Raw genomic sequence first — 55,767 nt, 5'->3', positions numbered from 1 at the left:
TAGAGACTGTTGCGGTGCACTCCCAGATGAGCGACAAGCTCGTCGATGGAGATGCCGTCGTAGGAGCGGCTGGCGAACAGCTCCGCGGCCATCTGGACCACCATGGCCTCGTCAAATCCTCGCGGTCGACCCATGGCAGGACCGTATCGAGTTTAGGAACAATTAGTCAAGAACAATCATTCCTGAACTCTGTGAGCTGGCCGCGCTGGCCCGGCAGTTGAACCTGAACCTGATCGAGGACGCCTGCCAGGCTCAGGGCAGTCGTCACCGCGGGCGGCTGGCCGGGACCTTCGGGGAGGTTGGCTGCTTCAGCCTCAATGACGGCAAGATCTACGCCGCCGGTGAGGGCGGCTACCTTCTCATCGACAACCCGGTCATCGCCGCCCGCGCGGCGGCTTATCGCACCCACTGAGCCATCGACGCGCCCGGGATGCCCGCGGGCAGCCGTCTGGGCCGCAACTACCGGCTGCGGCCTGACGCCGACACCCCGCCCAGCATGACGATCGAACGGGTCAGCCAGGACCTGCCGGTCTTCGCCTCCGACGATCTCCAAGGCCGGATGGACGCCGCAGCCGCGCTCGACCCGCTGGAGGGCCGCTGGCCGCGCAGACGGCACACCCGAACGTGCAGCCCGGCTGGGGGTTCAGCCCACATAAGGTCAAAACCCACATTCGGTGGATCATGAACGGGTGTTGGAGTGCTCTTCCTCACACCACGCGGGGCACTGTTTCATCTGGTCGGGCCTCATTCCGGATGGATCGTCACTACGTTCCAGCGTGCTGGCATGCCGTCGCCATGGCACTCCACCGCGGTCGCTGACCTGCCGCAATCAGCATGCCGCCATAAGGGACGAGCTCTATGATCAGGTTCGCCCTGATCGTTGAGATTCGGAGAAGATGTCAATCTCATGCGCCGTACCATGGTCCTTCTGGGTGGCCTCGCCCTCGCCGTCGGCGCGTTCGCCCTCTTCTACCGGGGCCCGGGACAACCGTTCATCCGCGGTTACGTGAGCGACGTCGGCGCCACCATGCTGGTCTACGCGTTCTTGGGGCTGCTGTGGCGCACCACCGCCGCACGCCGCACCCTGGCCACGGCCGCGATCGCCGCCGCCGTCGAGTTTTACCAAATAGTCGGCATGACCCCGCCGGGCATCGGCGGTGTCCTGGTCGGCGCGTTTCCCGACCCATGGGACCTGGTCGCCTATGCCATCGGTGTGGTCGCGGCTCTGGCCTGGGAACGCCGATTGGTCCGATCCGGTGATCAGACCGGCTGACTCTCGGACTCCACCCCACCGGCACGCTGGCGGTACGGATGCCCCACAGCGGCGAGGTCATCGGGTTCGTCCTGCGCGGCGGCCAGCCGTTGCAAAAGCAGGACGAGGTCCGGCCCATATAAGCCCGAAACCCACATTCACCAGGCGTTGCCACTGGCGAGGAGCCTGATGGGCGGCGCGCGGCGGACACGGGTTGATGTACCGGATAAGGGACGGTTATCCGGTACATGGCCGTCGCCAAGGTATCGGCGACCTGCGGGTTCACCGGAACGATCGCCGCGCGACTCGGGTGCGTTATCCGGTACATCAGCAGCCCAGCGAGATCGAATGTGGGTTTTGGGCTTATGTGGGCCGGACCCCGGCTGGACTGCTCACCTCCTGGAGCCCCAACCGAATCGGGCCCACCGGCCAACCCACACCCGGGATCAGCAGTCTCACAGGCATCTCATTGCTCACACGCTGGAGGACTCACCGGCGCGTCTCCCCCTGGTCCAGGCCGCTGTTCTCGCCGCTGCCGTCGTGCTCGCCCCCGCCGTTTCTGCCCAGGCGGCGGCCCTTCCGGCGGTCCAAATCGTGAAGGTCTACTACGACTCGCCCGGCTCGGACCTGCGCAGCAACGCCAGCCTCAACGGCGAGTACGTCGTGATCAAGAACACCACCCGCACCGCGATCGACCTGGCCGGATGGACGCTGCGTGACAAGACCGGCTATTAGTACAGCTTCGGGGACGACCAGATCCTCGGTGCCGGCAAGAAACTCACCATCCGCACCGGCCGGGGCCAGTCAGGCACGAGCACCGTCTACTGGGGCCGGCGAGCCTACGTCTGGAACAACGACAAGGACACCGCCTCCATCCGCAACGCCTCCGCGCGGCTCGTCGACTCCTGCTCCTACAACTCGACCCGGGTCGACTGGATCAACTGCGCGTAGACCCACCCCTGACATGTGGAAACGCCCCGCCGGTCCGAAGATCAGCGGGGTGCCGGCTCATTACCGCAACGCGTTGATGAGCTCCTTCGGCTCAGGCTTGAACAGACCGAAGGGATCCTCCAGATCCTCGTAGTCGATCACCTCATCGGCTGGCGGGGGAACGACCACGATCGGCATCCCCCAATCGGCGTAGCGGGTGTCGATCCTCTCGATCTTCGCGGTCTTGTACTTGCCGGTCACATGCTTGTTGGTCAGCAGGCGCTTGGGCAGGCCCGCGGCGTCGGTCCACAGACGCCAGGAGATCGTCGGCCTGGTGAGCGTGCCCTGATAGAAGAACCCGTCGGGCACTGGCTTGACCGTCGCCCCCTTCAGCAAGGCCTTCAACGTAGCCGGGTCGAACACGTTGACCGCCGTCTGCTGGGTGGCGGCCTCGGTGGCGTACTGGGCGTCGGGCCTCGGCGCCCGCGACCTCGCCCAGGTCTTGCCCTGAGGTAGCGAGTAGAGGCCGGAGGCGTACAGGTACCCGCCGACGACGGTCATCTGGGCCGGGCTTGCCAGGTCGGCCAGCAGTTCGTTGGTTTCCGCCATTCCCCTGCTCTTCGGGTCAAGCACCCACTGCATAGTGCTGTCGGCGGCAACGGGACCGGCGGGGCCAAGCTGCAGCCTGCTGTTGAACCGGAACCGGGCCGAGGTCCCGTCCTTGAAGATCGTGTGGGAGATCTCGGCGATCTGCACGCCGCGTTCGGCCCGCAACTGCCGTTTGACCGCCTGCGCCGGGTCGGGCGGGCCGGTCTGCGCGGCTGCGGGGACCGCAGCGGCGGCGGATGCGATCAGTGTGGCGGCCGCGAGGGCGAGCCATCGTCTCATGGGGGATGTCCTTCATGAAGGGGTGGTGCGGGAAGATCATCCTGCCAGAGGGCAACGCGAAAACGGACCCCGTCTGACGGGCCGCCGGTGGCCGACATCGCCTGGGTGTACACCGCCGGCGGACGGACACGGCAGCGGCGCCACCGAGGCGGCCAGTGCCTCCTCGGGGGCTTGGGGTGCCGTTAACGAACGTGTCACCAGCCCCAAACGCGGGTGATCATGGTGATGAGGGAGTTGTAATGGTGACGGCGCCACCGTGGATCTTCTGGCATGGAGCGCGCGCCGTTAGGCATTGACGACCTGGTCGAGCACTGGACGGTCCTGGAGGAGGAGAGAGGACTTGTCTCAGATAAACGCGGTGCGACGCGGCTGGGCTTCGCGCTGCTGAAGTTCTACACCCAGCACGGTCGCTTTCCTCGTGGCCGGGCCGAGCTCCCGGATGAGGCTGTGGAGCATGTGGCGCGGCAGATGAAGGTGCCCGCGACGGAGCTGGGGCTGTATGACTGGTCGGGCAGCACCATCGAGTACCACCGCACGCAGATCCGGGAACACCTGGGCTTTCGGGTGTGCGGCGTTGCCGACGCCGACAAGCTGACCGACTGGCTGGCGGTCAACATCGCGCATGCCGAGCGTCACCCCGACCGTGTGCGGGAGGAACTGCTCGCGCGGTGCCGCCGCGATCGGATCGAACCACCTGCCGCGGCCCGGGTGACGCGGATGGTTCGCTCGGCACTGCACACGGCCGAGGCCGCCTGGTTCACCCGGATCGCCGATCGGGTGGGCGCGACCGCTCAGGCGCGCCTGCTGGGCCTGGTGGGAGCGGCCGAGGACGGCCACACGGACAGCGACATCGACCGTGAGAACGAGTTCAATCCCGGAAAAGCGGAGGAGCAGGACGACGGGGCGGGGGATGCGGGCTCGGTGCTGGCGCTGATCAAGGCGATGCCGGGCAACGTCAGCCTGGAGTCGATGCTGACCGAGATCGGCAAGCTGAACGCCATCCGGGCGATCGGGCTGCCGACGGGGTTGTTCGCCGACGTGGCGCCCAAGGTCCTGGCTGGGTGGAAGGCGCGGGCGATGGTGGAGTCGCCCTCGCATCTGCGGCGGCGGGCGGCCAGTTCGCCGGCGGGCGCGGTGACGTTGCTGGCGGCGCTGGTGGCCGAGCGGGAGCGGGAGGTGACCGACAACCTGGTCGACCTGCTGATCGCCACGGTTCACCGGATCGGCGCGCGGGCCGAGCGCAAGGTCACCGAGGAGCTCGTCAACGCCTTCAAGCGGGTCTCGGCCAAGGAGAACCTACTGTTCACCATTGCCGATGCGGCGCTCGCGGAGCCGGACGGCACGGTGCGGCAGGTGGTGTTCCCGGCAGTGCGGGGCGGGGAGGAGACGTTGCGCGATCTGGTCAAGGAGTTCAAGACCAAGGGGCCGATCTACCGGCGTACGGTACAGACCACGTTGAAGGCCTCCTACACCGGTCATTATCGGCGCGGGCTGATCGAGCTGATCGGCCCTCCGCTCCCGAACGTGTCCCCAGACATCCGAGCATGTTGTGGTGTCAAGCGGCGGCTGCTGGACGAGGTGGAAAGGCGATGGACCCGTCGTAGGTTCGGCGCTTTTGGAGGCAGTGATAGAGGCAGCCGATCAGTCGGTTGAACAGGTGCCGCGGAGCTGCGGTATGGGCGTCGTCGGCTGCTTTGCGGCGGTCGTAGTGCGCCCGCGCGCCTGGTGAGGGCCGTAATGCGGCGAAGGCCCAGATGTAGCCGACGGCGGCCAGGCGGTCGTTCTTCACCTTGCGGGTCATGATGTGCCGCGACTTGCCGCTGGCTCGGGTGACCGGCGCCGAGCCGGCATAGGCCTTCAGGCCGCGAGCATCGGTGAAGCGGGTCCGGTCGTCGCCGATCTCGGCCAGGAGGCGGGCACCGACCAGCGGGCCGACACCGGGGAAGCTGGTGATGATCTCGGCGTCGGGGTGCTGGGCGAAGGCCTCCTGCACGCGGGTGGCCAGGTTCTGCTCAGCCGTGCAGGCCGCTTCGAGCTGGCCGAGCAGGGCGGTGAGCTGGTGACCCATGGCCTGCTCGATCAAGTCGGGCAACCGCATGTGTTCGGCGCGGAAGATCGCGTGAAGTCGTTCGACGTCTCGGTCGAGGTAGCGAGCCCTCCCGGCCCGTTTGAGCGCGGCCCGCAGTTGTCCACGGGTGAGGACGGCGGCGCGGGCGGGAGTGGGCGCCGGCGCGAGGACGACCCGGGCCTCGGCCTTGGTGACGCCGCCGTTGCGCAGGTGCGCAAAGGCCTGCAAGGCGGCGGCGAAGTAGTCGTGCAGCAGCGATCGGATCCGCTGGCCGAGCTGGATGCGGTCCCAGACCGCGTCCTGCTGGGCGCGGGCCAGCACGGTGATCGCCCGGGCCAGGTCGGAGTCGGCGGGCAGCGGCCGGTGCGCGGTCATGTCGGTGCGCAGGATATTGGCCAGGATCAACGCGTCCTGCTCGTCGGACTTCTTGCGCGCGACGCCATGCCGGTCTCGATAGCGTGAGACCGCGTAGGGGTTGATGGCGAACACCTGCCGTCCGGTCGCGCGCAGACAGGCCACCAGTAGGCCGTGCGGTTTTTCGATCGCGACCGGGATCGGGTCGTCCGGGTGGTCGCCGACGCCGGCCAGCAGCTCCAGCAGCGCACGCAGGCCCGCGGCGTCGTTGCTGATGCGGGCCTTGGCGACCCGGGCACCGGTGTCGTCGACGATGGCGATGTCGTGGTGGTGTTCGGCCCAGTCGATCCCGCAAAACAGCTTCGTCAATGTTCTTCCAAGGACAGGCAGCCGACCATCGGTGCAGCTCCAAACCGCAGCGGAGACGCGCGGCCCGCTAATCGAAGGACTCGCCGGTCCGACATCCGATCAGCCGTTCGCGACCCCAGCGATCCACGGGGCCTCCTTCTGCCGCAAGAGCTCACCGGCTCGGCCGCGTTGAGGAGGTCGATCCCGCAGACGGGCTCGAACCACGAACACCACGCTCGTCGAAAAGCCGGGGTCGTGGCGGGAGAACGCCAGGAGGGCCGGTCGGGGGGCAGATCTGGGAGACCCTCCCAAAAGTCAGGCTCATCAGCCCGGCATCCATCGATCACAACGGCGGCGGATCGCTCGACGAGCAGACACCAGTCCCGGCCGGTCTGGGGATAGGCATCCAGTGCCCTCGCCAAGTCAGGCTCTGAGGCTGGCGCCTGCTCACAACGTGCGATTAGCCGCCATCTGGGCCGGTGACCGGACAGAACACAGGTTCTGCCCGGTCACCCGGACGGCACAACCGCAGGTCAGCACGATGAGACGGTGTGGCGCACCAATTCGGTCCCGGTCAACGCGCCGCCGAACAATGCCGAAACCCGACCTCGGAATGGGTGGGGCAGAGCAGAGCCCCAAGGCCCATGAGCTGCAGCGGCCGATCTACCTTGGGGCTGGGGACACGCTCGGGAGCGGGACGCCGAACTGTGGCGACGCGATCGACGCCTCCCAGGAGCGGTGGCGGTGCGTGCGCGGCCGCGCCTGCCGGGCGATCGCCTCCATCAGCTACGCCGCCAGCCGCGACCAGCTCGACATCGCGGGGCTGGCCACCTCCCGCATCCAGCAGCTGCTGGATGCGGGATTCATCGCCGATTTCGCCGACCTGTTCTCCCTGACCCGCGAACAGGTTCTGGGCCTGGAGCGGATGGGTGAGACCTCCACCGACAACCTGCTGGCCGCCATCGAGCAGGCCAAGAAACAGCCCCTGAGCCGGGTGTTCTGCGCACTCGGCGTGCGTGGGACCGGCCGGTCGATGTCGCGGCGCATCGCCCGCCACTTCGGCACGATGGAGGCCGTCTTGGCCGCCGACGCCGAGGCCGTCCAGGCCGTCGACGGGATGGGGGCCGATAAGGCCAAGCTCATGCTCGAGGAGCTGGCCGAGCTGCGGCCGCTGATCGACAAGCTGATCGCGGAGGGCGTCAACATGACTGAGCCCGGCGCCCCTGCAGCGACCCTGGCCGTCGATGACGACAGCACCGGCGACGCACCGGTCGCCGCGCTGTCGCTGGCGGGCATGTCGGTGGTGGCCACCGGGACGATGACCGGCCCGCTGCAGGAGCTGTCGCGCAACGAGGTCAACGAACTGATCGAGCGTGCCGGCGGCAAGGCATCCGGAAGCGTCTCGGCGAAGACCTCGCTGTTGGTCGCGGGCGGGAAGGCCGGCTCGAAGAAGGCCAAGGCCGAGGAGCTGGGCGTGCGGGTCGTCACCCCGGAGGAGTTCGCCGCCATGCTCGACGGTTTCCTGTGACGCCCGCTGGTCGGTGGGCGGCCCGCTCTCATATCGCGGGCCGCCCACCGACCGGCGGCGTGACGCGCGGCCGCCGCCAGCACCGTGGAGTCAGGGTCGACAGCCGGCCGCGCGAGCGCCCTGGCGATATCAGCGGTTCCGGCTGCGCGACGATGGACGGACTGTCCGCCCTGTCTCGTGACTCGGGCCGGGCGCTGAGCGTCAGCTGGAACATCAACGGGGACGGAACCCTTGATCACGCGATCGACGGTCAGATGATCACGAGTCTCACTGTCACCTACCCCGCGCTCCGCGACAGAGCCGACCCCCATGCGCTGGACCCCTACCTGGAAGGACTGCGTTTCGAACTCGGCAGCGGTCGAGAGGGGACCTCGATCGAGGAGAGCATCAGCTCCGCGCTGACCCTGATCGGCCGCATCACCGGCCGTGAGATCGACCGGGAGTGGCTGGACGGCACGCACACGCTGTATGTGATGCCGTCCCGGGACTGACGGGCCCGGCTGGTCGAGATTCACGGCAACCTCCGTGACCGGATCGCCGGAGCCGAGCGCAAGCGCTGTCTCCTCCTGCTCACCGACGGCCTGCGCACCACCTCAGCCGCCCTGCCCCTCCCCCGGCCCCGGGCTTTCCGAACCTCCCGCTGACGGCGGTCGCGAAAACGGGTGGATCTTGCGGATAGTGGTCACCTATCTTGGGTCCTCACCCCTACGTGAGGACTTCGCGCGCATGACGCCGCCTGCTCTTTAGACCTGACACTTCCCTGCGCATCGGTCGCCGGCGACGCCGTCGGCTCTGTTTCCCATGCTCTTCGTCAGGTCTTCAGAGAGATCATGTCTTCACATCCTCATATCGTGCTGCCCTGGGTGGTGCGGCGCACCCGCCTGCCTCTGCTCGCCTTCCGGTGCGTGGCCTGCCCTTCCGGCCGCGCCACCATCGGCAACGGCAGGTTCCGCGTCAACGCCAACGGCAAGCTTCTCGACGTCTGGCTCCTGGTCAACTGCGTTTCCTGTGGCCGGACCGGCAAGCTCACCGTCCACGACCGCGTCCCGGTCCGCTCACTGCCCGCTGACCTTCTGGCCGGTTACTCGACCGACTCGCCTTCCCTCGTCGTGGACACCCTTCTCGACCCGTTGATCGCCCGGCGCAACCGGTTCGCGCTCGATTGGGACGGGTGCTGGGAACTCCACGCACCTCCCGTTCCCGAGAATCCGTGGCCCCTTCAGATCACGGTCACCTTCGACGCCCCCGTGCCGGTCCGTCCCGAACGGCTCATCGCTCATGGATTAGGCATCAGCCGTAACGAGGTCGCTCGCAGAGTCAAGATCGATATCCCGCTGAACCGCAGGACGGAACTGAATTTCTCATTCGTCCTGGTGTGGTCGGTTCAGTAGGCCCAAGTATCGGTGCGACGCTTTCCGCCAAGGCAGAACACGGCTCTGCCGTGTTCTGCCTTGGCCAGGTCGACGCGGATCCAGCTGGCATTCTTGGCGACCGTGGCGGTGCAGCCGGTGCTGGGTACGTCGGCACCAGGTGACAGTGTCACCGCCGGCCTGCCCGACGGCCCGTGGACGCTGCACCGGCTGCGCCACTCCGCCCTCACCCGGGCCGCCGAGGACGGCGCCGACACCTCGACCTTGCTCCCCTGTTCCGGGCACACCTCGGTCGCCTCACCGTCCCGCTACGCCCGCGTCCCCGGGGTTGAGGAACCCGCAGACAGCCGTTGGGACGCCTTTTCCAACTTCGGCAGCATCGCCAGACGGTCACCGCTCGACTTGCGGCGCGCGGGACTGATCAGCCTGGTGGCCGTCAGCAGCGCGAACAGATCGAGCGCGTCGTCGATCGCCTCCGCTTCCAACGACCGCGTCACCGCCACCAGCGTCGCCGTTCGCCGCGGCTCCGACAGACGGGCCAGCAACGGTGCCTTGCTGCTCGCCCCGTACCGGGCCAGGGTCTTCATTCGCCGGATCGGGACCTTGGAGACCTCGACCCGCCCCAGCTCGAACCGAGCGAGGTCATTCACCCGCTTCAATGCCCGTACCAGTTCCGCGCCCGGCTGCCGCTTCGGCGCCTGCCGCAACCGCTCCAGCTCCGAGAACCGCGACCCTCCGGGACCTCCAGCAGCCCGAGCAATGCGCCAAGCATCCCAGCGCGTCCCGGCGAACAGCCGTAGAACGCTTCTCGTTTCGTTGCCCAAGGGCCCGGCGAGCACTGGAGGGGTCCCAGTAGCAACGACGCGTAAAGCAGCGGATATGCAGGTCGGCGGCCCGCCTTCCAAGCTGTTCCCGAAGGTCTTCAAGGAAGCTCTGACCTGCGTATCCGTTGAAGATTTCGCCGATACTACCGGGACCCCCCGTAGGCTCGGCGGACAGCTCGCCGACCGGCGGGCGCCGACGCTGGGGGACCCGATGGACGAGGCGTACTCGACGCCGGGCGTGCACGAGGCGCTGATGTGACCGAAGCCGTGAAAGACCGCGACCGAGTGGCCGGCCTATCCCTGTCGCGGCTGGTCGTGTCCGTGCTCCATGGCGCCGACCAGGGCATCGACGCCCGGCAACAGTCCCAGCAGATTCGCCAGACGACGCATGGGCGGCGGCGTGTTGACCACACAGGCCGCGCCCGTGTGACATAGCTTCGCCAGCAGGCATATCCCGCCGACGTCGACGAAACGCAGGTGCCCGACATCGATCAGGAGACGATCGTCGCCGCACCTGGCGCGGGTCAGCGTTTCCTCCAGCGCGGTGCGGTTGGTGGCGTCGATCTCGCCGATCAGCCGGATGAGGGTCGTGCCAGGCGTGGGGCGATAGGTCAGGCGCAGTTGGCGATCAACATAGATGACCGCGTCAATGGTGTCGTGGGGCACGGTGTCGTCGGATTCGGGGATGCCGGAGTGGATGGTCATGGAGCTGCGGGCAAAGGCGGGACGTGGCCGGCGGGGCTCCGGGAGGGCGGGCAGATGCAGCTGCGCTGGGGCTGGAGAGCAGGCATGTGGACCTCCACCGAGGGAGGAAGAGCGGTTGACTGGAATCATCTCACCCGCAGCCTGTTTCGAGAAGACAGTTACCGGAAAGGAGCTTCCGGTAACATCTTATGGTAGACACATTTCGCCTCCGTTACCACCACGCCGAACCGCCGGCCCCGAAAGATGCGACATGGCCATGAGCAGCTCTGACGAGCCCACCTCCACCTGGACGTTCCTGACCCACCACGCCCGGGTGCTGTTGGAGATCGCCCGCGATCCGCACGCCCGCCTGCGCGACATCGCCACCCGCATCGGCATCACCGAACGCGCCGTGCAGGGCATCGTGTCCGACCTGCACCAGGAGGGCTACCTGACCCGCGGCAAAGTCGGCCGCCGCAACCACTACACCCTCAACCCCGAGCGCAGCTTCCGCTATCCGACCGAGGCCAACCTGCCCATCCGACTGCTCATCGACATCTTCACCCAGCACGACCTGCCCAGCGGCGGTGCACCCACCGCCCGCCACGCCGACACCTCAACGGCCCCGATCGACTCTCCCGAGCATCAACCAGGCGCTGCCGCTTCTGGCTGACATTCCTGATGCGCATCGGCCCTCGATGCTGCCCGAAGGGGCCGACAAGCGTTGTTAGTCGGCATCGACACGATCAGGCATGATCAGGGGATGGCCCTCTCACGTATCGGCCTTCGGGGAGGACCGGACCGGATTTTGGCGCTACGCCATCAGGGGTTGCACTCGGCGAGCCCGGCGAGCAGCCGCCGGACCGGGACTGCATGATGAGCCCCGGCCCGGCGCGCCACGCACCATCACCGGTGCGCAGGTTGAACAGGTGGTGATACGCACGCTGGAGGAAGTGCCCGAGGGCGCCGCTCACTGATCGAAACGGGAACTTGCCCGGCAGGTGGGCATCTCACCGTCCAGCGCGCTGCGCATCTGGCGAGCCTTCGGCCTGCAGTCCAGGGTCGGAGTCATGACCGAGCGACACGTGACCTTGATAGGCGGTCCGCTGGACGGGACGACGTTCCCGGGCCGATGTTGGTGGCGGACAGCACCTTGGAGACGGGGGCGTGCATGGTCGTCCCGCGGGAGACCTCCCGGGCGGTGTATGAGCCTGAGCCCGGGGCGGATCCCTACATCTGGCACTACCGCGGGTGCAGGCGTGCGGCCTCGGGGAACAACGGAACAGCGGTTGGCTCCAAGCCCTTGATCTTGGTCCCGGAGCGGTGACGGTTTGGCCGTGGCTAGCGGTGGTGCGGCGGGTGGGGTGGCGGCGGCGGGATGGTGGCCGTGCTGGGGGCGGTCTCCGGCCAGACCAGCAGGACGGGGCAGGGGGCGTGGTCGACGATGAATCGGCTGGCGGGGCCGAGGCTGCGGGGTCCGAGGTGGGTACGGTCGCCGTCACGGGCGAGGATGAGCAGGTCGGCGCCTTCGGCGGCGGCCACGACTTCCCGCTCGACGCGGCCCGAGTGTTCTCGCCGGGTGCACGGGCGTCCCAGCCGCTCGGCCGCGCTGGCCAGGAGCTGTTCACCCGCCGCGGCGGCCAGGTGCTCCACCCGCGTGCCGGGGTCGCGGTCGGGGCGTGCGCGGCCCAGCAGCCCGGCGTAGGCGCCGTGCGCGGCGCCCGGCACCCCGGAGCCGGTGACGTGCAGCAGCACCACGTCGGCGCTCTTGGGCGCGTGGGTGCGCGCAGCGTCGACGCAGGCGGGCCAGGTGCCCTCCACGATCCAGACGATGACGGTCATCGCGTTCAGCCTCCGATCGCTTGAAGTGACACCCACAGTGCCACCACCGAGAGCAGCAGCGCGGTGGGCACGGCGAACAGACCGAGCCGGGTGAACTCGCCCAGCTCCACGTCGGTGTCGTGTTCGCGCACGATCCGCCGCCACAGCAGGGTGGCCAGGGAGCCGGCGTAGGTGAGGTTCGGGCCGATGTTCACGCCGAGGAGCACGGCCAGGACGGCGCCCGGTCCGGTGGGGGCGGTCAGCGGCAGCAGCACCAGGACTGCGGGCAGGTTGTTGATGATGTTTGCCAGTACGGCTGCCAGTGCCGCGGTGGCAAGGAGGGCCGCCAGGCCGGTGCCGGCAGGAACCACGTGGCCCAGCGCGCCCGCGAGGCCGTTGTCGACCACCGCCCGGACCACGATGCCCAGCGCCAGCACGAAGGCGCAGAACGGCAAGGCCGCGGCCCGCACGATCACCGTAGGGGTGGTGCGGCGCTGGGCCAGCGTACGGGCCGCCAGGACGGCCGCGCCCGCGGCCGCCGCCCAGGCCGGGTTGATGTCGAGCGCCGAAGTCAGCACGAAACCCGCCAGGGTGCCCGCCACCGTGAGCAGGGCGAACAGCGGCAGTTCGCGGGGCTCGGAGGCGAGCGGGGCCTCGGCGCCCGCGTCCAGGTCGGTGGCGAAGAAGCGGCGGATCACCACGTACTCAGCCCCGATGGCGACCAGCCAGGGCAGCGCCATCAACCCGGCGAAGCGGGTGAAGGTCAGGCCGCTGGCGGCGAACGCCAGCAGATTGGTGAGGTTGGAGACCGGCAGCAGCAGCGAGGCGGTGTTCGACAGGTGGGTGCAGGCATAGACGTGCGGCTTGGCGCGAGCGCCCAGCCGGGCGGCGGTGGCGAACACCACCGGGGTCAGCAGTACCACCGTGGCGTCCAGGCTGAGCACCGCGGTGATCAGCGAGGCCGTCACGAAGACAAGGACCAGCAGGCGGCGGGGGCGGCCGGCCGCCCGGCGGGCCATCCAGGCGCCGCAGGCGTGGAACAGGCCCTCGTCGTCGCACAGCTGGGCCAGGACCAGGACGGCCGCGAGGAAGCCGATCACCGGGCCCAGCCGGGCGGCCTCGGTCGCCGCGTGGTCGAGCGAGATCGCGCCGGTGGCGATGACCACCCCGGCGGCGGGGACGGCCACGACCGCCTCCGGCCAGCCCCACGGCCGGATCACCGCGCAGGCCAGTACCGCCAGGAGCAGGACGACGGACAGTGCTTCTGCGAGTGAGGCGTTCAGGGTCGGAACCTTTCCGGGTGGAGTCCTGGCGCGAGGAGTTCGTTGTAGGGGTCCCAGTAAGGGTGTTGGTAAGGAACGTGTCGCCAACCGCAAATAGTTGATCTTGAGCGGCGGTGTGGTAGCGATGGTCAAGAATCTGTGCTGGTGTCCCGTTGTGCTGGTGTCCCGTTGTGCTGGTGTCCCGTTAAGGATTGTCCACCGGGTTATTCGGGGGCGCCTTTCGGCGGCGCCGCGCCGCAGGTCGGTAATTCCCGCCTCACCGAAATCAGCGGTGACAATTCGGTCGATGAACTGGGCGCGATCCGGGTAAGGTAGCGCCCAACAGCGACGACGGAGCCGAGTAGCACCTCGATCACCGGAGTTGGAGAGAGCCGCCGGCAGCTGCGAAGGCGGACTCCGGCCGGGGCGTGAAGACCCTCCTGAGCTGCGGGGAAGAACGGCCCTCGGGCCTAGTAGAGTCCCGCCGAATCGCCCACGTCAAGGGTTTGCAGAGGCTACGCCGCACGAGTTCGCGGCGTGGCGAAGGTGTGGTGGTACCGCGAGGATCCCGCTCGCCCACGCCTCTCAGGGGACGCGTTGCGAACCAGAGGAGGCCACCACCGTGCAACGCATCCTGTCCACCCAGCTGTCCGCACACGTCGGCGAGACCGTACGCATCGCAGGCTGGATTCATCGTCGCCGACTGTTGAAGTCGGTCGCTTTCCTGATCCTGCGCGACGCCGCCGGCCTGACCCAGATTGTCGTGTCCGAAAAGACCGCCCGTGCTCAGCTGGAGACCCTGCCGGAAGAGACGACGGTCGCCGTCGTCGGCACGGTCACCGTCGAGCCGTCCGCGCCGGGCGGCGTCGAGATCACCTCGCCGGTAATCGAGGCATTGACCGACCCCGCCGAGCCGGCTCCGTTCGACCTCTACCGGCCCGACCTGCGCGCGAGCCTGCCGACAATGCTCGACCATGCGCCGGTCGCGCTGCGCCACCCGAAGCTCGCCGCCACCCACCGCGTCAGCGCGGCCGCGGTCGGCGGGTTCCGCACGGCGATCGAAGCGATGTCGTTCGTCGAGATCCACACCCCGAAGATCGTTGGTGCGGCGACCGAGGGCGGCGCCAACGTCTTCAAGCTCGACTACTTCGGCCGTCCGGCGTACCTGGCGCAGTCTCCTCAGCTCTACAAGCAGATGATGGTCGGCGTCTTCGAGCGGGTCTACGAAGTCGGACCGGTCTTCCGCGCCGAGCCGAGCGACACCGCCCGCCACCTCGCGTCCTACACCTCCCTCGATGCCGAGATGGGCTTCATCGAAGACCACCGCGACGTCATCGCCGCGTGCCACGCGACGGTCGGGGGCATGCTGACCAACATCCACGCCTCGGCCGGTCCCTCACTCGAGCTTCTCGACGTCACCATGCCGGCGCTGACGGAGAAACCCGTGGTGGTGCACTTCGCCGACGTACTCGAGATGATCAGTAGGGCGACCGGCCAGGACGTGACCGCCGAATCTGACCTCGCGCCGGCGCATGAGCGTTGGATCGGCGAATGGGCCTTGCGTGAGTATGGCTCTGACTTCGTGTTCGTCGAGGGCTACCCGACCGCGCATCGCGCGTTCTACACACATCCGGACCCGGCGCGGCCCGGCTACTCGCGCGCGTTCGACCTGATTTTTCGTGGCCTGGAGCTGGTCAGCGGCGGTCAGCGGATGCACCGGCACGCCGACTACGTGCGAGCACTGACCGCGCGCGGCGAGAGTGACCTGTCGGCGTACTCGGGATATCTCGACGCGATGCGCTACGGCATGCCGCCGCACGGCGGCTTCGCATTCGGGCTGGAACGGTTCATGGCACGCCTGCTCGACGTGCCGAACGTCCGCCAGGTCACGCTGTTCCCCCGCGACCTGCACCGGCTCGCTCCGTGAACGATACCGGTGAGACCCTCGCGGATCGTTGCGCTGAAGACCCGCAGGCGCGGTGACGTCTGGACGCCGGCCCACCCCTGTCAAGGCCGTAGGTTCGGAAATCTGCCGACCAGCGCGCAAGTGCACTGGATCGTGCGCTGAGCCCTACCGGTTTCCTAGGGTTTTTCACTTTCGACGCCCATCGGGAAAGAGTCAGAACTGTTGAGTGTGGCCGGACAGCTCCAGAGGTGGGACTGGAGCTGACCAGCCGGCGCACTCCATGCGTCAGCGTCAGCTTGCCTATCGACCGGAGGGAACCGATGGCTCGCCATGGATCCTTCCGCCGTGCACAGCGGAAGGTCCGGGCGGGCCTTTCTCCATGCCTCTGGAAGGCCCTGGACTACCTGCGCGAGGGCGACACGCTGGTCGTACCGTCGCTGGACCGGCTCGGCCGTTCCCTGCAGGACCTGATCGCGATCGTCGCCGGCCTGCGCAACGCGACATCGGGTTCCGGTCGCTGAAGGAGGCCCTGGACACCACCACGCCGGGAGGACGGCTGGTGTTTCACGTGTTCGCCGCGCTCGCGGAGTTCGTCCGTGAACTCATCATCGAGGGCACCAACGAGGGCTCGGCCGCCGCCAAGGCTCGAGGCCAGCGCCTCGGACGTCCCCCGGCGATGCCCTACCCAATCTCGTGCTGGACACCACCGGTGCGTCAGTTGACATCGGGCCCGGAAGCCGACCATGCGACGACGAGACTCGAGCGTCCTCGACATCGAGTCCCCATTGTCCGCTCTGGGACGGAGGTCGCGGCGGTAAGGGACTTTAGCCTCCGGTCCGTAAGGGGCGGTTCACTGCAGGCTGTGCGGTGGGCACCACCAGCGAGCACCGACCGGGCCATGCCCGAGCGCCGGCCGAAGAGGCGGCAACGCCGCAGCCGTGGTGCCCGATCTTTCATCCATGCAGGAGCACGGGAGACGAGACCATGAGTACACCGGCGCGGGCCAGATCCCGCGAGCTGCGCGACGTCAGGACCGCCGCCGAGCGCCGCAGGAAGAAGCGCATCCGCCTGGCCGCCGGTGGTGGCGGGGTGCTCATCGTGGCTCTCCTGGCCGCCATCGTGATCAGTCTCGTCAACGCCGCAGGAGGCTCCGGGGAAAGTACGGCGCCGCGGGGCAGGACAGCCGCTCCGGCGATCGCCACGACCAGCGGGGCCCTCGCTCTCGGCAGTGCCGCCGCGCCGGTGAGACTGGCGGTCTACCTCGACTACATGTGCCCGTTCTGCGGGCGCTTCGAGCAGGCCAACAGCGCCGAGCTGAACCGCCTGGTCGCCGACGGCACGGTGCGGCTGGAGCTGTATCCGCTGTCGTTCCTGGACCGGATGTCCAGCGGGACGGAATACTCCACGCGGGCCTCCAACGCCACCGCCACGGTGGCCGACCACGCGCCCGGCAAGGTCCTGGCCTTCAACACCGCGCTGTTCGCCCGCCAGCCCGCCGAGGGAAGCCGCGGCCTGTCCGACGACGAGATCGCCGCCCTGGCCCGTGACGCCGGCGTGCCGCAGGATGTCGTGAACCTCTTCACCGACCGGATCTTCGAGCCGTGGGTCACGGCTTCCACGGCTGCGGTGTTCGAGGCGGGGATCTCCGGCACGCCCACCGTGAAGATCAACGATGAGGTGTTCAAGGGCGACCTGTACACGGCCGGCCCGCTGACGGCGGCCATCGTCGCGGCCAAGGGATCGTGATGACCACCGTTCTGGCCCGCCTGCACCACCTCCGGCACACGAGCGGCTGGATCTTCGGAACCATGCTGCTGTCGGCGTGCCTGAGCCTGACCGCCTCCTTCGTGCTCTCGGTCGACGCCCTGGCCCTGGCGGCCGACCCGAGCACGAGCCTGTCGTGCGACATCAACGCCGTCATCAGCTGTGGGACGGTCGGCGCTTCCTGGCAGGCGCAGCTGTTCGGGTTCCCCAACGCCTTCCTGGGACTGATCGCCGAACCGGTCGTGATCACCATCGCGGTCGCGAGCCTGGGCGGCGTGCGCTTCCCGCGCTGGTTCATGTTCACCGCCCAGATGGTCTACGCCCTCGGTCTCGTCTTCGCCTGCTGGCTGCTTTTCCAGTCGATGTTCGTGATCGGCGCGCTGTGCCCGTGGTGCCTGCTGGTGACAGTGTCCACCACGCTGGTGTTCTTCACGCTGACCCAGGTGAACATCCGCGACGGCAACCTGCCGCTGCCGCCCCGCGTGCAGGCGGGAGCGGCCAGGTTCATCGAGGCCGACCTTGACGTCATCGCCGTCACTGTCTGGATCCTGACCTTGATCCTGGCGATCGTCCTGAAGTACGGCTCCACGCTGATGGCATGACGCAGGGACGAACGGCCCTATCCGAAAGGTCTACTTCCTCTAATTCCGACAAGCCACCACCAGACATCCTGGAGCCCACACGATGACGTCGAAGGATCATGATGTGCAACTACTGCGGCTGCCGGGACTTCCCGCTGATCGGCCGGCTCTCCGAGGAGCACTGGCAGATCGAGGAGACCGCCGGGGCCCTGCGCCGGGCCATCAACGAGAGCCGGTACGGCGACGCCCTATCCCTCCTCGACGGGCTGCTCGCACAGCTCATCCCGCACACCGCCACCGAGGAGAACGGCCTGTTCGCCGAACTGCGTGCCGAGGGGTCCCTGGCCGAGGCGGTCGACAGGCTCTGCGCCGAGCATGACGAGATCCACGAGGTGTTCGGCACGGTCGACCGCACGGCACCGGACTGGGCGGCCGTGCTGGAGGCGATCGGGAAGCTGCGCCGGCACATCGACAGCGAGGAGCACGGCCTGTTCCCCGCCTCGGTGATCATGCTGCCGATCTCCGCCTGGGACCGCATCACTCCGCAGCAGTCCACGGTCGGAGGGTAGAAGTGGTCGCCCTCCGGCGGGTGCACGGTCTCCGCCCCCGTGGACCGTGCACCTCCCGAAGGGCGACCACTGCCCCCCGGGCGAGGCCGGTGACGGCCGCTGGGGGCCGAAGGACCCGCAGATCCGGGGTCCAGGGTCCCGTCCCGGGTGACCTGGGCCGGTGACGGGCCTCTGAGGGCCGCGCCCGGTGTTCCGGTCATGTCCGATGTGTGCCCGATCCGCCGCCTGGCCGGCTCGCGGTGCCCATGGCCGTCGTCCATGTCCGGCACGCCTTCGACGGGCGATGACGCCGCCTTCGGATGTCCGGGTCCACCCTCCCCGGACATCCGAAGGCGTCGTCGCCGCGCGGCCGGCGAGCGAGAGCCGCCTCGTCGTGGTGGTCCTCCCCGGCGTCGGAGAGCGCCACCCCAGCGCCCCGCTGTTCAACGCACAGGGGCGCGCACCTCGGGGCCTTCCCGCCATCCGGGAGGGCCCCCGGAAAAGGGCCCGGAACACCCCGGGAACCCGCGGCAACCACCGGCGCACCGGCCGGAGAACGGACAAGGAGTCCTCATGACCACGCAGACGGCGGGAAGCCCGCAGGACACCGTCCTGGCGACGATCCGCGCCCACCACGACCAGCTCGGCCGGACGATGTCCGACCACACTGTGACCATCGTGCGCTCCATCGACAAGCTGCAGTCCCCGGCCGCCCGGCAGGAGGTGCTGGTCACCTTCTGCGCCGAGGAGGTGCTCCCGCACGCCGAGGCCGAGGAGGAGACGCTGTACCGCGTCGCCGACGCGCTGCCCGCGACCAGGCTGCTCGCGCAGGCCATGCGCGACGAGCACGTCCTGCTGCGTGACCGGGTCGACGAGCTGGAGCGGGCGAGCACGTGGGGGGAGGTCGTCGCGGCCGCCGCCGCGCTGAACACCCTGTTCCAGTCGCACCTGGACAAGGAGAACGAGCTCCTGCTGCCCGCGCTCGCCGACGCCGGCGTCGACCTCGCCGCCCTGCTCGACGGGATGCATGAGATCCTCGGCGCCCCGGCCGAGGCCGGCGGGTGCGGATGCGGGTGCGGATGCGGCGCCGGAGAACCGGCGGCGGAGGACGCGGACGGCGCTCTCGTCGTCGGCGAGCTCGACGTGCGCCGGCTGGTCCCGGCCCAGCGCCACGAGCAGATCTTCGCCACGTTCCGGGAACTGCCCGCGGGCATGTCGTTCGTGCTCGTCAACGACCACGACCCCAAGCCCCTCTACTACCAGTTCGCCGCCGAGCACCCCGGCGAGTTCACCTGGGACTACGCCGAGTCCGGTCCGGCCGTGTGGCGGGTGCGCATCGGCCGTCCCTGACCGCCGGTGGCCATGACCGCGGCCCTGGGCGCGGGCAGCGGAGCGACCTTCGCGCCGGTCGCCCAGATCGCCCCGGCCGACAAGGTCGGCTCGGTCACCGGCCTGATCGGCGCCACCGGCGGCCTGGGGGATCCGTCCCGCCGCCGGTGATGGGCGGTGCCGGCCCTGCACCCTCGGGGTGCGAAACATGAAGGACGTCAGGAGCATGATGACCCGCACGACCCGAACAGCCCCACCCATCTCCTTCCGCATCGCCCCGGTGCGGGGCGTAGGGCGGAGAGATGGCCGGATCCAGGCCAGGACACACCGCTGCGGCAATGAACGCATCCGGGCGGCAGTTGGCCCGGTGCCGGCATGATCACCGTCACTACCAGCGCCGACAGCGCTGCAACGGGGTTCCACAACGTGTCCTGGCAGCAGGCACGCCGGCTCGCCCATGCCTCGGCGCGGCCGGTGCCGGCGCAGCCGGCCGACCTGGCCCAGGCCGCCGGGCTGACCCTCGCCCAGGAGATCGTCACCCGCTCACCGGCTCCGGCCTTCGACACCGCGGCGATGGACGGATTCGCCGTGGCGGGCACCGGACCGTGGCAGGTGTGCGGCGCGATACGGGCCGGAACCGTCTTTCCCGCCGGTGAGCTGCAGGCGGGACAGGCGGTGGAGATCTCCACCGGCGCTCCGGTGCCTGCCGGGGCCGATGCGGTCCTCCCGGTGGAGCTGGCCGTGCGCGATGCCGACCGGGTCCAGGGCCCGCAGCTCACGCCGGGCCGGCACATCCGCCGCACGGGTGAAGACGCCCCCGCCGGAACCCACCTGGCCTCCCCGGGCAGCCGGATCGGCCCCGCGCTGCTCGGCCTGGCCGCCGCGTGCGGCTATGACGCGCTGCAGGTCCGGCCGCGGCCCCGGGTACAGATCCTGGTCACCGGCGACGAGCTCGTCCACCGCGGCAGGCCGGGCCCCGGCCAGGTGCGCGACGCCCTGGGCCCGATGCTGCCCTCGCTGGTGCAGGACATGGGCGGGCAGGCTGCGGCCGTCTGCCACGTACCCGACCGGCCCGGCGCGCTGGCCGATGCCTTCGCCGCCGCCGGCGCGGCGGAGGTGCTCGCGGTGACCGGGTCCACCTCGGTCGGTGTCACCGACCATCTGCGGCCGCTGCTCAACGAGCGGGCGGTGCGCTGGATCGTCGACACGGTGGCCTGCCGTCCCGGCCATCCACAGTTACTGGCCCAGCTCGCCGACGGCCGGTGGGTGGTGGGCCTTCCCGGTAACCCCTACGCCGCCCTGGTCGCGGCGCATACGCTGCTGGCCCCCCTGCTGGCCGGATTGGCCGGGCGGCGGCTGCCGGTCTTGCCTCCTGTGCCGCTGACAGGTCAGGTCCCGTTCTCCCCCGACCGCACCCAGGTCCTGCCGGTGAGGTGGGACGGCGCTGTGGCCCGCGTACTGGGCAAGCAGCGTTCCGCGTTCCTCAACGGCGCGGCCATCGGCGACGCGCTGGCCGCGGTGCCTGCCGGCTGGAGGAGCCATGAGCCCGCTCCGCTCATCCTTTCAGCCGGGCTGTAGGAGCGGACCTGAAGCTCCGTCTGACGCGTTCGATGAAGAGCCCCCAAGAGGGCGTCGATCGAGGAGGGCACCTTGACAGGCAGTCCGGCCTCACTCAGGGAAAAGGAGCCAGGATGGACGAGAAGTCGTTGCTCCCGAGCATGCAGCTGGATGACCTCCTGGCCGAGCTGCAGGGCCGGCTGGAGGCGGTGCTGGCCACCCGGGACCGAGTGCACGCCCTGCTGGAGGCCGTGGTCTCGATCGGCAGCGACCTGGACCTGGAGACGGTGCTGCGGCGCATCACCCAGGCCGCCACCCAGCTGGTCGAGGCCCGCTACGGGGCGCTCGGCGTCATCGGCGAGGGCGGCACGGTGGAGCGGTTCATCCCGGTGGGAATGGCCGAGGAGGAGATCGCGCGGGTCGACCACTGGCCGCACGGCAAGGGCCTGCTCGGACTGCTGATCAAGGAACCCGGGACGCTGCGACTGGCCGATCTGACCGAACACCCGGCTTTCTATGGCTTTCCGGAGGGACATCCGCCGATGCGCAGCTTCCTGGGCGTGCCGATCGTGGTGCGCGAGGAGGTGTTCGGCAACCTGTATCTGACCGAGAAGGCCGGCGGCGCGGCCTTCGAGGAGGAGGACGAGATCGTGGTGGGCGCGCTGGCCACCGCCGCCGGTGTGGCGATCGAGAACGCCCGGTTGTACGAGGAGAGCCAGCGCCGGGAGAACTGGCTGCGGGTGTCCACGGAGGTGACCAGCAGTCTGCTGTCGGGTGAGGACCCGGACGAGGTGCTCACCGTCATGGCCCGGCGCGCCATGGAGCTCACCGGCGCCGACACGGTCACCGTGAGCTTCCCCCTGGCTGAGACCATGCGCATCGAGATCGCCGAAGGGCTCGGCGCCGAGCACCTGCGCGGCTGCGCGGTGCCGATGGAGGACTCCCTGGCCGCCGCCGTGGCGCATACCGGGCAGCCACAGACCGCACTGGATGTGAAGGTGCGCATGGCTTATCCGGCATATCTGGAGCAGGTGCCGCTGAGCGCGGCGATCGCCGTCCCGCTGGGCAAGCCGCAGGCGGTCCACGGCGTGCTGAGCCTGGCCAAGCAGGCCGGGTCGCCGCCGTTCAACGAGGCGGACCTGCGCACGGCCGAGGCGCTGGGCGGGCAGGCCGCGGTCGCGCTGGAGCTGGCCGACGCGCGCCGCGACGCCGAACGGCTGGGCCTGCTGGAGGACCGTGACCGCATCGCCAAGGACCTGCACGACGTGGTCATCCAGCGGCTGTTCGCGGTGGCGATGACGCTGATGAGCATGGTTGAGATGGTCGACAACCCCACCGCGACGACCCGGATGCAGCACGCGGTGGACGAGCTGGACCAGACCATCAAGGAGGTCCGCTCCACGATCTTCGCGCTGCAGTCGCCGCCGCAGGCCGGCCAGGTCTGCAGCCTGCGCGGCCAGGTGACGGAGCTGGTGGAGGCGGCGCGCGAGCAGCTCGGTTTCATGCCCAGCATCCGGATGGAGGCCCCGCTGGACAACACGGTGCCCGAGGAGGTGGCCGGGCAGCTGCGGGCGGTGCTGCGCGAGGCGCTGTCCAACGTCGCCCGGCACGCCCGGGCGAGCAGGGCCCAGGTGCTGGTGGGGGTCAGTAAGGGCACGCTGCTGCTGGAGGTGAGCGACGACGGCATCGGCATCCCCGAGGACGGGCGGCGCAGCGGGCTGCGCAACCTCGCCGACCGGGCCGCGCGCCTGGGCGGCGCGTTCACCGCGGAGCGCGCCGAGGGCGGCGGGAGCCGCCTACGCTGGCGGGTGCCCCTTGCGCGGGGATGAGCGCGGTGGAAGGGCCTGCACGGGGACGGCTCCGCGTGTGCGGCTGGCGCACACCTGCCTCGGCGCCGTCCGTCGACTGGTCGATGAACGCCCTGGCGGCCTGACCGACCGCCCCGTATCCGGGCGCTGACGGACGTCAGGACGGATGCGGTCGCCGCTGCGGCGAAGCTGCCGGGGGCGGGAGAGATCTCCCTTCCCCTCTCCCCTGGCTGCCCGAGCCCGTCGATGGGACTTTCAGCCCGAACATCAGGGACCGGTGGCCCTGCCCGGTGCCCGTGCCGAGACCGCACCCTTTTCTTCACGGACCTCTCGGAAAAAGGGCCCTGCATGGGACCGGTCGCAGACCGGCCACCCACCCCATGGATCTCATCGTGAGTCGGTAAATCGTGAGTCGGTAAGGAGAAGAAACGGTGGACAACGTGCGAAGGCTGACACTGATGCTGCTGCTGGGCGGTGTCGGCGTCAGCATGCTGACAGCCGGCACCGTCATGACGGTCCGCGGCATGCGCGGCAAGCAGGAGATCCGCGACGAGCTCATCCGCCAGAAGATCACCTTTCCGGCCAAGGGCCTGCCCGCCGAGTACGACCGCTACGCCGGACGGCGGGTGGAGAACGGCGCCCACGCCCGGGTCTTCTCCGAAATGATCGGCGGCAACGTGCGCAAGGCCACCGCGGGACGCAGCTACTCGGAGATCAGCGCTGACCTGCACGCCGCCGGCGGCCAGGACGAGAAACTCACCGCGCTGCGCCAGACCGCGTTCATGGGGGAGACGCTGCGCGCCTCCCTGATGAGTGCCTACCAGGCCTGGCAGGTCACCTCCCTGGCCATCGGCCTGGGCGCGGTGCTCATGGGCGCCGGCGCCGCGTTCGTCGTGGTCGGCACCGTCCTGTCCTCGGCGCAGTAGCGATCCGCCTCAGGGCGGCATCCATCGACTCCCGGGCTCTCTTGTGGCGAGGTCCGCGAGCAGTCATGGCCGGCGCGGAGAACCGCAACGGGCGGCGCAGCACGGCCCGGCGGGTCACCCGCCTGGACACTGCGCGGTGATGATGAGCAGCCTGAGCCGATCCCGCCCGATTCTCCATCGGCGGCAGTTCGCGGACCAGCATCACCGACGTCCTGCCCGCCGACCACACCGCCGCCGACGTCGTCGGCCACCTGCCCGGCACCGGCCGGGACGAAGGGACCACCCTGTGAAGCGACCCGCCGAACCGCAGTCCTGCCCGGGCGGACCGGGTGGGCGGACGGCCCGCCCGGTCCGGCACGTCCACCGCGACGTCGCCGCCGCCCCTTTCATCGTCATCTGGGAGGCGACCCGCGCCTGCCCCCTGGCCTGCCTGCACTGCCGGGCCGAGGCCAGGCCCGAGCGCGACCCCGCCGAGCTGTCCACCGCCGAGGCCGTGGACCTGATGCGGCAGATCGCCGCGTTCGGCCGCCCCGCCCCGCTGTTCGTCATCACCGGCGGCGACCCCTTCGAACGCCCCGACCTGTACGACCTGGTCGAGCGCGCCCGCGAGATCGGCCTGTCCCCGTCGGTCTCCCCGTCGGCCACCCCCGCCCTCACCCCCGTCGCCCTCACCCGCCTGCGCGACGCCGGCGCCTCGGTCATCTCCCTCAGCCTTGACGGGGCCACCGCCGGACGCCACGACGGCTTCCGCGGCTTCGACGGCGTCTTCACCCGGACCCTGCGCTCCTGGCAGGCCGCCCTCGACGCCGGCCTCAAAGTGCAGATCAACACCACCGTCACCAAGACCAACCTGATGGACCTGCCCGACATCGCCCGCCTGGTCCGCGACCGGGGAGCGCTGCTGTGGAGCCTGTTCCTGCTCATCCCCACCGGCCGGGGCCGCAGCCTGACCTCGCTGACCGCCGCCGAGACCGAGGACGTCCTCAACTTCGCCCACGACATCGGAGCCGCCGTCCCCGTCAAAGCCACCGAGGCCCACCACTTTCGCCGCATCGCCATCCAGCGGCACATCCTGCGGGCCCGCGGCGCCGACCACGTGCAGGCCCTCGGGCTCGGACCGGTCTACCGCGCCCTGCACCGACGCGCCGTACGCGCCGGTCTCGTCCGCGCCACCCGCACCCGCCGCCCCCCGATCGACGTCAGCGCCGGCCGCGGCCTGGTGTTCGTCTCTCACACCGGAGAGGTCTCCCCGTCGGGATTCCTGCCGCTGCCGGCCGGAAACGTCCGCGACCGTCCGCTGACGGAGATCTACCGGACCTCGCCGGTCCTCACCTCACTGCGCGACCCCGGCCTGCTGACCGGACGCTGCGGGGCCTGCGAGTTCCGCGCCGTGTGCGGCGGATCCCGCTCCCGGGCCTACGCCACCAGCGGCGACGTCCTGGCCGAGGAACCGTGGTGCTCGTATGTGCCCGGCGACTTCCCCTACCAGGACGACCTGGGGAAGTACCTCGGCGCAGCCGTTGGAGCGCCATGACCGGGACATGACAGCGGGCCGCCACCCCGTCCGATCGGAGGCGGCGGCCCGCTGCGGCCGGGCACGGACGGCGGGGTCAGCCGCCGACGATCCGGCGGCCGGAGACCTGCTCGGCCGCGATGACGATGAAATGGTCCCGCTCACCCGGCGCCCACGGCGTCAGCGGCAGCCCCGCCAGCCGGGCCGCCTCCTGCGGGTCGTCCACCGCCCGCGCATGCCCCACCACGGTCACCGACCAGCCGGTCCGGCCCTGCGGGTCGAAGTCGTCGGCTTCGAAGGCCACGATGGTCCGGCGGGTCGCGGCGGCCAGTTTGGAGCCGACCGTGGTACGGATGACGATGTCAGTGCCGTCCAGCACGAAGTTGACCGGCTGCACCGCCGGCAGGGCGCGGTCGGTGAAGACGATCCTCCCGATCGGCGCCGTCGCCAACAGAGCCATGCACTCCTGGGGGAAGACAACCTGCAGACCGGCGGAGTCAAGTTTCATGCCTTCCAGGATCGCTGATCGTCTACGTGCGGGGCAGGGACGAAAGTCCTCTCCTGCCGGCGCCGATGTCCCTTCCGTTCCCTTCCATCCGGCTGTCAGGTGTCATCACCGTCGCGCCCGGCCGGTGAGGATCGGGCCGGGCACGACGGGGTGTCGTCCACCTGCCTGGTCCGGTGAGAGAACGACGAAGGACTTTGGTCCCTATGACGGTGGTCTTTGAGCCTGCTCTGTGCCGGACCGGCGGGGCCTAGCGTGAGTGAAGCCCCTACATGACAATCAGTGGAGAGATCCCGGGCCGTGGCCGCAGAACCGATGATGACGCGCTCCTGTGGGCACTTTCCTGGGCGCCGCCCGTTTCCCGAGGGTGGTCCGGCCGCGGTGCCCGCCGCCCGCCTCGCGCTCGCCCGGCTCCCGTTGCTGGCCGGTGCCGCCGCCCTGCTCGCCGGCCTGTACGGGGGCGTCGCGCTGCTGATCGCCGAGGTGCCCGTGCCGGCGGCGTTCGCCGAGCAGCACGGGCCGCTGATGGCGCTCGGCTTTCTGGGCACGCTGATCTGCCTGGAGCGGGCGGTCGCGCTGCGCAGCCGCTGGGGGTACGCCGCCCCGGCACTGTCAGCGCTGGGCGCCGTGGCGCTGGCGGCCGGGGCCGAGCAGACGGGCCGGCTGGCGCTGACCGCCGGCGGCGGCTGGCTGGTCGGGATCTATCTGGCGTTGCTGGGCCGGCGCCTCAGCCGCGAGACGCTCATGCAGCTGGCCGGGGCACTGGCCTGGTACGCGGCCGGGCTGCTCTGGCTGGGCGGGCGGCCGGTGCCGGAGCTGGTGGTGTGGTTCGCCGCGTTCCACGTGCTGACCATCGCCGGGGAGCGGCTGGAGCTGGCCCACGTGGCGTTCCTGCGGCGGGGGGCGTCGGACGGGCTGATGGCGGCCGCCGTGGTGCTCGGCGCCGGGATGGTCTGCTCGGTGTGGGCGCCAGGTGCGGGGGCGCGGGTCGCCGGGGTGGGGATGGCGGCGGTGGCGGCCTGGCTGGCCTGGCACGACGTCGCCCGCCGTACCGTCCGCGGGCACGGCCTGCCCCGGTATGCGGCCGTGTGCCTGCTGGCCGGATACGGCTGGCTCGCGGCGGCCGGGGTCCTGTGGGCGGCCACCGGCTTGGCGGCCGGGTCCTACCTGTACGACGCGGCGCTGCACGCCCTGTTCTTGGGATTCGTCATGTCGATGGTGTTCGGGCACGCCCCGATAATCCTGCCGGCCGTGCTGCGGATGAGCCTGCCGTACCGGCCGATGCTGTATGTGCCGCTGGCGCTGCTGCACACAGCCGTGGCGGTCCGCTCCGCCGGGGATCTGGCCGCCGCCGACGCGGTGCGCACCGCCGGTGGGCTGCTCGCCGAGATTGCTCTGCTCGTGTTCGCCGGGTGCGCCGCCACGCTGGTGCGGCTGGCGCGCCGGGCATCGATGGGAAGGTGACCCGAGGTGACATCGGTCGAGGTGCATATCGAGAAGGGGCCGCCGGGCAGGCCACTCCCCGGTCCGGTGCGCCGCCGCGCCCCCTGGCACCTGCGGGCCAACGCGCTCGTGGTGGTCTGGCTGGGATTGACGGTCGCGACCGCGCTGGCCGGTGAGGGGCTGCCGGCGCCGCGCTGGCTGCTGATCCATGTTTTCCTGCTGGGTGCGGTCAGCACCGCGATCCTGATCTGGAGCGAGCACTTCGCCGTCGCGCTGCTGCGCGCCCGCACCCCGGATCCGCGCTGGAGCCTGGCCCGGCTCGCCCTGCTCAACGCCGCGACGGCGGCCGTGCTGTACGGCATGGCGGCCGGTCCCGCGGCGGTGGCGGTGGCCGGGGCGGGGGTGATCGTGGCCGTCGTGCTCTGGCATGCCGCCGCGCTGGTACGGCTGGCGCGGCGGGCGCTGCCCGGCCGGTTCGGCCACGTCATCGCCTGGTACGTGTGCGCGGCCGGGGCGCTGGCGACCGGTGGCACCCTCGGTGGCCTGCTGGCCGCCCATGTCGGCCACGGAGCCACGAACGAGCGGTTGCACGCCGCGCACGCCCAGGTGAACCTGCTCGGCTGGGTCGGCCTGACCGTGCTCGGCACGTTGTTCACGCTCTGGCCGACCGTGCTCCGTACCCGCATGCCGGAGCGCACCCGCAGGGCCTCCCTGACCGGGCTGCGACTGGCCGCGCCCGGGCTGGCGCTGCTGACCGGCGGCCTGCTGGCGGATCTGCGCTGGGTGGCGACGGCCGGGCTGGCGGCGTACGCGGCCGGTGCGCTGGCCGCGCTGCTGCCGCTGGCCGAGGCGGTACGCACGCGCCGCCCGCACACCGGGGCGGCCTGGATGCTGGCCGCCGGCGTCGTCTGGTTCGAGATCGCGCTCGTCGCCGACGCGGTGATCGTGGCCACCCGCCCGGCGGGCGAGGTGGCCGCCGCGCTGGAGCCGCTGCTGCCGCTGGTGCTGGCCGGGTCCGTCGGCCAGGTGCTGCTGGGCTCACTGCTGCACCTGCTACCGGCGGTGCTGGGCGGAGGCCCGGCCCGGTTCAAGGAGAACATGGCGCTGCTGGAGCGCGGCTGGACGGTCCGCCTGGCCGCGCTCAACGCCGGCGTGCCGCTGCTGGCGCTACCGGTGCCGCGGCCGTTGGCCCTGCTGGGCTGGGCCCTGGTGCTGGCATCGGCCGCAGCGTTCGTCGTGCTGGCCGTGGCCGCCCTGGTGCGGGCCTGGACGGCCGAGCACCCTGAACGCCGGGCGCTCGCCTCGCCCGCGCTGGCCGGGGTGATGGCCGGGTGCCTGCTGACGGCCGCCGCGGTCGTCGTCTCCGTCACCGGAGGCTCCGGCCCCGCCACCACCGTTGCCGCCACCGGCACCCGGACGGTCGAGGTGACGCTGTCGGGCATGCGGATCCGGCCTGCGGTGATCGAGGCCGCGCCGGGCACCGTGCTGACGCTGCGCGTCACCAACACCGACGCCCAACGGCACGACCTGCGACTGGCCACCGGGGAACGCACCCCGCTGCTGGGAGCAGGCGAGAGCGCGACGCTGACGCTCGCCCCGCTCGGCGAGGCGGTCGACGGCTGGTGCACCGTGGCCGGGCACCGGGCGGCGGGCATGACGATGCGCATCGTGCCCACCGGCGCGCTCGCCCGGTCCGGCACCGGCACCGGCACCGGTACCGGTACCGGGCACGGCGCGCACGGTCCGGCCGGACAGACGACATCCCCCGACGGGAACGGCGGCCCGGCGACCGGCACCGGGCAGACCGGCCTGGACCTGGCCGCGCCCATGTCGCCGGGGTGGAAGCCGTACGACGCGGTGTTGGCGCCCGCGCCCGGCGGTGCCGAGCACAAGGTGGAGATCCGGGTGGACGACAGCGCGGTACTGGAGGTCGCGCCCGGCGTGCGGCAGCGAATGTGGACGTTCAACGGGACCGTGCCCGGGCCGGTGCTGCGCGGCACGGTGGGCGATGTGTTCACGGTGACGTTCGTCAACAGCGGCACAATGGGGCACGGCATCGACTTTCACGCCGGGGCGAACGCACCTGACCGGGTGATGCGCACGATCCAGCCGGGTGAGCGGCTGACCTACCGGTTCCGCGCCGAGCACGCGGGGGCGTGGCTGTACCACTGCTCGACGATGCCGATGACGCAGCACATCGCGGCCGGCATGTACGGGGCGGTGGTCATCGATCCGCCGGACCTGTCGCGGGTGGATCGGGAGTTCCTGCTGGTCCAGGGCGAGCTGTACCTGGGTGAGCCGGGCAGCGACGCACAGGTCGCCAAGATCCGCGAGGGCCGTCCGGACGGGTGGATGTTCAACGGCACCGCCGCCGGTTACGATCATGCGCCGCTGAAGGCGAAGGCGGGTGAGCGGGTGCGGATCTGGGCGGTGGCCGCCGGACCGAGCTCGGGTACGGCGCTGCACGTGGTGGGGGCGCCGTTCGACACCGTCTACAAGGAGGGCGCCTACCTGCTGCGTGAGGGCGATGCGGGGGGTGCGCAGGTGCTGGACCTGGCGCCGGCGCAGGGCGGGTTCGCCGAGCTGGTCTTCCCCGAGCCGGGCAGGTATCCGGTGGTGGACCACACGATGCGTCAGGCCGAGGGCGGGGCGCACGGCCTGTTCGAGGTGGACGCGCGGTGAGGTCGGAGGACGGTCGCTGCCGATGGATGTGGGTTGTGCGATGACGTGGTGGTCGGTGGTGCGGTTTTTGCACGTGTTGTCGGCGGCGCTATGGGTCGGCGGACAGCTAACGGTCTCGCTGGTGGTGTTGCCGCTGGCGCGGCAGCTGCTGGACGGTGAGCGGCGTGAGCGGGTGATGCGGGCGGTGGGACGGCGGTTCGGGATGTTCACCGGGGCGGTGTTCCTTCCCGTGCAGTTGGGCAGCGGGGTGGCCATCGCCTGGCACAAGGGGGTCACGTGGGCGTCGCTGGCCGAGCCGGGTTACGGGCGGATCCTGACGGCGAAGCTGGCGTTGTTCTGCGCGGTCATGGTCGCGGCGGGTCTGCACGGGTGGGCCACCGGCGCGGGACGTCCCGGCTTCGCGCGGGCGACGGCGCTGGCGGCGCTGGTCGGGTCGGTCGGCGTGGTGCTGCTGGCCACCGCGCTACCGGCCACCTGAATCGGGCACTCTGCCCCGGGTGTCGCTGTTCCGGCTGCACGCGCTCGGCGCGCTGCTGCTGCGCTCCCCTGTCCTTGTTCAAAGTCTGGTCTCAGCATCCGACACGGCGCCAGAGCCGGAACCGCGGTCATTGACACGTGGTCCGGCTGGTGTGGGAGGGTTGAGCGCTATGACCAACGCTGCCACCCCTCCCTGCCGCTGTCATCGGATCGTGTCGGCCGGTGCCGCGCAAGGCGCGGGACGCCGACCGCGGAGAGCTCGCTGAGGTGTTCACAGCCGACGACCACGCGCGCGGACCGGCCGGCCGCCTGGACTTCACCGCAGCCGGCACCTTCTGGACGCACGACTTCTGGACGCACGGCGCGCGGCCGGAAGATGCCGTCGCCGCCCTGAGCGCGTTCCGGCTTTGAGGGCGGACAAGCGCGCCGCGCGGGCCGCCCGGTCGATCGACGTGACCCGGCTTCCCGAGGACGTCTCGGCGCTCATCGACGCTCTCGAGCCCGGGGAGGAACTGGCCATCACGCGGGGCGGCGAGTCGATCGCGGTGATCTCCAGCACCCTTCGCGTGCTCCACGGCGCCGTCGTCGATCCCGGCGCTCCGGAGGAGACCGAGGAACAACCTCCGATCGACTACGACAGCGTGACGGTCGTCGCCACCGCGATGAAGCTGTCGACGTCGGCCCGGGTCTCGCTGTCCACCCAGCTCGGCCCGGACTACGTCGTGCTCGACATGCACGCCGCTCCCAGGACAGCCGACGTACTGCTGACGCCGCCGATCAGCCCCCAGTTGATCGCAGGTCTCCGGTCGACGTTCCCGAAAGCCCGTGTCATCATCACTGAGATCGAGGACAACGAGCTCGGAGTCAACTACTCCGGCCCGGTCCGGCGCCTGCTCGACGCCGGCGCGGAGGCGTATCTGCCGCCGGCGACCATCCCCCGTCTGGCGAGGCAGCTTGACTACACCCTCACCCAGCTGCACCAGATCACCGACGACGCCACCGCACCGCTGGAGATCGAACCCGCCACGAGACCAGCAGGTGACAGTCGAGACGCGGTGTGAGCGGATCACGAGCGTGGATCCCGCGTTCCTTGGATCCACGGGACACGCCTTGGGCGGAGACGGAAGTGGTGCCGGCCCGAAACTTGACCTTTGGTGTGCCAATGTGTCGTGCATGACATCAAGAAGAAGGAAATCCGCCGCCCCGGGCGGATCCAATAGGCGGGAGCGGCCCTGGTACAGGCAGCCGGCGTTTATGAGCGGTCTCGCAATCGCCGTTGTGACAGGCTGTTTCGCGGTGGTTTCTGCATATATTCAGACAAGGGGAGGTGGCGACGGGCACACACCTGAACCGGATGCCCCCAGAGTGGCCCGATTGACATTCAGCGAGATAAGCGTCAAGGACGCCGATCCACGTCCGGCGAAGAAGCTCAGCGGGAGCGGTTCGGTGGAGAACCTCGGCCCCGGGGGAATCTTCCTGATGGCCGGCGAATCGGCGGAGAACATGACGCGTGTGTCTCAGCCGGCCACGGTGTACGGAGGAAAATGGAAGGTGGAGTGGCGCCTCTCGCACCCGCCGGAGCCGCTCGTCATGAGAGCCGTGCTGATGTATCCGGCGTTCAACACATGCGTGGACTCCCGGTGCCCGACACCAAGCCTCGGCGAGTTGCGGGAGCGGCTTGTCAGGAAAGGGCTGAGTGCGGAGGAGGCCGCCATTGTCACCACTCCCCCGGGAGAAGGAAATTCATCCGGAACGGCGACTCTCGGACCTGGCGGGAATGGCGATCTGGAGAGCCCAGATCCCAAGACCTCGACTTCCGAGACCGTGATACCCCTGACTCCGACTCCGAGGACCGAATCTCCCGAGACCGTGACTCCCGAGACCTCGGCCCCGGAGATCGAGGTCCCCGAGACGTGACCGCCGGCCTCACGCAAGCGCCTGCGCCGCGACGCCGATCTCCGGCCCGGCCGGCGCCGCCCGGTCACGGGCTTCCGGCTCCGCCGGCCGGTGCGGCGATCCGACCGCGAGGCGACGGAGCGGAGCAGCCGTCCGTTGACGCTCGCGCGGGCCGCTCCCCGGTGCTCATCCCGCGGGGAAGGTCGGCCACACGCGCCCGTGGCCGACTACCACAGCGGGCCATCGTCACAGATCGGTGGCTATGATCTTCTCGATGTTCCGTTCGGCGAGCGCCGTGATGGTGACGAACGGGTTGACGCTGGTGTTGCCGGGGATCAGCGAGCCGTCGATGACGTACAGGCCGGGGTGGCCGGTGAGGCGGCCGTAGCCGTCGGTGGCCTTGTTCAGGACCGCGCCGCCGAGCGGGTGGTAGGTGAGGTGGTCGCCCCAGATCTTGTAGACGCCGAAGAGGTCGGTCCGGTAGATCGTCCCCTCCTTCGCGTTGATCTTGTCGAAGATCGTCTTGGCCATGTCGATGGACGGCTGCTTCCAGGAGGTCTGCCAGTCCAGGTCGACCTTGCCCGTCGCGGCGTTCCAGGAGAACCGGGCGCGGTTCGGATTCTTGGTGATCGACAGGTAGAACGAGGCGTAGGTCTCGATCCCGGTGGGCAGCGGCGCGACCTCGGCGAACGCGCCGCCGGCGGCCCAGTTGTCGATGCCGGAGCAGGGAATGGCCGACTGGAGCTTGCCGGTCGGGTCCCACAGGTGGTTGGCACGGCCGCACATGACGTTGCCGTTGTCGCCCCAGCCCTTGCCGACCTCGTCGTTCAGGTTGGGCAGCGCGCCGGTGGCCTTCAGCTTGACCAGCAGCTTGCTGGTGCCGACACTGCCGGCGGCGAAGAACACCCGGTCCGCGGTCACGGTCTTGGTGGCCGTGGTGTCGCCACTGGTGTTGATCTGGTCGATGACGACCGTGTAGCCGCCGCCGGCCGCCGGGGCGACCGAGGTGACCTTGTGCAGCGGCGAGATGGCGACCTTCCCGGTGGCCCTGGCCCGGGCGAGGTAGGTCTGCTGCAGTGATTTCTTGCCGTGGTTGTTGCCGTAGAGGATCTCCCCGGCCAGCGCCGACTTGGTGACGGTCCCGGCCGCCTCCCGCTCCATGTAGTCCCAGTCGTACACGTCGGGCACGAAGACGAACGGGAAGCCGGAACGCTGGGCGTGCTTACGGCCGACTCGGGCGTACTGGTAGCAGGCGGCGGAGTCGAACCAGGCCGGGTCGACGGTGCCGACCCCGAGCTCGGCGTTGGCGCGCGGGTAGTAGATGTCGTACATCTCGTCGGCGTTCACCGACGGGAGGACGGCGCCGAAGTTCTCGCGCCTGGGGGTGACCGCCATGCCTCCGTTGACCAGCGAACCGCCTCCGACACCGCGGCCCTGGTAGACCGTGATGCCGCCGAAGTCCTCGGCGTCCAGGATCCCGGTGTAGCGGGAGATGTTCCTGTCGATCGGGAAGCCGAGGAAGTAGTTGAGGGGCGCCTTGGTCCTGGTCCGCAGCCAGTAGGACCGGTGGTCCGGCTCCAGCGTGTTGCAGAAGATCTTGCCGTCGGGGCCGGGGGTGTCCCAGGCCATGCCCATCTCGATCATGTGCACGTCGACGCCCGCCTGGGCGAGACGCAGGGCGGCGACGGAGCCGCCGTATCCGGTGCCGATCACCAGGGCCGGGACGTGGGCCCCGGTGGCGATCGGAGCGGCCGCGGGGACGGTCTCCGCGCGGGCCGCGGGGGCGCGGCCCGTGAGGGCCACGACTCCCAGGATGGAGCCGGTTCCGGTGATGAACCCACGGCGTGAGACGCCGGTCGAGCCGGTAACGCCCGAGGTGTTGTCCCTCATGTCGCGTTCCTCACTCTCATTGAAATGAGAACGGGTCCTACATGTTGCTCACACGATCAGTCACCGCACACCCATGAGTGACTTTGTGTTCGGTCGCATGCCTGGCGCGCCGGGTCATGGCGCGTCTGTCCGCTTGGCGGAGGGCGATGGGCCGCCGGTCAGCATGCACACGGTGTCGAGGCCCAGCACGTGGTTGAGCCGGCCGAAGGTCAGCCAGGAACCGAGGCTCATGCTGAGCTCCACGATCTCGGACTGGCTGTAGTGCGCGGTCATCCGGGTCCAGAACTCGTCGTCGAGGCCGTGGTGATCCAGTGCGTACCGCTCGGCGTACTCGGCGGCCAGCCGGGTGCGGTCGTCGAAGGCGTCGGTGGTGCGCCAGTGGGTCACCGCGTCGGCGAAGTCCTCCTCGACCTTCCGCCCGTCCCGTTCGGTCCGCCAGTCGAGGCAGAAGACACACCCGTTGATCTGCGCGATCCGCAGCCGTGCGGCCTCGAACTCACGGAGTCCGAGGGTCGTGTGGGCGTACACCGACAGTGAGAACTTCGAGGCGGCGATCCCGATGCCGGGGACCATCTCACCCCACACGTACTCGATCGCGTCCTTTCCCTCGGGGATGTCGATGTTCATGGTTGCTTCCTTCCGAGCCTGCCGACTGCGGGGCGCAGCGGGACGTCGAGCGCGTCGTAGAGTCCGGGTCCGGCGTCCACGAGCCAGTCGATGGCGTTCACCAGCCGGCCGACCGCGGTGGCGTTCCCGCCCGCGGACCGGTTGCCGTCCTCGTCGGTGGCCTCGACCGTGACCTCGATGCGCGGGCGGCCCTCGATGATCACCCGGTGCGCCCCGTCCCCGTCGGGCGGCGCCGGCCAGTCCGGCGCGCAGGAGGGGTGGATGCGGGTGACGTGCTCGATGACGATGCGAGGTTCGCCCTCGACGATGCCCTGCACCTCGAAGCGGACCGCACCCTGGGTGCCGGCCTCGAACTCCCCCATCGTCCTGGTGCTCACCGTGGTGTCGAGCGGGCGCCGATCAAGGGTCTCGCGGATCTCGTCGAGTTCGACGCCGAGGGCCCTGGCCATCAGCCGCACCTGCCCGCCCCACACCATGGTCGGGACCGTCGGCGCGGTCATCGGCGGCTCGTAGTCCATCGGCTGGCCCATGCCGACCAGGTAGCGGACCGAGTCGGGCTGGTCGTAGGTGGAGTAGTCGAAGATCTCCTGGCAGCGGATCACCTCTACGGTGGTGCCGAGCCCGCTGATCAGCAGCGGCAGCACGTCGTTGCCCCAGCCGGGGTCGACGCCGGAGACGAACAGCGAGCCGCCGCCCTCCGCGATGGCGGCCAGCACCGGCTCCCGCAGCTCCGGCGGGGCGTTGCGCTGGTCGTAGAGCGCGTACATCGAGGGGGTGACGACCACGGCTCCGGCCCGGATCGCCCTGATGATGTCGGCGAGGGCCTCGTCGGGGCGGATGTCACCGGAGGCCGCGTACACCACCGCCTGGGGGCCGGCGGCCAGCACCGCGTCGATGTCGTCGGTCGCCGCGACCCCCAGATCGCGGCCCAGCCCGCCCAGGTCGCCCGCGTCGCGGCCGACCTTGTCGGGATTGTGGACGAGCACGGCCGCGAGTTTCAGCGCCGGATGGGCCTCGACGGCACGGATGGCCGCGCGGCCGACGTTGCCGGTGCCCCAGACAATCGTGGACCTCATGGCCGGAGCGTAGCAAGCGCTTGGTTCAGCGTATAGTACCGCCGCGATCCCGTACGGCCGCTCCCGAACCCCGGCCGGCTCTCACCCCCCGGACCCTGCCGGTCCTCACGCCCCCTCCCCCTCCACCGCGCGACGCGACGGATCCGCGGGCCAGTTCTCCAGCATGACGTGAAGGCCGTCGAGCGCCCGCTCCCAGGACCTCTGCACCTCGCGGGAGTGACGGAACCCTCCGTTGGCCTCCAGGGTGATGTAGCCGTGGAAGGCGCTGCGCAGCAGGCGGCCCGCGTCGGTCAGGTCCGGCTCGACCAGCTTGTACGCGCGCAGCATCGCATGGGTGAGCTCGACGGTGCGGACGTGGACGGGGGACGCGGCGAGGACCGCGGGGTCCAGCTGGACCGCCTGGGTCGCCGCGTAGCGGCCGGGGTGGGCCAGCGCGTACTCCCGGTAGGCGTTGGCGAACGCGACCATGGCCTCCTTCCCGGCCCGGCCCGCGACCCCCGCCGCGATACGGTCGGCGAGCTCGCCCGCGGCCAGCAGCGCGACCCGTTCCCGCAGATCCTGAAGATTCTTGACATGCGAGTACAGGCTCGGGTCCTTGACCCCGAAGATCCGCGCCAGCGCGGACACGGTGATGTTCTCGAACCCGACGGCGTCCGCCAGATCCGCGGCCGCCTCCGTCACCCGCTCCGCCGTCAGCCCCGCACGAGCCATCCGCCGACCTTCCCGCTTACCTAGACCCATTAACCAATTGCTTAACGTACGTAGGGAAGTGTAGCGTTCCGCGCCATGAAAGCAGTAAATGAGCAGGAGATCCGCGCGTCGTTCGCCAACTGCTCCAAAGGAGAGGCCAAGCGGCTGGCACTGCCCCGGGACCTCGCCGAGCAGCCCTGGGACGACCTGGACTTCCTGGGATGGCGCGACCCCGGCGCACCGGATCGCGGCTACCTCGTCACCGAGCGCGGCGGCGAGGTCGTCGGCGTGGCGCTACGCCTGTCCGCCCGCCAGCGCGGACATCTCCACCGCGGCATGTGCTCCCTGTGCCTGACCACGCATCCGGGCAGCGGCGTCTCACTGATGACCGCCCGGCGAGCGGGCCAGGCCGGCCGCGACAGCAACTCGGTCGGCGTGTACGTGTGCACCGACCTCGCCTGCCCGCTGTACGTGCGCGGCAAGAAGCTCCCGGACCTGGGAGGACGCCTCGAAGAGACCCTGACGGTGGAGGAGCAGATCGATCGCACCAGGGCCAAGCTGTCGGCCTTCCTGGACAAGGTCCTGGCGTGAACCGGGGCGCCCCGGACGGCCCCGGCCCCGACGGGTGCGCACAGGAACCTGCCGAAACCGCAGAACGGCACCATGAGAAAGAAGAGACACAGTGAAGCACAGCGGATGGGCCGACGAAGGGTTCGGAGCGGTCGCGGACGCATTCTCCCGGAACTTCGCCGAACACGGTGAACTCGGCGCCGCCGTCACCGTGTACGTCGACGGACGCAAGGTCGTGGACCTGTGGGGCGGGATCGCCGACGAGCGCAGCGGCCGGCCCTGGGAGGAGGACACGGTCGTGCCGGTCTTCTCCTGCGCCAAAGGCGTCGTCAGCGTCTGCGCCCACCTCCTGGCACAGGAAGGACGGCTGGACCTCGACGCTCCGGTGAGCCGGTACTGGCCGGAGTTCGCGCAGCGCGGCAAGGAGACGATCACACCACGCATGGTGCTCGGACACCGCGCCGGACTCCCCGTCCTGGACCGCACACCGAGCTTCGAGGAGATCGTCGAGTGGACACCGGTGGTCCGCGCCATCGAGGAACAGGAGCCACTGTGGGAGCCGGGCGCCGCCCACGAATACCATGGCCATGTCTTCGGCTTCCTCATCGGTGAGGTGATCCGGCGGATCACCGGGCTCACCCCGGGCGCGTACTTCCGCGGGGCCGTCGGCGACGGACTGGGACTGAGGACCTGGATCGGCCTGCCACAGGAGGAGACCGGACGGCTGGCCCGGCTCGTCGAGGCCGCGGGACGGCCCGCGATGCCCGGCCCCGAATCGCTGATCATGCGCACGGTGACGATGAACGGCGCCCTCGCCTTCCCCGGCCTGGAGGAACCGCACGGCTGGAACGACCCCGCGCTGCTCAGCGCCGAGTTCCCCGGGGCGGGCGCGGTCTCGTCGGCGGACGGCCTGGCCACGTTGTACGCCGCGGCCGCGACCGGGGTCAACGGCTCGGCGCGCCTGCTCACATCCGACACCCTCACCGACGCGGTGCGGGAACTGTCGGCCGGGGCCTCCTGGTCGGGCTTCCCGGACCTGGGCGCCCGATGGGGAGCGGGCTTCCTCCTCGACGCGCCCCGGTTCCGGCCCATGCTCGGCCGGCGCAGCTTCGGCAACGACGGCGCCGGCGGCCAGTTCGCCTTCGGCGACGACGAGTTCGGGGTGGGCTTCGGCTATGTCGCCAACCGGATGGTCGGCCATGGCGACGCACGTGCCAACCGGCTCATCACGGCGGTACGGGAGCACCTGACCGGCCGATGAGCCACCCGGGACGCTCGCGGACAGGCAGCGGACCCCTGCCCGGCATCAGCGGACGAGGGTACGGCCGACGCCGCCTCCGATGATCACGTCCCGGCCGGACCCACCGCCCGCCCAGCGGCAACCCACCGGACCGCTCGCCTCCACCCCTGCCACGGACGTGAAGGAGCGGCCCGGCCGGGTCATGGACGTGCCGCCGGAGAGCAGGCGCCCCGGACGAGATGGGACGGAACGGGACGGGACGGGACGGGACGGGACGGGACGGGACGGCCGAGAGAACCGCTCCGGTCAGCGGAAGTCCGCAACGTGATCACGGGCCCATTCGGCGTAGCTGCGCGGGGCACGCCCGATGACCTGCTTCACGCCCCGGCCGGCGCGGTCGAGCAGGTCGTCGCCGTCACCGGCGGCCGGGTCGAGCCCGTCGACGACCACTCCTGCCACCTGCGACTGCAGGTGGACGCCTTCGACTGGCCGGTGCTCATCCTCGCCGCGGTGGGCGCGGAATTCGACGTCGTCCACCCTCCCGACTTCCGCCACCACCTCCGCGACGTGGGCGAGCTCTTCCTACGCGCCGGCACCGCCTAGCAAGATTCACGGACCTCGGGTGTCTCCGCGCAGCCGTCCCGGATCCACATCCCGGGCCCCACCGGAGAGCACCCGCGACCGCCCTGGCTTCTTGTTGCGTCTGTGGTCTGGTTGTGGTCGTGGACTCTGATTTTTCATGCGGTGGCCACGCCTTTACAAAGTAGATTTATAGCGTTGAGAGGCCCCACGTCGGGAGCGGCCCCGCCCCTCGGACCCCGCCGCAGCCGCCCCCGCCCTGACAGCGCCGCGATCGGATCTCGTGCCGCCGGCCGGGGACGGCGGCTCCGCGGGTGGCGATGCCCCCGCTCCCCCACTGCGTTCTCGGTTATCGAGGGATGTCCGGCGTGATCTGCGCGCCGATCCCGTTGAGTACGCGATCCAGCCCGTGCTGGAAGCGCTCGGCGGGGGCGAGGTGCGCGGTCTCGGACTCCAGTACGGACCGGCTGAACAGAGGATAGGCGCCCGACTCGACGACCTGCCGCACGTATGGTCCGACATAGTCGCGTTTCCATCGTTCCGGGTCCAGGCCGGTACGGCGGGCCTCCTCCAGCCAACCGATCTCGCGGCGGATCGCGCTGTGGACGTAGTCGTTCACCATGCCGACGGAGCCGGTCATCTCGTCGATGTCGAGACCGAGCCCGTCGAGCGCGCCCAGGGCGAACTCGTGCACGCGCAGCAGGTTCGGGCCCAGGGTGGGGCGGCCGGCGAGGAGGGTGATCAGCCAAGGATGGCGCAGGCCGGAGGCTCGGGTCCGGTGGGCGAGGAGGGAGAGATCGGAGCGCCAGTCGCCGGACAGCTTCTCCGGGAGTTCGAGCTCGCCCATCACCGTGTCGATCATGAGGTCGAACAGGTCGTCACGGCTGGGCACGTAGCGGTAGAGGGACATGGCGCCGGTGCCCAGTTCGCCGCCGATGCGGCGCATGGTGGCGGCGTCGATCCCCTCGGCGTCGGCGACCCGGACGGCCGCCCGGGTGATCTGTGCGCGGCTGTAGCCGGGCCGCCGCCCGGGCCCCGAGCGCTCCCGGCGCTCCGGCCGCATCCAGATGCTGATCAGTTCCTCGTCGGGCATCCCTCTACCCCTCCCCTACTTGCGTACATGGTACTCGAATGAGTATGGTCCGATTTCAAGTACGAGGTACGCAATTAGGGGGACGGGGGCACCGATCCCTCCGTCTCGGCCTGACCGGGGTGACACACCGCACAGCAGGAAGGCACGATCGACATGACGACATTGACCGGCAAGACGGCGCTGGTGACCGGCGGCAGCCGAGGGATCGGCCGGGCCGTCGCGATCCGGCTCGCGCGGGAGGGCGCCCGGGTCGCGGTCCACTACGGCAACAACGAGACGGCGGCCAAGGAGACGGTCGCGGCCATCGAAACGGCAGGAGGGCAGGCCTTCGCCGTCCGGGCCGAGCTGGGCGTGCCGGCAGACGCCCAAGCGCTGTGGGCCGGCTTCGACGCCCACGCCGACGGCCTGGACATCCTGGTCAACAACGCGGGCATCCTCGGCGACCAGACCGAGATCGACGGCGTGACGCGGGAGGGCTTCGAGCGGCTGTTCGCGGTCAATACGACCGCTCCGTTCTTCATCACGCAGCTCGCCCTGCCGCGGCTGCGGGACGGCGGCCGGATCATCACCGTCGGCACGATGCTCACCCGGGGCGCGGCCATGCCCCGGGCGATCGACTACGCCATGTCCAAGGCGGCGCTCGACGTGCTCACCCAGGCGCTCGCCAAGCAGCTCGGGCCGCGCGGCATCACGGTCAACACCGTGGCCCCCGGGGTCATCGACACCGACATGCACCAGGGGCGTCTGGTCGGCGAGGCGCTGGCCTGGCTGTCGTCCCAAACGCCGCTCCACCGGCTGGGCACGCCGGAGGACGTCGCCGGCACAGTGGCGTTCCTGGCCTCGGACGACAGCCGCTACGTGACCGGGCACCGCCTGGACGTCTCAGGCGGAACAACCATGTGACCCCACCTACCCGAGGCGGACCGCACGCTGCGACCGTCCCGGCGATCCGGTGGCTCCGGGCCGCCGGGACGGCTCGGCACGGGGGCGGGTCAGGTGGCCAGGTCGGCCACCCGGGCGGCGACCGGGCCGAACAGGTCGCCGATCGTGGTCAAGGCGGCGGCGTGCAGGGTGTCCGCCGGGATCGGCGCGCCGTCCGGGCCCGTCAGCGGCCGGGTCGCGCACGCCTCGGCCACGACGGTGGGCCGGTAGCCGAGGTTGAACGCGCCCTGGGCGGTGAACTGGACGCACATGTGGGTCATGAAGCCCGCCAGCACCAGGTCCGGCCCGGCGTCCAGCCGGCGCAGCACCTCCAGCAGGTCGGTCTCGTGGAAGGAGTTCGGGAAACCCTTCACCACGACCGGCTCGCCGTTCCGGGGCGCGACGCGAGTCTCGATCCGCCCGATCTCGGCGCGGATGTCGTACGGGCCGCCTTCGCCGCCGTCGTTGACGACGTGCACCACCGGGGTCCCGGCGGAGCGGGCGCGCTCCAGCAGGCGGGCGGCGGCGTCCAGGGCACGGTCGGCGTCCGGCAGTGCCATGACGCCGACGCGGTAGGTGTTCTGGAAGTCGATCATGATCAGGGCGCTGGCGGACAGTGCCGGCAGTGTGCCGTCCAGGCCGATCACCTCGCGCAGGGTCGTCGAAACGGTCATCTTGTCCTCCTTGGAATCCGGAAAGCCGGGCATGGGGAATCTCCGGCCGGCCCGGGGCCGGGCCGGCCGGAGGGAGAGAAGAAAGGTCAGGCGGCGGTGCGGAAGCGCCGCCGGTAGGCGGCCGGGGTGGTGCCGAGCCGCCGCCGGAAGGCCCGGTGCAGCGTCTCCACCGACCCCAGGCCGCACGCGGCGGCGACCCGGTCGAGCGGCTCGTCAGTGCCCTCCAGCAACCTCCGCGCCGCCTCCACCCGGGCCGCCTCGACGTAGGCGGCCGGGGTGGCGCCGGTCTCTTTGCGGAAGACCCGGGTGAAGTGCCGCTCGCTCAGGCATATCCGCTCGGCGAGCGCCGCCGCCGACAGGTCGGCGGTGAGGTCCGTGGTGATCCACACCCGCAGTTCGTCGATGTCGCGGCGCTCGGCCGGGGCCTGCCACAGCGGGACGCTGAACTGGCTCTGCCCGCCCTGCCGCTTGAGGTACATCACCAACTGCCGGGCGACCGCCAGGGCGAGCCGTTCGCCGTGGTCCTCGGCGACCAGAGCGAGCGCGAGATCCATGCACGCGCTGATGCCCGCGCCCGTCCACACCTTCCCCGACCGGACGTAGATCGGGTCGGGGTCCACGATGACGTCGGGGTGGTCGGCGGCCAGCCGGTCGGCGGTGGCCCAGTGCGTGGTCGCCGTCCGGCCCGCCAGCAGCCCCGCGGCGGCCAGCAGGTGCGCGCCGACGCACACCGAGGCGACCCGGTGGGCGTGCCGGGCGGTGCCGGCGATCCAGTCGACCAGATCCGGATCGATCACCGGCACGCCGCCGCCGTCCACCGCGCCGGGCACCAGGAGGGTGTCCACCCGGCCGCCGACCTGGTCGAAGGTCAGGTCGGCGGCGAGCCGGACCCCGGCGCTGGTGCGCACCTGGCCGCCGTCCGGCCCGGACCTCAGACCGGTGACATCGAGCCGCCGGATACCCCATGATCAACGAGACCGCCCCGACTCCGGCGAGGCGGGACACCCAGCGGGATGTCGAGGTTTCCGACCGCGCCGTCCGGGCACCGCGCGAGCAACCGCACCACCACCCCGGGCCGGCGTCCCTCCGGGACGCCACGCGGCCCGCAGGCGGCCCACCCTCGCATATTAACTCTCTGGAGTTGTCATACTACGGAGAGTAATATACGGTTGTGGTCGTGATCGTACCGAAGCGGCCGGTTGTTCAGCACGGAGGCACTGTCCTCGCGCTGTGCCTGGCCGTGCTCGGCAGCGTCGTGGTGCTGCATCTGGCGTTGCATGTGCTCGCCCACGGCCATGCGGTGCACCATTCTGCGCCAGACGCGCAGCAGTCGGCCACCGGTATCGCCATCGAGCGCCCGACCGTGGCCGACGCGGCCGCACCGCACGACCACATGCCGTCCCCCTGCGCCCCCACGGGGCACGATCACAGCCTGTGCGGCGCGGCGGCGGGGGCACCGATCACCGACGCGCGCCCTCTCCTGCCGTCGGGGCCCGCCATCGGCCATCTGGTGATCCAGCCGGAATCCACGGCATCGCCACCGGTGCCGCTCTGGCGCCGCGAGCAGCCGGTCCGCCCGCCGTCCGGGGCGGCCCTGCTGATCCTCAAATCCGTCTCCCGCATATAGGCCGTCCCGCGGGCACGCCCGCCGGCGACCCAGCGCCCCGTATGACCGGCGTGAGCCGTCGCTCAAGCGTGCCCAGAAGCGAGTCAACCAGATCGCATTCCTAGGGGACGAGTCATGACATATACGCTTAAATCACCACATACTGCTAATTCATCCACGCCGTCGCCGCTCAGCCGATTGATCACCGGTAACACCTGCCACGCCCCCGAGCACGTGGTCGGCAACACACCGGTGCTGTGGATCCCGGAGATCGCCGCGGGATCCGGGCACGGCTTCTGGGCGAAGCTGGAGGGCGGCAACCCGGGAGGGATCAAGGACCGCTCCGCGCTCTACATCGTCGAACGGGCGCGCGAACGCGGGCAACTGCGGCCGGGTGCGCACATCATCGAGTCCACCAGCGGGACCTTCGGTCTGGGCCTGGCGCTGGCCGGCATCGTCCACGGCCACCCGGTCACGCTGGTGAGCGACCCGGGCATGGAGCCGCTGATGTGCCGCCTGCTGGCGGCCTACGGGGCGCGCGTCGTCGTCGTCACCGAGCCGCACCCGGTGGGCGGCTGGCAGCAGGCCCGCCGTCAGCGCGTGCAGGAGCTGCTGGCCGAGTACCCCGGCTCCTACTGCCCGGACCAGTACAACAACCCCGACAACGTCGCCGCCTACGCCGGGCTGGCCATGGAGCTGGCCGGCCAGCTGGGCCGGATCGACGTCCTGGTCTGCGCGGTGGGCACCGGCGGCCACAGCGCGGGCGTCTTCTCCGCGCTGCGGCGCTTCTACCCCGACCTGCGCCTGGTCGGCGTCGACACGATCGGCTCGACCATCTTCGGCCAGCCCGCGCGCCCCCGGCTCATGCGGGGCCTGGGCAGCAGCATCTACCCGCGCAACGTGGCCTACGAGGCCTTCAGCGAGGTGCACTGGGTCGCACCCGCCGAAGCGGTCTGGGCCTGCCGGCGCCTGGCCGCGCTGCGTTACGCCACCGGCGGCTGGAGCGTTGGCGCGGTGGCCCTGGTGGCCTCCTGGCTGGCCCGGACCCTCCCTGGCCACACCCGGATAGCGGCGATCTTCCCCGACGGCCCGCACCGCTACTTCGACACCGTCTTCAACGACGACTACTGCCGCGCCCACGCCCTTGCCTGGGCACCGGCGGCCGGCCCTGACGAGATCGGCCACCCCGCCGAGCGAGAGCCGGCACGCTGGACGCGCTGCGCGACGGTGCTCGATCCCACCGGCACCGGCGGACAGGCGCCCACCGCGCGAGGAGCCCAGCGGTGAAGAGCACGCTCGCCCTGGCCCGCTCCTTCGACCGGCCGGTGAAGCTGCTGCTGGTCAACCAGCTGACCATCAACACCGGTTTCTACATGCTGATGCCGTATCTGGCCGGTCACCTGTCCGGGACGCTGGCGCTGCCGGCGGCGCTGGTCGGCCTGATCCTGGGCGTCCGCAACCTCAGCCAGCAGGGCATGTTCCTCCTCGGCGGCACCCTGGCCGACCGGCTCGGCTGCAAGCCCCTGATCGTCGCCGGGTGCGGGCTGCGCACCGTCGCCTTCGCGCTGCTGGCGGTGGCCGACTCCCTGCCCGCCCTGCTGATCGCCTCAGGCCTGACCGGTCTGGCCGGCGCGCTGTTCAACCCCGCCGTGCGCGCCTACCTCGCCCGCGAGGCCGGCTCCCGCAAGGTCGAGGCGTTCGCCGCGTTCAACGCCTTCTACCAGCTCGGCATCCTGATCGGGCCGCTGATCGGCCTGCTGCTCAACGTCGCGGGGTTCAAGCTCGTCTGCCTGAGCGCGAGCGTGATGTTCGCCGTCCTGACGGTCGCCCAGGTTCGGGCCCTGCCCGCGCGAGCGGCACCGGGAGCGCAGGAAGGGGAGCCGGAGAAGCGCGGTGTCCTGCTCGACTGGCGCCAGGTGATCGGCAACCGGCCCTTCCTGCTGTTCTCCCTGGCCATGATCGGCTCCTACGTGCTGAACTTCCAGGTATATCTGAGCCTGCCGCTGGAGGTGCGCCGGGTCAGTGGCGGTGAGCTCGGCATCACGCTCATCTTCGTGATCTCCGCGGTGACGACCATCGCCGGGCAGGCACGCCTGACAGCATGGGCGAAGACGCGGTGGCGGCCCCCGCAGGCCATCACCTGGGGCCTGGGTCTGATGGGGCTGTCGTTCGTCCCGCCGGCCGTGGCCGCACCATGGGCCGGCACGGCCGGTGGGTCTGACGGCGCCGCCCAGGCTCTGGTGCTGCTACCGGTCCTGATGACGGCGGTGCTGCTCAGCCTGGCCACGATGATCGTCTACCCGTTCGAGATGGCGACCATCGCCGCCTTCGGCGGCCAGCGCATGGTCGGCACCTATTACGGCCTCTACAGCACCCTGGCCGGGATCGGCGTCGCCGCGGGCAACCTGCTCACCGGGTGGGCGCTGGATCTCGGCACGCACGCCGGCCTGCCCAGCCTGCCCTGGCTGGCGCTGGGGTTGATCGGCCTCGGCTGCGCCGCGGCCACCCGCGCCCTGGACCGGTCGGGACACCTGACGGCCTCAGCCGAGACCGCGACCGTACCCACGTAGGCGCCCGTACGGGGTGCCGGACGCCTGCCCGTCCGGCACCCCGTGACGGCCCCGGCGACGGCCGTTCAGGCGCCCGTCCGCCGCGCGAGGTCGCCTACCGCGGCCGCCAGCAGGTCAACCTCGTCACGCGAGGTGAACAGCGCCGGTGTCACCCGCACGCAGTCGCCGCGGGCGGGCCCGCCACGACGCACCGTGAAGATCCGATACCGCTCCATCAGCTCCGTGGTGATGGCGACGTTGTCGGCCTCCGAGGTACGGCCGGTGATCCGGAACGCGGTGATGGTGCCGTACATGGCGGGCTCCTCGGGGGTGAGGATCTCCACGTTCGGGACGTCGAGCACCTGATGCACCCAGCGGTCCCGCAGGAAGCGCAGCCGCGCCTGCTTGACCGCGCCGCCCAGGGCCTCGTGGAAGTCCAGGGCGGTGCCCACCGTCAGGACGGGGGCCACGTCCATGGTGCCGGCGTGCACCCTCGAGCGGATGTCGCCGCCCGGGTAGGTCTCATCGCAGAAGGCCGGGTCGATGTCGGCCAGCCGGCCCTCGCGGACGTAGAGGAACCCCGCGCCCAGCGGCACTCCCATCCACTTGTGCAGGGAGAACACCGCGAAGTCCGCCCCCAGGTCACCCATGGTGAAGTCCAGGTGCCCCCAGGAATGGGCCGCGTCCACGATCACATCGGCGCCGCGCTCACGGGCCATCGCGACGATCTCCCGTACCGGGGTCACCAGCCCGGTGCGGTTGTTCATGTGGCTGAGCAGCAGCAGCCTGACCCGCGGGTGCTCGCGCAGCGCCGCGGCGTAGGCGTCCAGCACCGCCTGGCGGGTCGCCGGCTCCGGGATCACCAGCCGCTCCACCCGCGCCCCCCGCCGGTCGCGCAGCCAGTTCATCGCGTACTGCCCGCTGTGATAGTCCAGATCGGCGTACATCACCGCGTCCCCCGGCCGCAGCCGCCGGTAGCCGGCGATCAGCAGCTGCAGGGCCTCGGTGCCGCCCCGCGTCAGGGCGATCTCCTCGGCGCGCACGCCCAGGACCGCGGCGAGGCGCTGCCTGGCCTGCTCGGCCTGCGCCTTGTAGGCGGTGCGCAGCAGGTGCGAGTTGCGCTCGTTGAGGTGGTCGGTGTTGCGGTGGTAGGCGCGGCGCACCGGCTCGGGCATGATCCCGTAGTAGCCGTTCTCCAGGTTGACGAAGTCAGCGCTGACCCGGTACTGCCGTGCCACCGAACGCCAGAAATCCTCGTCCCGGGCGAGCCGTTCAGGTGCGACACCGGCCGGGACGGCGGGCGGCTCGCCGGCCGGAGCCGGTGGCGGCGCGACCGCCCGGGGAACGGCGAAGGGCGTGACCAGCGCGCCCAGCCCAGCGACCATCTCACGCCTGGACAAGCTCATCCAACCACCCCGCACCGATCGGTCGAAACCCGCCACGCGGCGGCCCCACCTGCGCCGACGACGGAGTTCCAGTGTGCAGCCGACCTCCTCGCTTCGGTGAGCACCCGCGCCGCACGGGCGTGGCGCGGGCAGAAACGGCGTCCTGCCGGAGTCGGCGGGAATCGATCCGCTCGGGCTCGGGACCCGGCCAAAGGTTGATGCCCTTTACATTGTAGATTAATAATCTGACCCATCCGGCCGTATCCATTGGAATCGCGCCGGTCGTCCTGCCTCGTACACCGGCACGGGGACGGCACCTGCGGGGTCACGGCAGGCGGACGGTGCGGGTGATCTCCGCGGCGCCGCCCAGCCGGACCAGCGGGCCGGACCGGCTGGGCCGGGTGGTGGCGGTGATCGTGGAGGGGGTGCGGAGGGAGTCGCCCATGTCGACGGTGAGGTCGGTGACGCCCTGACCTGCCAGGTGCGCAGCGAGGCAGGCGGTGCTGTTGGCGTTGGCGATGTCCTCGGCGACCCCGATCGACGGGGCGAACATGCGGGCCGCGGCCCGGCCGGTGGGTGTCGGAGTGGAGTAGACGTAACAGCCCAGGAGACCGAGCCGGTCGCAGGCCGCGCGGAGCCGTACGAGATCCGGGACCAGCGCGGCCAGAGCGGAGCGCGTGGCGACGGGGACCAGCAGCCGCGGCCGCCCCAGCGCGGCGACGCGGGCGCCGGGGGCGAGCACGTCGGAGGTGACACCGAGCGCGCGCAGGACGAGGTCGCACTCGATCGCGGTGGGCTCGCGCAGGCTGACGGGCCCGGCGTCGAAGCCGGCGTTGACCCGGTCGCCCTCCCGCACGGCCCAGCCGGCGAAGACGCGCCCCGCCGTGTGGAGGGTCGCCCGGTAGTCCTCGACCCCGGCGCGCTCGGCGAGGAAGGCCAGGGCGGCGAGGGTCCCGTGACCGCACGCGGGCAGCTCCCCCTCGGCGGTGAAGAAGCGCAGGGAGACCGCGGGATCCTCAGCTCGGCCGTGGTGGGCGCGGACGAAGACCGCGTGAGAGGTCCCCGTCAGGACCGGTACGCGGCGGCACCGGCCGTCGGTCAAGGGCGCTTCCTCCATGACCGCGGTGGGGCTGCCGCCTCCGCCGTCGCGCAGGCACGCGTGGACGACAGTGACGGGCGGGCCGGACCCGCCCGTCAACGGTCCCCTCCGTGAGATGCCGGGAAGGGAGTGCCCCAGGACTCCTCCCGCAGGAGGAGTCCGTTCGCCAGGTGGCTGATGGTCCGGTACCAGCCGGTCAGCACGAGGAATTCGAGCAGCTGCGCGTCCTCGTAATGGACACGCAGGGCGTCCCAGGCGGGCTGCGACAGCCGCGCGGTCTCGTGCAGCTCGTCGACCGCGCCGAGCAGTGCCGCGTGGTGCGGCGGCCACGCGGCGTCGATGCCCGCGACGGCGGTCGCGCGCAGTTGCTCCGGGCTGAGCCCGGCCTGCCGGGCGAGGGTCGCGGCGTGCACACCCCACTCGTAGCCGCAGCCGGCGCGGGCGGTCACCCGGGCGATGACGATCTCCCGGTCGGTGGCCGGCAGGAGCCCGTGGCCCAGCAGCCCGGCCCCGAGCGCGAACATCCGCGAGGCCAGCTCCGGATTGCGGTGCAGCACCCGGAACAGCGTGAGCGGCTCGTACGGCACGCCGGGCGGCATCCAGCGGCGCAGCGCCTGCTCGACGGAGGGGGGATAGGGCGGGTTGAGCGGTTCGATGCGCGGCATTCGATCTCCTGCTTCGATTTTCGAACCACTATGCTGCTTCGACAAGCGGAGCGCAAGGAGGCGACATGGAAGCCGGAGCACCTCGGCCGGGCACGCCGGTACGGGGATCGGAGTCGGGCCGCCCGGTCATGGCCGTCCTCGATCTGCTCGGGCGGCGCTGGACCATGCGCATCCTGTGGGAGCTGAGCCAGGCCCCGGCCGGCTTCCGCGAGCTGCAGCGCCGATGCGAGCGCATGTCCTCCAGCGTGCTCAGCACCCGGCTCGACGAGCTGACGGGCTCCCGGCTGGTCGCCTCGCACGACGACGGCTACCGCCTCACCCGGCTCGGCGAGGACCTCGTCGAGGCGCTCGGGCCGCTGAACGCCTGGAGCCGGCGGTGGGCCGGGGAGATGGGCAGCGGCACCGCGGAGCGATGACCGCGTCGAGCCCGGCGGGATCACCCGGTCCCCGAGGTGGGCACGCTGATGATCCCCGCCGGACGGAGTCCCCCCGGCAGGGCGGAGAGCGCCGCCGCGTGTCCGGGAGGGGCCTCGAACTCCTTGACGGCGTCGATGGCCGTGCCGTGCGGGGTGTTCGCCTCCCGCTCGATCATGATTTCGACGAGGACCGGCCGGCTGGTCGACTGCGCCTGCTTCCGGGCCCATTCGAGTGCCTCACGGATGTCCGCGGGGTCGACGACCCGGCGGCCGGAGCAGCCGTACGCCTCCATGATCTTGATGTTGTCGGTGCCGTACGCGTCGTAGTGGATGTCGACCTGGTAGTTCATGTCGTAGGGGATCGAGGCCTGGCGGATGAGGCCCAGATACTCATTGTTGATCATGATCAGGACGAACGGCACGTTGTACTGTGCGCCGACGGCGAGCTCCTCCACCATGTACTGAAACCCGTAGTCGCCGACGATGCCCACGACCTCGGCGCCGGGCTCGGTGTCCTTGAGCGCCTTCTTGACGCCGATCGCGGCCGGGATCTCCCAGCCCAGCGGGCCGGCCTGGCCGCAGACCTGGTAGCGCCGCGGCCTGTGGGTCTTCTGGTGCTGGCCGCCCCAGATCTGGTAGAGGCCGATCGCGGTGACGAAGTAGGTGTCCTCGTTGAAGACCTCGTTGATCTCCTTGTAGACGCGAGGGGCCTTGATCGGGATCGTGTCGAAGTCCTCGCGGCGCCCCAGGCTCGCCTTGAGCTCCCGGATCCTGGCGGCCCAGGCGCCCGCCGCGCGGCCCGCCCCACGCTTCCTGGCGGCCTGGATCATGGCCCGCAGGAACAGCTTGGCGTCGGAGACGACGCCCAGGTCCGGCTCGAAGACCCTGCCGAGCTGGGTCGGCTCGATGTCGACGTGGATGAACGTGCGTTCACCTCGGTAGACGTCGATCTGGCCGGTGTGCCGATCGCCGAAGCGGGCGCCGACGGCCAGCACCAGATCCGACTCCAGGAAGGACGCGTTGCCGTAGCGCTGCGAGGTCTGCACGCCGGTGATGCCGGAGAACAGCTCGTGGTCCTCGTCGATCGCGCCCTTGCCCATGAGGGTGACCTGAACCGGGACGTTCAGGTATTCGGCGAGTTCGCGCAGCTCGTCGGCGGCCTCGGCGATGACCACGCCGCCGCCGGCGAGGATCAGCGGCCTGTCGGCGGCGAGCAGCAGGTCCAGCGCCTTCTCGACGCGTGGCGGGTGCGGCTCGACGGCCGCGATCGGCAGCGGGGCGTCGAGCGCGGGATCGTACTCGACGAACTCCCTCGCCACGTCAAGCGGGATGTCGATCAGGACCGGACCCGGACGGCCCGACCGCGCGATACGGAAGGCCTCGCGGAAGACCCACGGGGCCGTCGCGGCCTCCTTGATCTGCACCGCCCACTTGGTGACGGGCTTGGCGACCTCGACGATGTCGACCGCCTGGAAGCCCTCCTTGCCGAGCAGGGCGGTGACCGCCTGGCCGGTGACGCAGATGATCGGGATCGAGTCCGCGAGCGCGGTGTAGAGACCTGTGATCATGTTCGTGCCGGCCGGGCCGGAGGTACCGATCGCGACACCGGCCCTGCCGGTGGTGCGCGCCCAGCCGTCGGCCATGTGGGTCGCGCCCTCCTCGTGCCGGACGATCAGGTGCTCGATGCCGCCGACCTCCTCCATCGCCTTGTAGAGCGGGAGGATGGCCGCGCCGGGACAGCCGAACGCCACGTCGACGCCCTCGGACCTGAGGATCTCGACCACCGCGTTCATCACAGGGATCCTGGCCATCAGCTGTTCCTCCCGGAGAGGTTCTCGGCGACCTTGAGGAGCGCGGAGTGGTCGAGGCCACCGTGGCCCTGAGCGCGGGCGGAGGCGATGAGCTGGGCGACGAGCGCGCCCATCGGGATGGCCACCTCGGCGCCGCGGGCGGCCTCCAGAACGATGCCCATGTCCTTGTGGTGCAGGTCGATGCGGAAGCCCGGCTGGAAGTCGCGGGCCAGCATCGCCTCGCGCTTGAGGTCGAGGATGCGGCCGGCGGCCAGCCCGCCGGCGAGCACCTCCAGGCCCGCGGCGGCGTTCACGCCCGCGGCCTCCATCAGCACGATGGCTTCGGCGACGAGAGCGTAGGTGCCGCCTACGACGAGCTGGTTGGCGGCCTTGACGTACTGCCCCGCTCCGGCGGGACCGACCAGCCGGTAGGTCTTGCCGACCGTCTCGAAGATCGGAACGGCGGCGTCGAAGTCCTCCTGCGATCCGCCGACCATGATGGACAGGACCGCGTCGACCGCGCCCCTCTCTCCACCGGAGACCGGGGCGTCCAGCACGCGCAGGCCCTTGGCCGCGCCCTCGCGGGCGACCCTCCGCGAGGTCTGCGGGGTGATCGAGGAGAAGTCGATCAAGAGCGCGCCCGGCCCGGCGTTGTCGAGCACGCCGTTCTCGCCGAGCACGACGGCCTCGACCTGCGGGTCGGCCGGGAGCATCGTGGCGATGATCTCGGCGCCCCCGACGGCCTCGGCGACGCTGCCCGCGACGTTGCCGGCGGCGGCCCGGAGCCTGGCGAGGGAGTCCTCGCTGAGATCGAAGCCGGTGACGTCGTGCCCCGCCCTGACAAGGTGCCCGGCCATGGGTGACCCCATGATGCCGAGCCCGATGAAACCGATCTTGCTCATGTGCTCTCCTCGTGCAGCGGTCGGTGGGTGCGTTGGCGGTCGTCGCCGTGCCCGGCGGCCCGCTCAGTCACGGGTGAACTCCCTGCTCCAGCCGAAGTCCGGCTCGGCGTCCTTGTACTCCAGGCCGACCCAGCCCTCGTAGCCGTGCCGCTCCAGGACGGACAGGAGCGCGCCGAAGTCGAGGCCGCCCGTGCCGGGGCGGCCGCGGCCGGGGACGTCGGCGATCTGTACGTGGCCGATCCGGGCCGCGTGCCCGGCGATCACCGCCTCCAGGTCCTCGCCCATCCGGGCCAGGTGGTACAGATCGCAGAGGAACATCACGTTCGGTTCACCGGCCCGCCCGGCGGCCTCGACGGCGGCCTCGGCCGACACCAGCGGGTAGGACGGCGACTCGTAGCCGTTGAGCGCCTCCACCAGCACCACCGCGCCGATCCCGGCGGCGGCCCTCGCGGCGATCGCGAGGTTCTCGGCGGCCAGCTCGTCCTGCTCAGCCGGGTCCAGACCGGCCACGCGGTTGCCGTACAGCGCGTTGAGGGCCGTGCAGCCGAGCCGACCGGCGATGCCGATCGCGACGTCGACGTTGTCGCGGAAGCGCGCGCTGTCGGCGGGACGGGAGACGAGGCCGCGGCCTCCGGACGCGATGTCGTCGGCGAAGTTGAGGCCGACGAGCTGGACGCCCGCGTCCTGGACCGCGCCGACGAAGGCGTCCACGTCCTTGTCCGCCGGTACGGCCTCCGCGAACGGCCACCAGAACTCGATCCCGTCGAACCCGGCCGCCCTCACCGCGGCCGGCCGCTCGAGCAACGGCAGGCCGGTGAAGAGGATCGAGGCGTTGACGTCGAATCGCGTCATGCCTTCTTCTCCCTGCACGCCTTCCAGCTGCCGAACGCGGTGATGTCGTACAGCTCGGCGTATGAGGTGGGGGGACGGCGCAGGAGCATCGCGAACGAGGAGGTGCCGTCCGCCAGCTCGATCACGCCCAGCTCCAGCTCGGGAGGTTCGGCGGGCATCAGCCGGTCCCGCAGGACGTCCATCGGGACGTCGTAGAGCTCGCCCTCGATGGTGGCGCCGCCGTGCGACACCGGCGCCAGGCCGGGGCAGCGGTCGGCCACCGAGTAGAAGCGGTACTTGGGCGCGGTGACGGTCTCGGCCACCAGCGGGGCGTCGTCGAGCAGATGGTGCAGCGGGCCGCCCCGCATGGCGCCGCCGTTGAGGAAGATCAGGGCCATGGCAGGCTCCTCCCAAGGTCAGAGTCGATCCGGTCGGGTGGGCCCGTGGATCCGCCGTGCGGGCGGCGCGGTACCTCCTGTGCTCCCGGGGCGCGGTGCGCGGCATCGGGAGGATGGGGCGTGACCCAGTACACAATCCGGCCGCCCGCCCGGTCCAGCGGCAGGAAGTCCGAAGCCGCCGGCGGGTCCACCGGGTCGGGTCTGTGCGTTGCTACGAGTGGGCCGGAAGCCGGATCGGCCCGGCGCGGCCGGCGGGGTGGATGGGGCCGGCGGTCCCGGCGAGGGGCAGGCCGCTGCCGCCGCGGCGCAGCGCGACGAACTCGCCGGCGATGGACAACGCGGTCTCCTCGGGTGTGCGGGCGCCCAGGTCGAGGCCGATGGGCGAGCACAGGCGAGACAGCTCCGTCTCGCGCAGCCCGGCCTCGCGCAGGCGGGCGATCCGGTCCTGCTGCGTACGGCGCGAGCCCATGGCGCCCACGTAGGCCACCGGGAGCCGGAGCGCGACCTCCAGCAGCGGCACGTCGAACTTGGCGTCGTGGGTGAGCACGCAGACCACGGTCCGACGGTCCACCCGGGTCCGGGCGAGATAGCGGTGCGGCCAGTCGACCACGACCTCGTGGGCGTCGGGGAAGCGGCGCGAGGTGACGAAGGCGGGCCGGGCGTCGCAGACGGTGACGTGGTGGCCGAGGAAGCGGCCGATCCGGGTCAGCGCCGCGGCGAAGTCGACGGCCCCGAAGACGAGCAGGCGGGGCGGGGGTGTGTGGGCCTCGACGAAGACGACGGCCTCCTCCTCGCCGCAGCCGAGCGTGCGGAGGCCGGTGAGCCCGGCGTCGAGCATGGCGCGGGCCTCGGCGACGACGACCTCGGCCAGGGAGTCCGTCACGCCGTGACCGCCCAGGACGCGGTCCTCGAAGACGGCGAAGACGCCGGTGCCGCCGTCGACGAGGCGGGCGACCGCGACGGGCTCGCCCCGCCGTACGGCCTCCAGGGCGGCGGCGAGCACGGCCGGGCGGGTGACGTCGCCGGTGCCGGAGGAGGCGGGAAGGATGGGCTGGACGAAGACCTCGATGGTCCCTCCGCAGCTCAGGCCCACCGCGAAGGCGTCGGCGTCGGAGTGGCCGAAGGTGTGCCGGACCGGCCTGCCGGTACGGACGACCTCCTGGCAGAGCTCGTGGACCGCGCCCTCCACGCAGCCTCCGGACACGCTGCCGACGGCCTCGCCCCCGGCGTCCACGGCCAGGGCGGCCCCCGGTCCTCGGGGGGGCGCTGCCGCTGACCCCGACCACGGAGGCGACGGCGAACGGACGCCCCTCCTCGATCCAGCCGAGCAGGTCGTCGGCGAGTTCACGCATCGGAGAAGACTCCATTCTCTGCCGGGGACGGGCCGCCCGCCGTACGGCGGCGCCGGAGCCGCCGTCCCGTGTCCCGCCGCTCCGGCGCCTCAGGGAGGAGGCTGCCGGCGAGGGCGGCGGGACGCGGCCCGGGCGGGCGATGTCAGCTGAAGAGCTGCTCGATCACGCCGATGCCGAAGTAGCCGACGAACACCAGGCTGATCACCCAGAGCAGCCAGTGAATCCGGTCGAACCGGCCGCGGGCGGTCTTGATCAGGACGTAGGCGATGACGCCGGCGCCGACCCCGTTGGTGATGGAGTAGGTGAACGGCATCAAGGCGATGGTGAGGAACGCCGGGATCGCCAGGTCCATGTCCTCCCAGGAGATCTTGCGCACGGCGGTCATCATCAGCGCCCCGACCAGCACCAGAGCGGGTGAGGCCGCCTGCGCGGGCACCACGGCGGCGAGCGGGGTGAGGAACATGGCGGCGCCGAACAGCAGCCCGGTCACCACCGCGGCGAGACCGGTGCGTGCGCCCTCCCCGACTCCGGCGGCCGACTCGACCACCACCGTGTTGGCGGAGGCACCGGTGCCGCCGCCGACGATGGCGCCGATGCCGTCGATGGTGAGGATCCTGCCGAGGTTGTGGATCCTGCCGTCCTTGGCGAGACCGGCCTCCTCGCCGACGCCGAGGATGGTCCCCATCGCGTCGAAGAAGCCGGAGAGCACCAGGGTGAACAGTACGACCGTCGCGGTGAGCACTCCGGCCGCGCCGAAGCCGCCGAACAGGTCCACCTGGAACAGCAGGCTGAAGTCGGGCGCCGCCATGATCTGGCCGGGCATCTTCGGGACGATCAGATCCCACGCCTTGGGGTCGATCACCGCGACCGCGTTGATCACGATGGCGAGCACGGTGGTCACGATGATGCTGAGCAGGATCGCGCCGGGTATCCCCCACGAGAAGAGCGCGAACATCAGCAGCAGGCCGGCGCAGAACACCGCGACGGGCCAGCCACCGAGGTGGCCCGTCGCGCCCATGGACAGCGGCGTGGCCCCGTCGGGGCTGACGAACCCGGCCTTCACCAGGCCGATCAGCGCGATGAACATGCCGATGCCGACGCCGATGGCGTGCTTGAGCGGGGTGGGGATGGCGTCCATGATGAGCTGCCG

Annotated in this window: 56 protein-coding genes and 2 pseudogenes (2 of these 58 running past the window's edge); 34 read left to right on the top strand and 24 right to left on the bottom strand. The window is 70.7% G+C overall.

Annotation, left to right across the window (positions count from 1 at the left end; genetic code table 11):
- On the bottom strand, window positions 1-134 hold the 5' portion of the coding sequence (locus J2S55_RS37340; protein ID WP_306870888.1) for a TetR/AcrR family transcriptional regulator. 337 nt of this gene lie to the left of the window's left edge; only the first 134 of its 471 coding nucleotides appear in the window; the start codon lies at window positions 132-134; its stop codon lies beyond the left edge, outside the window.
- A 41-nt stretch (window positions 135-175) separates the two neighbouring features.
- Here J2S55_RS37340 and J2S55_RS37335 point away from each other — a divergent pair, with 41 nt between their 5' ends.
- The 3 genes and pseudogenes from J2S55_RS37335 (at window position 176) to J2S55_RS37325 (ending at window position 2,203) form a co-directional block, all read left to right on the top strand.
- Entirely contained in the window at window positions 176-412 is a 237-nt protein-coding gene (locus J2S55_RS37335; protein WP_306875723.1) for a DegT/DnrJ/EryC1/StrS family aminotransferase, read from the top strand.
- Between the two features lie 495 nt (window positions 413-907).
- Window positions 908-1,273: a DUF2809 domain-containing protein gene (locus J2S55_RS37330; RefSeq protein ID WP_306870886.1), complete on the top strand. Its 366-nt coding sequence runs from the start codon at window positions 908-910 to the stop codon at window positions 1,271-1,273.
- A gap of 573 nt (window positions 1,274-1,846) precedes the next feature.
- Window positions 1,847-2,203, top strand: a pseudogene (locus J2S55_RS37325) (lamin tail domain-containing protein).
- A gap of 60 nt (window positions 2,204-2,263) precedes the next feature.
- Here J2S55_RS37325 and J2S55_RS37320 read toward each other — a convergent pair.
- Window positions 2,264-3,070 (bottom strand): hypothetical protein, encoded by an 807-nt coding sequence (locus J2S55_RS37320; RefSeq protein WP_306870884.1) that lies wholly within the window; start codon window positions 3,068-3,070, stop codon window positions 2,264-2,266.
- A 270-nt stretch (window positions 3,071-3,340) separates the two neighbouring features.
- Between J2S55_RS37320 and J2S55_RS37315 the strand changes: the two genes are divergently transcribed.
- Window positions 3,341-4,723, top strand: a complete 1,383-nt coding sequence (locus J2S55_RS37315) for a DUF4158 domain-containing protein (RefSeq protein WP_306870882.1) — start codon at window positions 3,341-3,343, stop codon at window positions 4,721-4,723.
- Here J2S55_RS37315 and J2S55_RS37310 read toward each other — a convergent pair.
- A complete protein-coding gene (locus tag J2S55_RS37310) occupies window positions 4,626-5,861 on the bottom strand; it encodes an IS110 family RNA-guided transposase (protein ID WP_306870879.1) in 1,236 nt (411 codons plus the stop codon). The genes J2S55_RS37315 and J2S55_RS37310 overlap by 98 nt on opposite strands.
- Before the next feature lie 592 nt (window positions 5,862-6,453).
- Between J2S55_RS37310 and J2S55_RS37305 the strand changes: the two genes are divergently transcribed.
- The 3 genes from J2S55_RS37305 (at window position 6,454) to J2S55_RS37295 (ending at window position 8,759) form a co-directional block, all read left to right on the top strand.
- Complete coding sequence (locus tag J2S55_RS37305) at window positions 6,454-7,368, top strand: BRCT domain-containing protein (protein ID WP_306870876.1); 915 nt, start codon at window positions 6,454-6,456, stop codon at window positions 7,366-7,368.
- A 254-nt stretch (window positions 7,369-7,622) separates the two neighbouring features.
- Window positions 7,623-7,859 carry a hypothetical protein gene (locus tag J2S55_RS37300; RefSeq protein WP_306870875.1) on the top strand — a complete coding sequence of 79 codons (237 nt, stop codon included), beginning with the start codon at window positions 7,623-7,625 and terminating at the stop codon, window positions 7,857-7,859.
- Between the two features lie 360 nt (window positions 7,860-8,219).
- Entirely contained in the window at window positions 8,220-8,759 is a 540-nt protein-coding gene (locus tag J2S55_RS37295; RefSeq protein ID WP_306870873.1) for a DUF1062 domain-containing protein, read from the top strand.
- A gap of 287 nt (window positions 8,760-9,046) precedes the next feature.
- On the opposite strand, the gene J2S55_RS37290 is transcribed toward J2S55_RS37295, so the two are convergent.
- The gene (locus J2S55_RS37290) at window positions 9,047-9,445 is read right to left on the bottom strand and encodes a hypothetical protein (protein WP_306870872.1); all 399 of its coding nucleotides are present in this window, start codon (window positions 9,443-9,445) and stop codon (window positions 9,047-9,049) included.
- A gap of 172 nt (window positions 9,446-9,617) precedes the next feature.
- Here J2S55_RS37290 and J2S55_RS37285 point away from each other — a divergent pair, with 172 nt between their 5' ends.
- On the top strand, window positions 9,618-9,821 hold the full coding sequence (locus J2S55_RS37285; protein WP_306870870.1) for a hypothetical protein: 204 nt from the start codon (window positions 9,618-9,620) through the stop codon (window positions 9,819-9,821).
- A 35-nt stretch (window positions 9,822-9,856) separates the two neighbouring features.
- On the opposite strand, the gene J2S55_RS37280 is transcribed toward J2S55_RS37285, so the two are convergent.
- The gene (locus J2S55_RS37280; RefSeq protein WP_306870868.1) at window positions 9,857-10,267 is read right to left on the bottom strand and encodes an STAS domain-containing protein; all 411 of its coding nucleotides are present in this window, start codon (window positions 10,265-10,267) and stop codon (window positions 9,857-9,859) included.
- 256 nt (window positions 10,268-10,523) lie between these two features.
- Here J2S55_RS37280 and J2S55_RS37275 point away from each other — a divergent pair, with 256 nt between their 5' ends.
- Window positions 10,524-10,919: a helix-turn-helix transcriptional regulator gene (locus tag J2S55_RS37275; protein WP_306870866.1), complete on the top strand. Its 396-nt coding sequence runs from the start codon at window positions 10,524-10,526 to the stop codon at window positions 10,917-10,919.
- A 668-nt stretch (window positions 10,920-11,587) separates the two neighbouring features.
- Here J2S55_RS37275 and J2S55_RS37270 read toward each other — a convergent pair.
- Entirely contained in the window at window positions 11,588-12,088 is a 501-nt protein-coding gene (locus J2S55_RS37270) for a universal stress protein (RefSeq protein WP_306870864.1), read from the bottom strand.
- A 5-nt stretch (window positions 12,089-12,093) separates the two neighbouring features.
- Entirely contained in the window at window positions 12,094-13,287 is a 1,194-nt protein-coding gene (locus J2S55_RS37265) for an SLC13 family permease (protein WP_306870861.1), read from the bottom strand.
- A 664-nt stretch (window positions 13,288-13,951) separates the two neighbouring features.
- Between J2S55_RS37265 and aspS the strand changes: the two genes are divergently transcribed.
- From aspS to J2S55_RS37205, 11 genes and pseudogenes are all read left to right on the top strand, one after another.
- Complete coding sequence (gene aspS, locus J2S55_RS37260; protein WP_306870857.1) at window positions 13,952-15,256, top strand: aspartate--tRNA(Asn) ligase; 1,305 nt, start codon at window positions 13,952-13,954, stop codon at window positions 15,254-15,256.
- Between the two features lie 299 nt (window positions 15,257-15,555).
- Window positions 15,556-16,223 (top strand): annotated as a pseudogene (locus J2S55_RS37250) (recombinase family protein).
- Window positions 16,220-16,981: a DsbA family protein gene (locus tag J2S55_RS37245; protein WP_306870851.1), complete on the top strand. Its 762-nt coding sequence runs from the start codon at window positions 16,220-16,222 to the stop codon at window positions 16,979-16,981. Before J2S55_RS37250 ends, J2S55_RS37245 begins: the two are co-directional and overlap by 4 nt.
- The gene (locus J2S55_RS37240; protein ID WP_306870848.1) at window positions 16,981-17,601 is read left to right on the top strand and encodes a vitamin K epoxide reductase family protein; all 621 of its coding nucleotides are present in this window, start codon (window positions 16,981-16,983) and stop codon (window positions 17,599-17,601) included. Before J2S55_RS37245 ends, J2S55_RS37240 begins: the two co-directional genes overlap by 1 nt.
- A gap of 98 nt (window positions 17,602-17,699) precedes the next feature.
- Window positions 17,700-18,149: a hemerythrin domain-containing protein gene (locus J2S55_RS37235; RefSeq protein ID WP_306870845.1), complete on the top strand. Its 450-nt coding sequence runs from the start codon at window positions 17,700-17,702 to the stop codon at window positions 18,147-18,149.
- A gap of 552 nt (window positions 18,150-18,701) precedes the next feature.
- Window positions 18,702-19,478, top strand: coding sequence for a DUF2249 domain-containing protein (locus J2S55_RS37230; protein ID WP_306870843.1), 777 nt, complete (start codon window positions 18,702-18,704; stop codon window positions 19,476-19,478).
- 12 nt (window positions 19,479-19,490) lie between these two features.
- Entirely contained in the window at window positions 19,491-19,628 is a 138-nt protein-coding gene (locus J2S55_RS37225; protein ID WP_306870840.1) for a hypothetical protein, read from the top strand.
- A gap of 204 nt (window positions 19,629-19,832) precedes the next feature.
- Window positions 19,833-21,035 carry a molybdopterin molybdotransferase MoeA gene (locus J2S55_RS37220; protein ID WP_306870836.1) on the top strand — a complete coding sequence of 401 codons (1,203 nt, stop codon included), beginning with the start codon at window positions 19,833-19,835 and terminating at the stop codon, window positions 21,033-21,035.
- 113 nt (window positions 21,036-21,148) lie between these two features.
- Complete coding sequence (locus J2S55_RS37215; protein WP_306870834.1) at window positions 21,149-22,843, top strand: sensor histidine kinase; 1,695 nt, start codon at window positions 21,149-21,151, stop codon at window positions 22,841-22,843.
- Window positions 22,844-23,253: 410 nt separating this feature from the next.
- Window positions 23,254-23,748, top strand: a complete 495-nt coding sequence (locus J2S55_RS37210) for a hypothetical protein (RefSeq protein WP_306870832.1) — start codon at window positions 23,254-23,256, stop codon at window positions 23,746-23,748.
- 286 nt (window positions 23,749-24,034) lie between these two features.
- Window positions 24,035-25,282, top strand: a complete 1,248-nt coding sequence (locus J2S55_RS37205) for a TIGR04053 family radical SAM/SPASM domain-containing protein (protein ID WP_306870829.1) — start codon at window positions 24,035-24,037, stop codon at window positions 25,280-25,282.
- Between the two features lie 76 nt (window positions 25,283-25,358).
- Here the strand turns inward: J2S55_RS37205 and J2S55_RS37200 are convergent, their stop codons facing one another.
- On the bottom strand, window positions 25,359-25,769 hold the full coding sequence (locus J2S55_RS37200; protein WP_306870827.1) for a pyridoxamine 5'-phosphate oxidase family protein: 411 nt from the start codon (window positions 25,767-25,769) through the stop codon (window positions 25,359-25,361).
- Window positions 25,770-26,147: 378 nt separating this feature from the next.
- Between J2S55_RS37200 and J2S55_RS37195 the strand changes: the two genes are divergently transcribed.
- The 6 genes from J2S55_RS37195 to J2S55_RS37170 all read left to right on the top strand — a co-directional run bounded on the left by J2S55_RS37195 (window position 26,148) and on the right by J2S55_RS37170 (window position 32,285).
- Entirely contained in the window at window positions 26,148-27,230 is a 1,083-nt protein-coding gene (locus J2S55_RS37195; protein WP_306870824.1) for a DUF8744 domain-containing protein, read from the top strand.
- A gap of 6 nt (window positions 27,231-27,236) precedes the next feature.
- On the top strand, window positions 27,237-29,891 hold the full coding sequence (locus J2S55_RS37190) for a multicopper oxidase domain-containing protein (protein WP_306870821.1): 2,655 nt from the start codon (window positions 27,237-27,239) through the stop codon (window positions 29,889-29,891).
- A 40-nt stretch (window positions 29,892-29,931) separates the two neighbouring features.
- A complete protein-coding gene (locus tag J2S55_RS37185; protein ID WP_306870818.1) occupies window positions 29,932-30,369 on the top strand; it encodes a hypothetical protein in 438 nt (145 codons plus the stop codon).
- Between the two features lie 221 nt (window positions 30,370-30,590).
- Complete coding sequence (locus tag J2S55_RS37180; protein ID WP_306870816.1) at window positions 30,591-30,779, top strand: hypothetical protein; 189 nt, start codon at window positions 30,591-30,593, stop codon at window positions 30,777-30,779.
- Window positions 30,776-31,429, top strand: coding sequence for a hypothetical protein (locus tag J2S55_RS37175; protein WP_306870814.1), 654 nt, complete (start codon window positions 30,776-30,778; stop codon window positions 31,427-31,429). The genes J2S55_RS37180 and J2S55_RS37175 overlap by 4 nt, the downstream gene beginning before the upstream one ends.
- 313 nt (window positions 31,430-31,742) lie before the next feature.
- The gene (locus J2S55_RS37170; protein WP_306870811.1) at window positions 31,743-32,285 is read left to right on the top strand and encodes a hypothetical protein; all 543 of its coding nucleotides are present in this window, start codon (window positions 31,743-31,745) and stop codon (window positions 32,283-32,285) included.
- Between the two features lie 225 nt (window positions 32,286-32,510).
- On the opposite strand, the gene J2S55_RS37165 is transcribed toward J2S55_RS37170, so the two are convergent.
- From J2S55_RS37165 to J2S55_RS37150, 4 genes are all read right to left on the bottom strand, one after another.
- The gene (locus tag J2S55_RS37165; protein WP_306870809.1) at window positions 32,511-34,154 is read right to left on the bottom strand and encodes a GMC oxidoreductase; all 1,644 of its coding nucleotides are present in this window, start codon (window positions 34,152-34,154) and stop codon (window positions 32,511-32,513) included.
- A 114-nt stretch (window positions 34,155-34,268) separates the two neighbouring features.
- Window positions 34,269-34,781, bottom strand: coding sequence for a carboxymuconolactone decarboxylase family protein (locus J2S55_RS37160; RefSeq protein ID WP_306870807.1), 513 nt, complete (start codon window positions 34,779-34,781; stop codon window positions 34,269-34,271).
- Window positions 34,778-35,857 carry an NAD(P)H-dependent amine dehydrogenase family protein gene (locus J2S55_RS37155; protein WP_306870804.1) on the bottom strand — a complete coding sequence of 360 codons (1,080 nt, stop codon included), beginning with the start codon at window positions 35,855-35,857 and terminating at the stop codon, window positions 34,778-34,780. The genes J2S55_RS37160 and J2S55_RS37155 overlap by 4 nt, the downstream gene beginning before the upstream one ends.
- A gap of 105 nt (window positions 35,858-35,962) precedes the next feature.
- Entirely contained in the window at window positions 35,963-36,568 is a 606-nt protein-coding gene (locus J2S55_RS37150) for a TetR/AcrR family transcriptional regulator (protein ID WP_306870801.1), read from the bottom strand.
- 75 nt (window positions 36,569-36,643) lie between these two features.
- Between J2S55_RS37150 and J2S55_RS37145 the strand changes: the two genes are divergently transcribed.
- The 3 genes from J2S55_RS37145 (at window position 36,644) to J2S55_RS37135 (ending at window position 38,960) form a co-directional block, all read left to right on the top strand.
- Window positions 36,644-37,138 carry an FBP domain-containing protein gene (locus tag J2S55_RS37145; protein ID WP_306870798.1) on the top strand — a complete coding sequence of 165 codons (495 nt, stop codon included), beginning with the start codon at window positions 36,644-36,646 and terminating at the stop codon, window positions 37,136-37,138.
- A gap of 91 nt (window positions 37,139-37,229) precedes the next feature.
- Window positions 37,230-38,378, top strand: coding sequence for a serine hydrolase domain-containing protein (locus J2S55_RS37140; protein WP_306870797.1), 1,149 nt, complete (start codon window positions 37,230-37,232; stop codon window positions 38,376-38,378).
- A 303-nt stretch (window positions 38,379-38,681) separates the two neighbouring features.
- The gene (locus J2S55_RS37135) at window positions 38,682-38,960 is read left to right on the top strand and encodes a WCX domain-containing protein (RefSeq protein ID WP_306870795.1); all 279 of its coding nucleotides are present in this window, start codon (window positions 38,682-38,684) and stop codon (window positions 38,958-38,960) included.
- 325 nt (window positions 38,961-39,285) lie between these two features.
- Here the strand turns inward: J2S55_RS37135 and J2S55_RS37130 are convergent, their stop codons facing one another.
- Window positions 39,286-40,029: a TetR/AcrR family transcriptional regulator gene (locus tag J2S55_RS37130; RefSeq protein WP_306870792.1), complete on the bottom strand. Its 744-nt coding sequence runs from the start codon at window positions 40,027-40,029 to the stop codon at window positions 39,286-39,288.
- Window positions 40,030-40,182: 153 nt separating this feature from the next.
- Between J2S55_RS37130 and J2S55_RS37125 the strand changes: the two genes are divergently transcribed.
- A complete protein-coding gene (locus J2S55_RS37125; RefSeq protein ID WP_306870789.1) occupies window positions 40,183-40,932 on the top strand; it encodes an SDR family NAD(P)-dependent oxidoreductase in 750 nt (249 codons plus the stop codon).
- Window positions 40,933-41,021: 89 nt separating this feature from the next.
- On the opposite strand, the gene J2S55_RS37120 is transcribed toward J2S55_RS37125, so the two are convergent.
- On the bottom strand, window positions 41,022-41,624 hold the full coding sequence (locus tag J2S55_RS37120; RefSeq protein ID WP_306870786.1) for an isochorismatase family protein: 603 nt from the start codon (window positions 41,622-41,624) through the stop codon (window positions 41,022-41,024).
- Between the two features lie 86 nt (window positions 41,625-41,710).
- Window positions 41,711-42,559: a GlxA family transcriptional regulator gene (locus tag J2S55_RS37115; protein ID WP_306875718.1), complete on the bottom strand. Its 849-nt coding sequence runs from the start codon at window positions 42,557-42,559 to the stop codon at window positions 41,711-41,713.
- 242 nt (window positions 42,560-42,801) lie between these two features.
- Between J2S55_RS37115 and J2S55_RS37110 the strand changes: the two genes are divergently transcribed.
- The 3 genes from J2S55_RS37110 (at window position 42,802) to J2S55_RS37100 (ending at window position 45,800) form a co-directional block, all read left to right on the top strand.
- Window positions 42,802-43,251, top strand: coding sequence for a hypothetical protein (locus J2S55_RS37110; protein WP_306870784.1), 450 nt, complete (start codon window positions 42,802-42,804; stop codon window positions 43,249-43,251).
- A 177-nt stretch (window positions 43,252-43,428) separates the two neighbouring features.
- Window positions 43,429-44,517 carry a PLP-dependent cysteine synthase family protein gene (locus tag J2S55_RS37105; protein ID WP_306870781.1) on the top strand — a complete coding sequence of 363 codons (1,089 nt, stop codon included), beginning with the start codon at window positions 43,429-43,431 and terminating at the stop codon, window positions 44,515-44,517.
- Window positions 44,514-45,800: an MFS transporter gene (locus J2S55_RS37100; RefSeq protein WP_306870778.1), complete on the top strand. Its 1,287-nt coding sequence runs from the start codon at window positions 44,514-44,516 to the stop codon at window positions 45,798-45,800. Before J2S55_RS37105 ends, J2S55_RS37100 begins: the two co-directional genes overlap by 4 nt.
- Before the next feature lie 65 nt (window positions 45,801-45,865).
- On the opposite strand, the gene J2S55_RS37095 is transcribed toward J2S55_RS37100, so the two are convergent.
- The 3 genes from J2S55_RS37095 to J2S55_RS37085 all read right to left on the bottom strand — a co-directional run bounded on the left by J2S55_RS37095 (window position 45,866) and on the right by J2S55_RS37085 (window position 48,928).
- On the bottom strand, window positions 45,866-47,185 hold the full coding sequence (locus J2S55_RS37095) for an aminotransferase class V-fold PLP-dependent enzyme (RefSeq protein WP_306870776.1): 1,320 nt from the start codon (window positions 47,183-47,185) through the stop codon (window positions 45,866-45,868).
- 304 nt (window positions 47,186-47,489) lie between these two features.
- A complete protein-coding gene (locus tag J2S55_RS37090) occupies window positions 47,490-48,362 on the bottom strand; it encodes a PhzF family phenazine biosynthesis protein (protein WP_306870774.1) in 873 nt (290 codons plus the stop codon).
- Window positions 48,359-48,928, bottom strand: coding sequence for a carboxymuconolactone decarboxylase family protein (locus tag J2S55_RS37085; RefSeq protein WP_306870771.1), 570 nt, complete (start codon window positions 48,926-48,928; stop codon window positions 48,359-48,361). The genes J2S55_RS37090 and J2S55_RS37085 overlap by 4 nt, the downstream gene beginning before the upstream one ends.
- A 65-nt stretch (window positions 48,929-48,993) precedes the next feature.
- On the opposite strand from J2S55_RS37085, the gene J2S55_RS37080 reads away from it, so the two are divergent.
- Window positions 48,994-49,344 carry a winged helix-turn-helix transcriptional regulator gene (locus tag J2S55_RS37080; protein WP_306870768.1) on the top strand — a complete coding sequence of 117 codons (351 nt, stop codon included), beginning with the start codon at window positions 48,994-48,996 and terminating at the stop codon, window positions 49,342-49,344.
- 20 nt (window positions 49,345-49,364) lie between these two features.
- On the opposite strand, the gene gcl is transcribed toward J2S55_RS37080, so the two are convergent.
- The 6 genes from gcl to J2S55_RS37050 form a co-directional block, all read right to left on the bottom strand.
- Window positions 49,365-51,155, bottom strand: coding sequence for a glyoxylate carboligase (gcl, locus tag J2S55_RS37075; protein WP_306870765.1), 1,791 nt, complete (start codon window positions 51,153-51,155; stop codon window positions 49,365-49,367).
- The gene (locus tag J2S55_RS37070) at window positions 51,155-52,036 is read right to left on the bottom strand and encodes a 2-hydroxy-3-oxopropionate reductase (protein WP_306870763.1); all 882 of its coding nucleotides are present in this window, start codon (window positions 52,034-52,036) and stop codon (window positions 51,155-51,157) included. The genes gcl and J2S55_RS37070 overlap by 1 nt, the downstream gene beginning before the upstream one ends.
- Window positions 52,037-52,099: 63 nt before the next feature.
- Window positions 52,100-52,888: a hydroxypyruvate isomerase family protein gene (locus tag J2S55_RS37065; RefSeq protein WP_306870760.1), complete on the bottom strand. Its 789-nt coding sequence runs from the start codon at window positions 52,886-52,888 to the stop codon at window positions 52,100-52,102.
- The gene (locus tag J2S55_RS37060; RefSeq protein ID WP_306870757.1) at window positions 52,885-53,265 is read right to left on the bottom strand and encodes an allophanate hydrolase-related protein; all 381 of its coding nucleotides are present in this window, start codon (window positions 53,263-53,265) and stop codon (window positions 52,885-52,887) included. Before J2S55_RS37060 ends, J2S55_RS37065 begins: the two co-directional genes overlap by 4 nt.
- Before the next feature lie 211 nt (window positions 53,266-53,476).
- A complete protein-coding gene (locus J2S55_RS37055; RefSeq protein WP_306870754.1) occupies window positions 53,477-54,499 on the bottom strand; it encodes an XdhC family protein in 1,023 nt (340 codons plus the stop codon).
- Between the two features lie 260 nt (window positions 54,500-54,759).
- Window positions 54,760-55,767, bottom strand: partial view of an NCS2 family permease gene (locus tag J2S55_RS37050; protein WP_306870751.1) — the 3' portion only. It continues 423 nt past the right edge of the window; only the last 1,008 of its 1,431 coding nucleotides appear in the window; its start codon lies off the right edge, out of view — the gene reads right to left on this strand; its stop codon occupies window positions 54,760-54,762.

This window comes from Streptosporangium brasiliense, assembly GCF_030811595.1.
GTDB classification, from domain to species: Bacteria; Actinomycetota; Actinomycetes; order Streptosporangiales; family Streptosporangiaceae; genus Streptosporangium; species Streptosporangium brasiliense.
The sequence above is the reverse complement of the archived record's forward strand: the minus strand, read 5'-3'. Positions and strand labels throughout refer to the sequence as shown.

Coding starts and splice junctions, on each gene's coding strand:
- J2S55_RS37330 (WP_306870886.1), top strand. CDS start 908: ATGCGCCGTACCATGGTCCTTCTGGGTGGCCTCGCCCTCGCCGTCGGC.
- J2S55_RS37320 (WP_306870884.1), bottom strand. CDS start 3,070: ATGAGACGATGGCTCGCCCTCGCGGCCGCCACACTGATCGCATCCGCC.
- J2S55_RS37315 (WP_306870882.1), top strand. CDS start 3,341: ATGGAGCGCGCGCCGTTAGGCATTGACGACCTGGTCGAGCACTGGACG.
- J2S55_RS37305 (WP_306870876.1), top strand. CDS start 6,454: ATGGGTGGGGCAGAGCAGAGCCCCAAGGCCCATGAGCTGCAGCGGCCG.
- J2S55_RS37300 (WP_306870875.1), top strand. CDS start 7,623: ATGATCACGAGTCTCACTGTCACCTACCCCGCGCTCCGCGACAGAGCC.
- J2S55_RS37285 (WP_306870870.1), top strand. CDS start 9,618: ATGCAGGTCGGCGGCCCGCCTTCCAAGCTGTTCCCGAAGGTCTTCAAG.
- J2S55_RS37280 (WP_306870868.1), bottom strand. CDS start 10,267: ATGACCATCCACTCCGGCATCCCCGAATCCGACGACACCGTGCCCCAC.
- J2S55_RS37275 (WP_306870866.1), top strand. CDS start 10,524: ATGAGCAGCTCTGACGAGCCCACCTCCACCTGGACGTTCCTGACCCAC.
- J2S55_RS37270 (WP_306870864.1), bottom strand. CDS start 12,088: ATGACCGTCATCGTCTGGATCGTGGAGGGCACCTGGCCCGCCTGCGTC.
- J2S55_RS37245 (WP_306870851.1), top strand. CDS start 16,220: ATGAGTACACCGGCGCGGGCCAGATCCCGCGAGCTGCGCGACGTCAGG.
- J2S55_RS37240 (WP_306870848.1), top strand. CDS start 16,981: ATGACCACCGTTCTGGCCCGCCTGCACCACCTCCGGCACACGAGCGGC.
- J2S55_RS37235 (WP_306870845.1), top strand. CDS start 17,700: ATGATGTGCAACTACTGCGGCTGCCGGGACTTCCCGCTGATCGGCCGG.
- J2S55_RS37230 (WP_306870843.1), top strand. CDS start 18,702: ATGACCACGCAGACGGCGGGAAGCCCGCAGGACACCGTCCTGGCGACG.
- J2S55_RS37225 (WP_306870840.1), top strand. CDS start 19,491: ATGACCGCGGCCCTGGGCGCGGGCAGCGGAGCGACCTTCGCGCCGGTC.
- J2S55_RS37220 (WP_306870836.1), top strand. CDS start 19,833: ATGATCACCGTCACTACCAGCGCCGACAGCGCTGCAACGGGGTTCCAC.
- J2S55_RS37215 (WP_306870834.1), top strand. CDS start 21,149: ATGGACGAGAAGTCGTTGCTCCCGAGCATGCAGCTGGATGACCTCCTG.
- J2S55_RS37200 (WP_306870827.1), bottom strand. CDS start 25,769: ATGAAACTTGACTCCGCCGGTCTGCAGGTTGTCTTCCCCCAGGAGTGC.
- J2S55_RS37185 (WP_306870818.1), top strand. CDS start 29,932: ATGACGTGGTGGTCGGTGGTGCGGTTTTTGCACGTGTTGTCGGCGGCG.
- J2S55_RS37165 (WP_306870809.1), bottom strand. CDS start 34,154: ATGAGGGACAACACCTCGGGCGTTACCGGCTCGACCGGCGTCTCACGC.
- J2S55_RS37160 (WP_306870807.1), bottom strand. CDS start 34,781: ATGAACATCGACATCCCCGAGGGAAAGGACGCGATCGAGTACGTGTGG.
- J2S55_RS37155 (WP_306870804.1), bottom strand. CDS start 35,857: ATGAGGTCCACGATTGTCTGGGGCACCGGCAACGTCGGCCGCGCGGCC.
- J2S55_RS37150 (WP_306870801.1), bottom strand. CDS start 36,568: ATGGCTCGTGCGGGGCTGACGGCGGAGCGGGTGACGGAGGCGGCCGCG.
- J2S55_RS37145 (WP_306870798.1), top strand. CDS start 36,644: ATGAAAGCAGTAAATGAGCAGGAGATCCGCGCGTCGTTCGCCAACTGC.
- J2S55_RS37130 (WP_306870792.1), bottom strand. CDS start 40,029: ATGCCCGACGAGGAACTGATCAGCATCTGGATGCGGCCGGAGCGCCGG.
- J2S55_RS37125 (WP_306870789.1), top strand. CDS start 40,183: ATGACGACATTGACCGGCAAGACGGCGCTGGTGACCGGCGGCAGCCGA.
- J2S55_RS37120 (WP_306870786.1), bottom strand. CDS start 41,624: ATGACCGTTTCGACGACCCTGCGCGAGGTGATCGGCCTGGACGGCACA.
- J2S55_RS37095 (WP_306870776.1), bottom strand. CDS start 47,185: ATGAGCTTGTCCAGGCGTGAGATGGTCGCTGGGCTGGGCGCGCTGGTC.
- J2S55_RS37085 (WP_306870771.1), bottom strand. CDS start 48,928: ATGCCGCGCATCGAACCGCTCAACCCGCCCTATCCCCCCTCCGTCGAG.
- J2S55_RS37080 (WP_306870768.1), top strand. CDS start 48,994: ATGGAAGCCGGAGCACCTCGGCCGGGCACGCCGGTACGGGGATCGGAG.
- gcl (WP_306870765.1), bottom strand. CDS start 51,155: ATGGCCAGGATCCCTGTGATGAACGCGGTGGTCGAGATCCTCAGGTCC.
- J2S55_RS37070 (WP_306870763.1), bottom strand. CDS start 52,036: ATGAGCAAGATCGGTTTCATCGGGCTCGGCATCATGGGGTCACCCATG.
- J2S55_RS37065 (WP_306870760.1), bottom strand. CDS start 52,888: ATGACGCGATTCGACGTCAACGCCTCGATCCTCTTCACCGGCCTGCCG.
- J2S55_RS37060 (WP_306870757.1), bottom strand. CDS start 53,265: ATGGCCCTGATCTTCCTCAACGGCGGCGCCATGCGGGGCGGCCCGCTG.